We start from the raw sequence: 57115 nt of genomic DNA on the forward strand, positions 1-57115 counted from the left end.
AAACTCTGCCGTTTCACTGTGGAATTTTCGGACCGCATCCGGCACCTCAGAATTGGCTGGAAGGGCCTGCAGAAATGGGTCCGGCCTCACGCATACCCTCCGGGGAAGAACCGCGCTTTCATGGATGAATCCGGAACCAGGCACGTTTCGAACCGTCCAAAGAATGCAAATCGGTGGCGCGCGATGAAATGATAAAGCGGATCCTTCAAAAACCGCGGAAGAAATCGACAGGCCGACAGAACAGGCCACAAAGCGGGTAAGCTGCGCATTGCAGCAGCAAAAGCATCCAAGCGCTGATGCACAACACCGTCAACGATCACAAGATTGGTTTCAAACTCGTCGGTGGGCAGGCCGAGTTGCCGGTAAAGGCTTTGTCCTATGGGGGACTGGGCAATTACAAACTTGAACCGCTTCTTTGTGTCAGCCCACAGCATGAACCTGAAAAACCGAGAACACAGCACGCATTCTCCATCAAAAACGATGAGGTTCTGCTCGGTTCCCACATCTGAGATCGCCCGGTCTTGCATTGGATACCAGATCAATTTCGCCACAACCGGACCGTGCCATTGAAGGGTAAAATCCGCAATGCGACACGTAGGTTTTCAGATGAAACGTGCCGGGGAGCCACCGATCGCTAGTCTGAGACGACCGGAGCTCTACCCTCATCCCCACAAGGTGCTGACCCGACAACACGAGGTAACTATGCCTTTGCGTTGCTATATCCTTGCTGAAAAGTGCCAGAAACTTGTGAAAACCTGCCAGATGGGTTTGCCTGCACCCGTGCAAACTGGGTTCAAATTTTTCGCGAAAGCATTAAGAATTGGATATGGAGCTTGATATTGCCAGAATTCAACACCTGACCCGAACGGTAGATGAGCGTTCGGGCGGCCCAGAGTTAGCAGACCAGCTTTTGGAACGCAGCGGTCTAAGCCGAGCGGCAATCGCTCCCCCCACTACAGTCTACAGTGCGCAAACTGAGGCGATGTTCATCAGATATGCCTGCGACGCTATGCGCGACATAACTTTTGCCGCCTATGCGGGTTCAAAAGTCAGTTCGGCCTCTAGCATTACGGCCTATATCAGCAAGTACTCTCGTGACCTCCGACAGGTGTTTGAAAACACAACCCGCTTCTCTCGCATCATAGATCCCACAATCACCTTCAGTCTGCGCCATGCCGGGAATTTTGTGTCCTTCGAGGCGGACTGGGAAGACGCAAGTTTTGCCCGGTATCACAGACGCACAGAGTTTTTGATGTTTGGGACACTGGCGCGAATGCGGAACCTGACGCAGTCAGACTTCCACCCCATAGCAATTCGCTTTCAACACGAGGTTGGAGAGAAAAGAAATCTATTTCAAAAGCTTGCAGGATTTTCGGTAGAGTTTGGAGCAGAAAACCTAGAGATTGTTCTGTCGCCTTCATCTCTGGATCTTCCCGTGCCCACATATGACCCGATGCTTCGAGAGCATCTGATTGAGTACGGGGAACGCGTCTTGGCAGAGCGGGCCTCGCCTAAGCAAAAATTGCGGGCGCAGGTCGAGGGTCTGATTACACGTTCGATGCCGGGGAATTTTCCGCAAGCCGATGACATAGCCGCCAATCTCGGCATGAGCCCGCGAACATTTGCGCGTCGGCTAAAGGATGAAGGGTCAAGCTATCGAGAGATCGCAGACGATCTGCGCTGTGATCTGGCCCAAACTTTCATCACCAACGGTATGCAGCTATCTGAAATTGCATTCTCACTTGGCTACGCAGACCAACCCGCCTTTTCCACCGCTTTCAAACGGTGGACGGGTCGCGCGCCCAGCGCTTTCCGCAGCCGCCTGGACCCGTGATCGTAACTTTGAGGTAGCCGGGGGTCGTCAGCCTTGCAGCCTCGCCCCGGCCCGTCCCATGAGTGGACATTGCGGATATAGGAAGACGCGCAGCGGGCTTCTTGTGAGTTCTCGCCAAATTGATGTTTCTACAAGCCACCGTGACCAGTGGTTTCAAACGAAAAAGGCGCCTCGGTCGAGGCGCCTTTCTGGGTTACTGATCCAGGAACGACCGCAACTTTCGCGACCTGCTGGGGTGTTTCAGTTTTCGCAGCGCCTTCGCCTCGATCTGACGGATACGTTCGCGCGTCACGCTGAACTGTTGGCCGACCTCTTCCAGAGTGTGGTCGGTGTTCATACCGATGCCAAACCGCATCCGCAGAACCCGTTCTTCCCGCGGGGTAAGTGAGGCCAGAACACGCGTGGTCGTTTCCTTGAGGTTTTCCTGAATAGCACTGTCCAGCGGCAGCACAGCATTCTTGTCCTCAATGAAATCGCCAAGCTGGCTGTCTTCTTCGTCGCCAATCGGCGTTTCCAGGCTGATCGGTTCCTTGGCGATCTTCATCACCTTGCGGACCTTCTCCAGCGGCATCTGCAGCTTTTCGGCCAGTTCTTCCGGCGTCGGCTCGCGGCCGATTTCATGCAGCATCTGACGACCGGTCCGAACCAACTTGTTGATCGTCTCGATCATATGGACCGGGATACGGATCGTGCGTGCCTGATCCGCGATGGACCGGGTGATCGCCTGACGGATCCACCAGGTGGCATAGGTCGAGAACTTATACCCGCGGCGGTATTCGAACTTGTCTACGGCCTTCATCAGGCCAATGTTACCTTCCTGAATAAGATCAAGGAATTGCAGACCACGGTTCGTGTATTTTTTGGCGATCGAGATCACCAGACGTAGGTTGGCTTCGACCATTTCTTTCTTGGCCTGGCGCGCCTCTTTCTCGCCTTTCTGGACCTGCTGTACGATGCGGCGGAATTCGCTGATGTCCAGGCCAACATATTGCCCGACCTGAGCCATATCGTTGCGCAGTTCCTCGACCTTGGAGGTCGAGCGTTCGATGAACATCTGCCAGCCCCGGCCCGGCTTTTCAGCCATCTCAGCCAGCCAGTTCGGGTCCAGTTCACGCCCACGATAGGCGTCAACAAATTCGCGACGGTTGATGCGGGCCTGATCCGCCAGCTTCACCATCGAGCTGTCCAGCGACATGATCCGACGATTGATGCCATAGAGCTGGTCGATCAAAGCATCGATCCGGTTGTTGTGCAGATGAAGGCCGTTCACCAGTTCGACAATCTCGGCGCGCAGCTTCTGATAGGTCGCTTCGTCCGTGTCGCTGAATGTGCCGTCTTCGTTCAGGGTTGCCGAAATCCGGCTGTCCTGCATTTCGCTCAGCATCGCAAAATCAGTCGAAATACGCTCGAGTGTCGTCAGAACCTGATCTTTCAGAGCAGCTTCCATAGCAGCGAGCGACATGTTCGCCTGCTCGTCTTCGTCATCGTCATCATCGGTCGCAATCGGGTTGCCATCGGCATCCAGCTCGGGGCCTTCTTCCTTGGCGGGCTTTGCGGCCTGCACGGTCGAAGTGTCGACGACCGGCTCTTCAACATCGCCGTCTTCGTCCATCTGATTGCCGAAAGTGGCCTCCAGATCAATGACGTCGCGCAGCAGAATGTCTTCGGACAGCAATTCATCATGCCAGATCGTAATCGCCTGGAAGGTCAGCGGGCTTTCACAAAGCCCCAGGATCATCGTATTGCGACCAGCCTCAATCCGCTTGGCGATGGCGATTTCGCCCTCACGGCTGAGCAGTTCGACCGAACCCATTTCGCGCAGATACATGCGCACCGGGTCATCGGTACGATCAAGCTTTTCGGCGGCGGCACCCGCCAGCGTGACCTCACGGTTGCTTTCCGTTGTGATCAGGTCGGTCGAGCCTTTATTCTCTTCCTCTTCCGCCTCTTCATCTTCGATGATGTTGATCCCCATCTCGGACAGCATCGACATAACGTCTTCGATCTGCTCCGAGCTGACCTGATCAGGCGGCAGGACCTGATTGAGCTGGTCGTAGGTGATGTAACCTTTCTCGCGGGCCTCGGCGATCATCTTCTTGACCTGAGTCTGGCTCATGTCCAGCGAGATTTCCTGTTCCTGCTCGTCGGATTTGCTGTCTTCGTTTGTATCCTTGGCGGCCATTCAATGCTCCTGCAGGGATGGGTGATTCGATTGAACCGAATCATTAGCGCGTTGAAGTGATTCGGCCACCCGTTTACCTGTTTTTCTTTTCCAGTGCCTTACGAAAACACCACATTACCGGCGTTTTCGCTCGAAATTGATACCTGACATGATTGCCTTAAACGCATCCTTCTCGTCGCGGTTGATTCGCGCACCATTGTCAGCGATGTCGAAAACGGCCCTGTCTTCATTCTGGCTCCGGCTTGTTCTGTTGCGCTCTTCGGCAGCTTGCGCCAAGCGATAGGTCAACGCTTCATCGTCCAGATCAGACAGCTCCTCTGCGGCTTCGGCAATCTCTGCGTCCAGACCCCTGAGAGCTTTGATTTTGGCGAGTTCCTCAGCCAATGTCATTTCGGCCTTTTCAACGTCGCCCGGTTTATTCACGCAGGGGATCACTGCGACATGGCGAAGGGTCAGCAGGTTTTCAAGGGCGTGATGTCCCAAAGTTTCCGCAATATGTTGTTTGAGGTTCTCAGGATCATCTATCGCGTGCCGTAGAATGGCATCACGCAGGCCCGCGTGATCTTGGTCACGGCACTCCATTTCTTCCAGTTGGTGTTCAAACTGCACCACGACTTGGGGGTTCAATGCGGCGATGGCCAGAATGGCGGCTTCGCGCATCTGGATATCGGCATTGTCGGACGATGCCAGGAATGACGCCCGCGCGCCCGGTGTGGCCGGTTGTGGCTGAGGTTTCCATTTCCCGCGCGTTTGCCAGGTGCGGTTTTGTGGCTGCCTTTGAGGGCGAAACAGCTGCCAGCGCAGGTCTTTGATCTCTTGCCCGTAATGCGACCGGATCGACGGGTCACGGATCAGCTTGATCTTGTCGCGCAAGACCTTGTCCAAAGCTGCTTTGCGTTCGGGGCTGTCGAACACCTTGCCTTCGGTTTCGCGCTGCCAGAGCAGCCTGACCATCGGCATTGCCCCTTCCAACACCGCCTGCACGGCTGCCGGTCCTTCCGCCCGCAACAGGTCGTCAGGGTCCTTGCCCTCGGGCATCAGCGCAAAGCGCAAGGACTTTCCTGCCTCAAGCAGCGGCAGGGCCAGATCGACCGCCCGCATCGCAGCACGCAAACCCGCCGTGTCGCCATCCAGCGCTATGATCGGCTCGTCCGAGATACGCCACAGCAGTTGCAACTGATGCTCGGTGATTGCGGTGCCCAATGGGGCCACCGATGCGCCAAAACCGGCCTCGGCAAGCGCGATCACATCCATATATCCTTCGGCCACGATCAATGGCTGCCCTTTGCCGGCACCCTGCCGCGCGGGGCCTTGGTTATAGAGGCTGCGCCCCTTGTCGAACAGTTCAGTTTCGGGCGAGTTCAGATATTTCGCATTGTCATTGGGGTCCATCGCCCGGCCACCGAACGCAATGCAACGCCCGCGCGGATCCCGGATCGGATACATGATCCGGTTCCGAAACGTGTCATAGGGCTTTTTACCTTTGTTCGAGGGTTTCGCCAGACCCGCACCAAGGATCAGATCTTCGGCCACGTTCTTGCCGCGTAGGTGATCCCAAAGCGCCTGCCAACCGTCGGGAGCAAAGCCGATTTCCCACCGATCCAGCGCCTGCTCTTTCAAGCCGCGCCGCGCCAGATAATCGCGCGCCTCCCCACCTGCCCCTGTTTTCAGTTGCAACCGAAAGAACTGCACTGCTTGTTCCATCACCTCGGCCAGTTGCGTGCGACGATCCTGTTTCTCTTGCGCCTTAGGGTCACGTTCTGGCATCGGCATTCCGGCTTCACGCGCGAGAATTTCGACCGCTTCGATGAACGAGACATTCTCGGTCTCTTTCACGAAGCTGATCGCATCCCCTTTGGCATGGCAGCCAAAGCAGTAATAGAATCCCTTTTGGTCATCGACGTGGAACGATGCTGTCTTCTCGTGATGGAACGGGCACGGAGCCCACATGTCGCCCTTGCCCTGATTGGACTTGCGCGCGTCCCATATGACTTTGCGCCCGACGACCTGAGACAAGCTCATCCGAGTGCGCAACTCATCCAGAAAACCGGGTGGTAATGACATGGGTTAAACCTGACAGAAACGGCAACGCGCGCCAAGGGGAAGGCGCGCGTTTGTCCGCAAAGAAATCGCAAGGTTTTGGATTACTGCTGCAGGCACAGCTCCATCCACGTGGCGCCGAGATCCTTTTTGCGCACATCGCGCATCTTCTGCTCATAGACCCAAGGGGTGATCAGCGGGATCGCGGCATTATAGTTCGCGGGCCAGGTCGGACCTGTATCGGCCACGGCTTGCGGCACGTCGCGCTCCTTCACGCGGTCAAGTCGCGCCTGCTGGATCGCCGCCACGACATCCGCCTGATGCTGGCAGCTTTGTTCTTTTGTTTCCTGAGCAGCCAGAGGTGTGGCCAGTAAAATAGCCGCAACGGCAATACGCAACATGGTGGTCTCCGGGATTCGTTCTCGTCGCTGAAGTCTACTGCCGGGCGCGGATGCGCGCCATCGTCGAATTGCATCTTGCGCAGCCCTGTTGCGCCTTGGTCCTGCGGGCGATGGATCAGATGCCAACCGCCCGCAGAGAGTATTGTCAAAGCCCCTTAGCGCGGTAACTTTTCGAGACACGGTCAATGGCCACGATGTAGGCCGCGGTCCTCAGATCCTCGACATCGTCGCGACTGTGCCAGACTTCACGCATCGACTGGTAAGCAATCCGCATGGTGTCATCGAGCCCCGAACGAACCAGCTCAAGCTCATCCGCACCTTTCAGGTATTTCGCCTTGAAGTTCGGAGACATGGACCAGGCATCGCCCAGATAGCGGTCCAGCCGTTCCAGTTCACTGACGATCAGCTCGTGCCGCGACTCTTCCTGGCGACGCTGCATGCGGCCAAACCGGATATGGCTGAGGTTCTTAACCCATTCGAAATACGAAACGGTCACACCGCCAGCATTTGCGTACATATCAGGAATGATCACGACGCCCCTATCGCGCAAAACTTCGTCTGCACCAGCTGTCACCGGGCCGTTTGCAGCTTCGATGATCAACGGGGCCTTGATGCGATCGGCATTATCAAGGTTGATCACACCTTCCAGCGCCGCCGGGATCAGGATGTCGCACTCTTCTTCCAGCACGGCCCCTCCCTCGGCGGAATGGGTGGCGTCGGGATAATCGCTGACGCCGCCATGCTTGACAATCCATTGGCGAACCGACTCGACGTCAATCCCGTCCGGATTATACAGCGCTCCGTCCCATTCAATGATGCCCACGATACGTGAGCCGTCTTCCTCGCTCAGGAACTTGGCAGCGTGGTAGCCCACATTTCCCAGACCCTGAACAATAATGCGCTTGCCGTCCAACTTGCCCGACAGCCCTGCCTTTTGAATGTCCTCAGGATGGCGGAAAAACTCGCGCAGCGCATATTGAATGCCGCGGCCCGTGGCCTCGACCCGTCCGGCAATACCGCCAGCATTCAGCGGCTTGCCTGTCACGCAGGCGCGCGCGTTGATGTCAGTTGTATTCATCCGGGCGTATTGGTCCGCCATCCACGCCATTTCACGCTCACCCGTCCCCATATCCGGGGCTGGCACGTTCTGTGACGGGTTGATCAGGTCGCGCTTGGCCAACTCATAGGCGAACCGGCGGGTGATCTGTTCAAGCTCATGCTCTTCGTATTGGCGTGGGTCGATACACAACCCACCCTTTGATCCGCCAAACGGCGTTTCGACCAGAGCGCATTTATAGGTCATCAGCGCCGCCAGCGCTTCGACTTCGTCCTGGTTCACTGCCAGGGCAAAGCGAATGCCGCCTTTCACCGGCTCCATATGTTCGGAATGCACCGACCGATATCCGGTGAACGTGTGTATGTCACCGCGCAGCCGGACGCCGAAGCGTACAGTGTAGGTGGCGTTGCAGACCCTTATCTTTTCTTCAAGGCCCGGAGGCAGATCCATCAGGGACGCTGCCCTGTTAAACATTAGATCTACACTCTCTCGAAAGCTGGGTTCTTTTGTGGCCGTCATTTAAACCTCCGTGCCGGCGAACGACTTGCGTTCTGACGTTTTGTCGCACCCCTTTGCTAAACGATCAATGTTTAAGCAGAAATAAAATCTCAAGTTACGGGGAAATATTCGAACTCTGGCTGAGTCGCCAAACCCAGACATTATCCGCCGAATTGTTCACGCATCGAATACAGCCCCGCGCGACAGTCCGGAATTATCCCTCAATTTCCCTCAAACCAGCCAAAACTGGGCCCTTTTCGCCCAATTCCCGCCACGTTTCGCAGTTAATTTCCATACGTTAACTTTTCCTTAGCAGCTTTGGATGTCTGCTCAGCGAGGTCTGCAAGATGAAAATGCCCAAGTTTCTACGCGAAAGCAAAAGCGGCGCAAAATCCGCGCTGAGCGCGCGCCGGTTCGCAAAAAGCGAAGACGGTACATTCACAATCTTTGTATTGTTGGGTTTCCTGGTGATCTTAGCTTCGACCGGAGCTGGCGTTGACCTAATGAATTTTGAACGCGACCGCGCCAATCTGCAATCAACATTGGACCGCGCCGTTCTTGCGGCCGCTGACCTTGATCAGAAAAAGCCCGCACGCGAAATTGTCGATGCCTATTTCGAGAAGGCCGGGCTGGGCGGCAAAATCACTTCTGTCGTGGTGGAAGAAGGCTTTGGATCACGTAAAGTATCAGCCACCGCCGAGGCGACCATCAAAACCCACTTTATGCATTTCTCTGGCGTCAACAGCTTGACCGCTAACGCGGCCAGCACGGCCGTCGAAAGCATTGGAGCTGTTGAAATTTCGCTGGTTCTCGACATCTCAGGCTCAATGAACAACTATTCGAGTTCTGGCGGGAAGAGCAAAATTGCGCTTCTGCAGGATGCGGCCACAGAATTTGTCACGCTGATGCTGGATTCAGATGATCCTAACCGCACGGGCATTTCGATCTCGATCGTGCCTTACGCAACTCAGGTCAACGCGGGTGAACCCATCCTGAGCAAATTCACCAACGTTACAGCAGAGCACAACTACTCCCATTGTGTGAACTTTATCCCGGAACAGTATAGCGACGCGGACCTAGAGCGTGATGACACGCTGGAACGCACCGCGCATTTTGACCCCTTCACCTATTCCGAAGGCTCGATCAGAACACCGGTTTGCCCTGTCCGCGATGGCAGTGCGATTACGCCTGTTACCGATAATCTGGAGGCATTGACCAAACAGATCAAGGCGTTGACTGCAACCGGGAACACCTCGATAGATGTCGGCATGAAATGGGGCGTGGCCTTCCTGGACCCAAGCGTTCGTGGCATTGTGAGCGACCTGGCTGACGACAACATCGTTCCAAATCACTTCCGGACCCGCCCGTCAGACTATAACTCGGACATCTTGAAAATTGTAATCGTAATGACCGACGGTCAGAACACGGACCAGTATATGCTGAACCCGTCCCTTCGGGAGGGCTTGTCTGATGTCTGGTACAATGCTGAGGCCTCCGAATACACAGTCTACCATTCGCAGGGTCGCCCGAACTTTTTCTGGCCACAGCAGAACACATGGGCGGACCATCCGTTCGGCAATCCTGATCCAGAGACACCAGCCAACGAAGAATTGGGTACGGCTGTTCGCCTGACCTATCCAGAACTCTTCAACCGTGTGTCTTTGGCCTGGAATGCAAGATATAACTATTACTGGCAGTCAAGTGCATGGGCCGAGTGGTACTCGAAAGCGTATGCCAAAGTTGAAACTTCGGCCAAGAACCAGCGCACCAAGCATATCTGTGACGCAGCCAAAGATGAGGGCGTCATTGTCTATGGCATCGCCTTCGAAGCACCCAGAGCCGGGTACAAAACCATCAAGGACTGTGCCAGCTCGGACAGCCATGTATACAATGTGAACGGTCTGGACCTGGAAGACGCATTTGCTTCTATCGCGTCGTCGATCAGAAAACTGCGGTTGACCCAATGATCGGAGCCCTTGTTTCAAAGCTGCGAAGCCTGAGACGCAGGGAAGATGGGGCGGTCACCGTCGAGTTTGTGATCATCTTCCCGGCATTCATGTTCTTCATCCTGAGTGCGATGGAATATTCGGTGGTCACCTTGCAGCAGGCGATGTTAGAGCGGGCTGTGGACCAGACAGTTCGCGACATTCGCCTCGGCACGGGCACCAACCCAACGCATGATCAGATAAAAAGCACGATCTGTGATCGCGTTGTAGTGATCAAACGCTGTACCACCAACTTGCAGCTGGAGATGCTGCAACAAAGCGCGTTTGTCGGGTTGAACCTACCGCCTGTCCCGGATTGCACTGACAATTCTGAAGAAGTGAACCCAGTTCGCGCTTTCGAAAATGGCCTTTCGAACGAGTTGATGATCCTTCGGGCCTGCGCAAAGGTCGATCCGATTTTCCCTACATCGGCGATGGGGCGTATTTTGTCGGATGAATCAGGCCAGATCGAACTTACCGCGACGACTGCCTTCGTACAGGAGCCTCTGTAAGCCTATGTTTTTCATTTCAAAGCTCCGGAATCTTCTGAAATCCAAGACGAAAGACGAGAGTGGGGTACTCACGGTTGAGGCTTTGCTTGTCTTTCCGATGCTGGTGTGGACGATCACAGGCGCCTTCACGTATTTCGACGGCTTCCGCCAAAGCGCATCTAACCTTAAAGCGGCATATACGGTTGGCGATTTGATCTCTCGCGAGACCGGCACGATCACGGACACATATATCACCTCATTGCATTCGCTGCTGGTGGCGATGGTCAACAACCGATCACAGATGAATCTGCGCGTGTCGCTGGTTGTGTTCGACGAAGAAGATGATCGTCATTACGTCAGATGGTCAACCGCGCGCGGGTACGACAGCATCTGGACCGACGACAATATTGACCGCATGCGTGATAACCTGCCGCCTATGCCCAACCAGGACACACTGATCATTGTTGAAACGGCGAATGCTTACATTCCGGTCTTTGACTCGATTTATGGGGTGGATTTCCTCAAAGGCGACCACGTCTTTGAAAATTTCGTCTTTACACGCCCACGCTTTACCAATGAGGTTGCGGCAAATGTGTCGGGCGTTGTTGAAATTGAGGAAAATCCCGACGGGTCTGGCGAGATCGGTGAAATCGAGGACCCTGGCACAGGGGATTCCGGTGCGAGTGCGGAAAGCGCAACGAATTAGGACAAGGTTGGCCTCTTAGTGCCTTCCACCCCGCCTTCGAATAACGAGGTGGCGCTGAAGGTCTGACCTAGCCGCGCTCTGCCACCATCACAGACAATATTTCTGACATGAATTTGGTTTCGGCGGCGGATGTCATGCCGCCGATGCCAACGCGGCGTCCCAGGCGCCACCACAGCCCCGGCGCCCATCTATTTGCACCTGATTGCCGGGTTGTTACCAGAAAGCCATTCGACGGCTTGAAGGCAAACGCGCCTCTTTCGACGGTTTCAATGTCTTCTATTGCGGCGATCGGCTGCCCTGCCCCGGTTCTCAGCTCGGTCTCAGTCAGCTCGATCCAATCCGAGGTTGCCTGCCACATGCGATAGGCCAGCCAGAAGGACGCCGCGCCTACCACAAACAGGAATACCTGCCAGGATGGCTCCGGCGGCGCGGCAAGCGCGACGAAAACAACCAGAAAGCCCACGGTCGACAACATTCCAACACCCATCCACCGCCTGGGTGATGAGGCTTTGACCACGGCCAGAACTTCTTGTTGCATTTTCTGCTCTCCCACTTTGCAGTTGGGTTTAGCCACTTTCCCAGCCAAACAACAGAGGCGAACTCACCTGCTGAATTTCGCACAGGTTGCGTGTTTCAGCGCAAATTGACCCGCCATGGCAGTGCGGTACATCTTCCCCATAGCAACAGGAGCGCAGCAATGTCCCTCAGACCGACTTTGGAAACCCGAAAGGCCATACCGACGATGGAGGGGGCAGGCGTTAAACTGCACCGCGCTTTCGGCTTTCAGGATCCGTCGGAACTGGATCCTTTTCTGCTGTTCGACGACTTTCGCAATGAACGCCCGCAGGACTATCAGGCTGGATTTCCATGGCATCCGCATCGCGGGATCGAGACAATCACCTATGTCCTGTCCGGCTCGGTTGAGCATTCGGATTCACTTGGCAATAACGGAACACTTGGCGCGGGTGATGTGCAGTGGATGACGGCGGGGTCCGGAATCCTGCATCAGGAAATGCCCAAGGGGAGCCAAACCGGCCAAATGCACGGGTTTCAGCTGTGGGGCAATCTACCCGCGGCCCAAAAGATGACAACACCGCGATATCAGGACGTTCCGCGCAAAGAGATCCCTGAAATCATGGACGATGACGGAACCGTTGTCCGTGTGATCGTGGGGACGTTTTGGGGCAAGACAGGCCCAGTCGACGGCATCGCCGCCGACCCTCAGTATCTGGACATCCAAATTCCGGCAGGTGTGAAAAAGACCTTCCCCATAGACACCTACCGTCGCGCATTTGCATATGTATTCGAAGGCGCGGGCGCCTTTGCTGATGCCTCGCGGCCTGCGGGGGTCCTTTTGGAAAAAGAAGTTGGCGGCCAAGAGGTGAACATTCGTGACATGTCGGGGGACCGAACTCTGGTTCGGTTTGGGAGTGGTGACGAAGTGACCGTTCAGGCAGGTCCCGAAGGTGTCCGGTTCCTGCTGATTTCCGGCGCACCGATCAATGAGCCGGTCGCGTGGCACGGCCCCATCGTCATGAACACCCGGACCGAGCTGGAACAGGCTTTTCGCGAATTGCGCAACGGGAGGTTTATTCGGCCGGCACATTGACTGCCCCTTAAGCAGTCATCGCCTTTCGGACCATGTCCCAATAGACGGCTTCAACCTCGTCCAGCGAAAGCCGCCCACCGGCGCGATACCACGTCATGACGCCGTTCAGCATGGCGATGACCGCCAATGTCGCAATCTTCGTATCCGCGACCGCAAAGATACCCGCCCGTTGACCTTCGCGCAAAATGGCCTCAAGCCCGTCTTCATACTTGCGGCGCAGATCCTCTATTTCGGCGAAGTTTTCGGGCGTGAGGTTCCGAAGTTCCATATAGGCGATGAATACCTCGTCAGGGCGCTGCAGGTGGAACCGGATGTGAAATCCGACAAACCGACGCAAAGCATCCTGCGGATCGCCAGTTTGCTTTTGCTCGCCATAGGCGGACAACAAATCCTGCATATGGTCGCGCATCAAACGGAACAGAAGGCTCTGCTTATCCGGGGTGTAATTGTACAATGCCCCGGCCTGCACCCCAACCTCGCCCGCAATTTTCCGCATGGAAACAGCAGCATACCCATGGCGCGCGAAAAGCCGAAGCGCTGCCTGCCGGATACGCGGGCCGGTAATGTCCGAGTGTGAGCCTTGTGTACGTGCCATGTATCCACCATATCTGAACGGATGTTCAGATAGAAGCCCGCTTGAAACGACCGGACAAAAAGTGCATCACCGATGCCAGTTGCCACAATAAGGTTTCATCATGAAGCCCCTTCTTCTTCTGCCCCTAGTTTTGCTCTGCCTGGGATGCACCAATTTTCCCGAGCTGAAAGACCGCGAAGGGCCAAATGTGCAATCGGCCCCCTACCCCAAATTAACCCCACTGGCAGATGTTTTCGCTGTGCCTGTTGACCCGCTGTACGAAGCGGCAGAGGTCGAAAGTGAATTGACCGACCGCAGCAAGGCGTTGAAGAAAAAGGCAACGGCATTGCAAAACGCTCAGACCAATTAATCATCAGGTTTTCTGCCGCCCGGCATGGGTGTCGCGGATTGCGCCTCGGCGCCGAACCCGCTAAGGCAGCGGGAACGGGGAAACACCCCAGTTTAGGATATTCGAGCGGAAAGGAACCCACAGGATGACACAGGCGCTGCGGCTTGGAATTGCGGGCTTGGGAACTGTTGGTGTGGGTGTCGTCAGGATCGTGCGCCGCCATGCCGACCTGCTGCAGGCACGAACGGGTCGTCCCATCCAGATCACAGCGGTTTCCGCGCGTGATGCTGGCAAGGATCGCGGTGTGAACCTGTCGGATTATGCTTGGGAAACTGACCCTGTCGCATTGGCGCAGCGCGACGATATTGATGTTTTTGTTGAACTGATGGGCGGGGAAAACGGACCTGCCAAAGCCTCGGTCGAAGCGGCGCTAGCCAGTGGTAAGGATGTCGTCACCGCCAACAAGGCCCTGTTGGCCATTCACGGTCAGGAACTGGCCGAAATGGCCGAAGCCGCGGGCCGTGTGATCCGTTTCGAAGCGGCCGTGGCTGGCGGCATTCCAGTGATCAAATCCCTGACCGAAGGACTTGCGGGTAACGAAATCACCCGCGTCATGGGGGTGATGAATGGCACATGCAACTATATCCTGACCCGGATGCAATCGCAGCGGCAGGGATATAACGCCCTGTTCGACGAATGCGCGCAGCTGGGTTACCTTGAAGCCGATCCAAATCTGGATGTGGGCGGGATAGACGCCGCCCATAAACTGGCGCTGCTTGCCTCAATCGCATTCGGCACCAAACCAAATTTCGACGGGATCGAGATCGAAGGCATTCAGCAGATCAGTCTGGATGACATCGACCAGGCCCATGACATGGGATACCGGATCAAACTGTTGGGCGTGGCTCAGCGCACGGCACGGGGGCTTGAACAGCGGATGCAGCCGTGTCTGGTACCCAGTGACTCGCCCCTGGGCCAGCTTGAAGGCGGCACCAATATGGTGGTGATCGAAGGCGACGCGGTCGAGCAGGTTGTTCTGCGTGGCCCCGGAGCTGGCGAGGGTCCAACGGCCAGCGCGGTGATGGGCGATGTCTGCGATCTGGCACGTGGGCTTCAGATTCCGACCTTCGGCCGCCCTGCCAGTTCGTTGCAGGACGCAGTGCCAGCGCTGACTGGTCGCCCTGCCCCCTATTATTTGCGTCTGGGTCTGCTGGACAAACCCGGCGCCTTGGCCAAAGTTGCGGCCATCCTGGGCGATGCCGGGGTCTCGATTGATCGCATGCGCCAATACGCCCATGCGGAAAGCACCGCGCCGGTTCTGATAGTTACCCACAAAACCACCCGTGCCACGCTGGATGTCGCCTTGCTGGGCCTGCACGAGACCGATGTTGTTTCGGGCACACCGGTTGCTTTGCGGATTGAAGAGGTTTGACCCTTGCGGCCTGCACGATACGCAGGCTATGCCGGACAAGACGCCGATACTGACCTGAGGATAGTGAAAATGAGTGCTGCCAAGATTGATTTCAATGACCGCCTGTTGTCTCTGGGCCTGGCGCGGGTTGCGGAACAGGCTGCGCTTGCTTCGGCTTCGCTGGTTGGACGGGGTGATGAAAAGGCCGCTGACCAGGCCGCTGTGAATGCCATGCGCGAACAGCTGAACCTTCTGGATATCGCCGGTGTCGTTGTCATCGGTGAAGGCGAGCGCGACGAAGCGCCGATGCTGTACATTGGCGAAGAGGTCGGGTCCGGCAATGGTCCCGGCGTCGACATCGCGCTGGACCCGCTGGAAGGCACCACGCTGACCGCCAAGGACATGCCCAACGCGTTGACTGTCATTGCGATGGGTCCGCGCGGATCAATGCTGCATGCGCCGGACGTCTATATGGACAAACTGGCCGTTGGCCCGGGCTTCCCCGAAGGCGTTGTCAGCCTGGACATGAGCCCGCGCGAGCGTGTCGAAGCGCTGGCCAAGGCCAAGGATTGCGAGCCTGCCGACATTACCGTCTGCATTCTGGAACGCCCTCGGCATGAGGCTATGATTGCCGAAGTTCGCGAAACCGGTGCATCTATCCGCCTGATCACCGATGGTGATGTTGCTGGCGTCATGCACTGCGCCGAAAGCGAAGTCACCGGGATCGACATGTATATGGGCCAAGGCGGCGCACCCGAAGGTGTTCTGGCCGCCGCAGCGCTGAAATGTATGGGCGGGCAGATCTTTGGTCGCCTGCTGTTCCGCAATGATGACGAACGCGGCCGCGCAGCCAAAGCGGGCATCACCGATCTGGACCGCATCTATTCGCGCGATGAGATGGTAACCGCCGATGTGATCTTTGCCGCAACCGGCGTCACCGGCGGCTCTTTGCTGCCGCGTATCAAGCGCGAGCCGGGCTGGGTTGAAACCACCACTCTGCTGATGCGGTCGAAAACCGGGTCGGTTCGGCGCATGTCCTACCGCACGCCGACGTGGTCGCATAACGACGGCTAAGATCTTGCGCCTGACCATCGTGCAGGGCTATCCATAGAAATGATAAGGCCGGGTCCGCGAGGGTCCGGCCTTGGCACATCAGGGGCAGGACATGAGCTTTCTTGGGGTTGAACATTCACTGTCAGCACGTCGCTGGGTCGGCCCCTCGGCGGATGTAGAGCGCGCGACCGAGGTGCTGGTACAACAAGCCGGATTGCCCCGGGCCGTCTGTCAGGTTCTGGCCCGGCGCGGTGTTCCGGCAATGGAAGCTCCGGGATTTCTAGAACCCAAACTGAAAGAGCTGTTGCCCGATCCGCGCGCGATGAAAGACATGGAAACCGCTGCAACCCGTTTTCTGACTGCGGTCCGTCTAAAGCAGCGCATTGCGATCTTTGCCGATTATGACGTCGACGGAGGCAGTTCGGCTGCTCTGCTACTCACGTGGTTGCGTCAGATGGGCCTGCAGGCGACGCTCTATGTGCCTGACCGGATTGATGAGGGCTATGGCCCCAACGTCCCGGCGATGCAGGAACTGGCCGCCGCGCATGATCTGATTATCTGCGTCGATTGCGGAACCCTCAGCCATGAACCCATCGCCGCCGCAAAGGGGGCCGATGTCATCGTCCTGGACCACCACCTTGGTGGCGAAACTTTGCCCGATTGCGTGGCCGTGGTGAACCCGAACAGACAGGACGAAAGCGGCGATCTTGGCTATTTTTGTGCCGCCGCCGTCGTGTTCCTGATGCTGGTCGAGGCCGGACGGCAACTGCGCGAAGCGGGTGCAAAAGGGCCTGACCTGATTGCAATGCTAGACCTTGTGGCGCTGGCCACGGTGGCGGATGTGGCTCCTTTGATCGGTGCAAACCGCGCGCTTGTGCGTCAGGGGCTGAAGGTCATGGCGCAACGACAAAGACCGGGGTTGGTGGCGCTGTCGGATGTGGCGCGGATGGATTCCGCGCCCAACAGCTATCATCTGGGGTTCATGCTGGGCCCGCGCGTCAACGCAGGGGGCCGGATCGGCCAGGCCGATCTGGGTGCCCGGCTGCTCAGCACCGATTCAACCCATGAAGCAGAGGCTCTGTCGCAGCGGCTGGACGAGTTGAACACCGAGCGGCGCGATATTGAAAATGCGGTTCGGGCAGCCGCCATGGAACAGGCCGAAGAACGGGGCCTTGATGCGCCCTTGGTCTGGGCGGCCGGGGAAGGCTGGCATCCGGGCGTTGTCGGCATCGTCGCGTCGCGCCTCAAAGAAACCGCCAACCGCCCGGCCATCGTCATCGGTCTGGACGGGGATGAGGGCAAAGGATCGGGCCGATCAGTGACCGGTGTCGATCTGGGTGCCTCGATTCAGCGGCTGGCGGCGGAAGGTCTGCTGGTCAAGGGCGGCGGCCACAAGATGGCGGCTGGCCTGACGGTCATGCGTGATCAGCTGGAACCGGCGATGGAACGGCTCAGCGAATTGCTGGCAAAACAAGGGGCAGGTCAAACCGGCCCTGCTGACCTGAAACTGGAAGGCACACTTATGCCCGGCGCGGCCACTGTCGATCTGATTGAACAGATTGAAAAAGCAGGGCCTTTCGGCGCCAGTGCTCCGGCTCCGCGGTATGCCTTTCCGGACTTACAAGTGCGCTTTGCCAAGCGGGTCGGCGACTCCCATCTGAAGCTGTCGCTGTCGGACGGGGTGGGTGCCGGGTTGGATGCCATTGCGTTTGGCGCCTTTGACGGACCAATGGGGGAACGGCTGACCAATCACGGCGGCGCACGCTTTCATTTCGCCGGACGACTTGAGGTGAACACATGGGGTGGACGGCAAACTGTACAACTCAGATTGGAAGATGCCGCCGAGGCGATCTAAGGCCGCATTCGCCACCGCCAAAAAACTTTCACAACCCTGCGTTTTTCGGCTTGCGGGGGTCAGAGTGAAACCGTAAAAGGCCCCCCACAAGCTAGCGTGGCCCGTTCGTCTATCGGTTAGGACGCCAGGTTTTCAACCTGGAAAGAGGGGTTCGATTCCCCTACGGGCTACCAGCTTGAATTTTCGCCTATTTTCCAGCGGGTTGGCCATAGCTAGCCGTGGAATTGCCAAGGCTAGCCAATGTGGCCCGTTCGTCTATCGGTTAGGACGCCAGGTTTTCAACCTGGAAAGAGGGGTTCGATTCCCCTACGGGCTACCACTTCATCACACACCGAACTTTTCCTGACACAGGGCCTGCACCTGTCCCCAGACAGATTTGAATTCCGGCGTGTTTTCGGCGGCATAGTGGAAGTTCTTCATCAACCCTGTAAGCTGAGTGAAGACCTGGCGTACCTCGGCCTTGTCGGCGAACTGCGCGGTGGATTGAGTGACGCCATAGACCAGTTTGAACGTCATCTTCTGACGCTCTAGCGGCACCGACGCATCCACCGGGTCAAAGGCATCCTGCTGCAGATAGACCATGTCGACAAACAGCGCCTTTTGCTGAGTCACAAAATCCTCGATCGTGACCCCTTCCTCGCCGGTCACCTGCATCATCTGGTCAACCTGTTCGCCCCTTTCGATCAATGCCAGCAAGTCGCGCACTTTGGCCGTCCATCCGGCTTCGGCGTTGGTGTCGTACCAGTCCGAGAGCTGTTCCAGATAACGCGACCAGCTGAGCATCGGATCGACTGCGGGATAGAACCGCTTGTAGGCGCGTTCGGACGACAGGCCGAGGAAACACTTCACCGTGGACAGCGTCGATTGCGTGACCGGTTCATCAAAGTTCCCACCTGCCGGTGACACGGTCCCGATCAGGGTCAGGCTGCCGGTGTCCCCATCATTGGTCTTCATCGCTCCGGCGCGTTCGTACAACCCCTTGATCGAGCTTTCGAGATAGGCGGGAAAGCCCTCTTCCCCCGGAATTTCTTCGAGCTTGCCGGAGGTCTCGCGCATGGCCTGAGCCCAGCGGCTGGTACTGTCCGCAATCAGCAGCACGTCGTACCCCATCTGGCGGTAATATTCGCCCAGGGTGATCCCGGTGAATATAGACGCCTCGCGCGCGGCTACGGGCATCGAGGAGGTGTTGCAGATGATGATCGTCCGGTCCATCAGACTGCCGCCAGTGGTCGGGTCGGTCATCTTCGGGAATTCCGCAATCGTCTCGACAACCTCACCCGCGCGTTCACCACAGGCCACCACGATCACGATGTCCACCTTGGCGTTGCGTGCAATCAGGTTCTGCAGCACCGTCTTGCCTGCGCCGAACGGACCGGGAATACAGGCCGTCCCACCGCGGGCAATCGGAAAGAACGTGTCGATCAGGCGCTGAGAGGTCAAGACAGGTTCGGTTGGATAGAGCCGCTCGGACAAGGTGCGTTTCAGAACGTTTTCCGGCAAAGCCCGCCGTACCGGCCATTTCTGCGACAGGGTCAGCGTGTGCTCACCGCCCTGTGCATCTTCAAGCCGCGCCACGATATCATGGATCATGGCCGCACCCTTCTGAACCCAAATGACTTTGTAGTCCCCAACCCAATTAAAGGGCAGCATGATCTTATGGGTGAAATGCCCCTCGGGCACCGCCCCGATGCTGTCGCCTGTTGTGACCGTGTCGCCCACCTTGACCGATGGGGTAAACGACCACTTTGCCTGAGTGTCCAGCGGCGCCACGTCCGCCCCACGCGGCAGAAAGATTCCGAATTCTGCCGCCACTTTGGCCAAAGGCGACTGCAAGCCGTCAAACACCTGCCCCAACAGCCCAGGACCAAGTTCGACGGAGAGCAGCTGCCCGGATTGTTCGACCGGGTCGCCCACGGCGACGCCATCAGTGCTTTCGTAAACCTGCACATCGGCAGTGTCGCCCCGCACCCGTAACACTTCGGCTTTCAGACGTTCCTGACGTCCACCGGGGCCGGGCCGCGTGGGCAGAATGAAAACGACCTCATTCTTGACCAGCTGTCCGGGATGGCCTGTGGCATCAGGGTTCGCCTGAATTTGTACCAGCCCTTCCTGTACCGAGACGACGCGGGCAGTAGAGGTCTGCGTGGCGGAGGTTGGGGCTGTCATGCGCTTACTCCCTCGAAATCTAAGTCGATCGCACTTGCCATGGCGTGTTGCGCCAGTTTCTCAAAGCGCGTTGCCGCGTCACGCGCATTGCTTTGCGCCCAGCGATCAAAAATATTCCAGATCAGAACATAAATCGCCACGGCTTCGAAATCGAACAGATGGCGCGCGGCGTAGCGTTTCAGTTGCTTATGGCTGACCGACAAAAGCAACCGTTCAAGCCCCAAGGGATCATCGACATCCAGCAAGTGTTTGGCTTCTTTGATCCAGGGCATTGGGGTTTCCAGCCGAAAGGCAGGGTCGCCCCAGTTGGCCGGAATGAGTCGGCTCCAGCGTCCAATGCCATAGACGCCACTAGGTGCAGCACCCCCCTGTTTGCGCAGGCGCAGCGCGGCAACCGCCGTCCTCAAATCCATCCGTTCCATGAACAGCTTGCGCAAGGTCAGTTGTGGAATGTGCCGGAGCGCTTCTTTGCATCGCTCAATGGTCTGTGCATCCGTGACGTTCATATCATAGTTGTTCCAGTTCAGAGCGTGTTCCATTACCTCCAGAACCCGTGCATCCGCTGGTGTCAGCACCCGCAATCGCCGGTCCAGCCTGAGCCGCGACAGCGGAGGTTGTTTGGCGATGAACAACCGTTCCGAGCCCGGCAGGCTGCTGATCAGCGCGATATAGGCGTCAGGGTCCGACATGTTACCGGATCACACCTTCCAAAACGGCACGAAACCGCGGCTGCAAATGTTCCATCAACAACGAGGCGACGGCCTTATCGGTCAGATCCAGAACAACCCCCTGTTCATCAGCCCGGATGCGGATGCCATTCTGGGTGTCATCCGCGCTGTGCAGCTCAACCTGTTCCTTCAGCATTTCAGCCGTCAGTCCCAGAACGTAACGCGTCAGCTTTCCCGACTGAATATCATCGGCGTTCTGTTTGATGTCATCCTGAGTGGCGACCCTGGGAGGCAGTATGACCTGCGCGGGCCCTTCCAGTCTGGCGTCTGACGCGGCGCGACCGACGACTTCAAGGATCATTTGTTTCAGCAGTTCAGGATCAGTCATTTCTTGGGTGACCAGCCGTTCAACATCCTTGCGGAATCGATCTGTCAGACCGGCCTTCATTGTAAGCACCGCATCACGCATCGCTGTGTTCAGCGCCTCTTCTCCGGCTGTGCGATAATTATCCGCCTCGGCACGGGCCTTTTTCCGATACTCATCTACGTCGCGCTTGGCATCGGCAAGAATTTTGGCCGCCTCGGCTTTGGCATCAGCGCGCAGCTTGTCTGCATCGGCCTGACCGGCAGCCACACCATCGCTGCGCAGCTTGTCGATCAGCGCATCCACCCCATGCGAAATCATCCCGTCCTGTGCCATCAGCTAATCCCCGCGCTGATGACCAAAGCAAAGACAAAGGCAAATACGCCAAAGCCCTCGATGATTGCAGCCGGCGCAAGTGACAGGCCAAAAATCTCGGGCTTTTCCTTGGTTGCGTTGATCGCTGCAGCACAGGCCCTTCCCTGCCAGATGCCGCAATACATCAGGGCGATGCCCGACAGGATACCGATCCCGAACAGCCCGCCTGCATTTTCAGGCGTCACATCGCGGTTCAGTGTAAACATGATGACAATGCCGTAGATCACCATGGTCGAGGGAAAGGCCGACACGCCAATGAACCGGCCATACCCGCCTTCGGTTTCCGTCATCGCTCCGATACTGGCCTGTCCAGCAATGGAACAGCCAATCGCGCTTGCTGCGGCGCCCAGCGCCATGGGGGCATAGATCCCCAACCAACCCAATGTAAGTACAAGCTCATTCATTCCTGAACCTCCTTGCGGGCGAACGGGCGAAAGACGATGCCTTCATCCGGCAGACCCCATTTAAAGAATTCGATGTAATTGAGACGTAATCCGTGAACGACGCCACTCATCATGGCGAGCGCGAAATTGAGGATGTGCCCGGCGATCAGGATCAGCACGCCAAACAGAAGGCCCAGCCCTTTCAGGGACTGCATCACCGAGACCGCCAGATCGTTGAACGTGATCGCCAGTGAGGCCGAGGCCAATCCCAGTGCAAACAGGCGCATATAGCTAAGAACATCTCCAAAGGCGCCCATCGCCCCGGCCAACCCCTGTACCCCTTCTATAAGGCGCCAAAGCCAGTCTGACGGTTTGGCAATCTTGCGCTCGCTGGTGAACAGAAGGATCGCCAAAGCGCCTGCGATCATAATCGCAGCACCCGGTGCTGTGGGTCCCCCTTTCATATAGCTCAGCCACAGTATGAACCCGCCGATCAACACCGCGATCCAGCCAAGATTGGCAACGGAACTGCGCCGCCCCCAAGACGCGCGTGCTGCAAGCGCATTCGCCAATATCAGGTGCAGAACGCCGACCACGATTGAAATCATCATCATCGAGTCGAAATTGTTCAGGTCCAACAGCTTGAGTTTCCCCCAAATCGTGCCCGAGGCCGGGGAAGCGCCAAAATAGCTTCCAACCAAAATCCCGTACAGGACCGTCGCGCCCGAGATGATCAAACCATAAAGCCGCCACGATCTTTTCGCCGGTGTATTGTCGAGACGTTTCCAGAAGGCCAACAGCCCCAGCAGGATAACCAGGCCATAGCCGGCATCCGCAACGATCATCGCAAAGAAGATGGCAAACGAGACGGACACGATTATGCTGGGGTCCCATTCTCGGTACCCGGGAACCTGATAGAACAGGGCAAGGTCCACCGCTGCACTGCGATTTTCCGGCTGCTCAAGCAGCGTCGGAGGCATCTCGTTCGGGCCCGGGTCTTCGATCAAAACAGCGGCGTTCTGCGAATTGGCCATGTCCAGGACAGTCTCGACCTGATCGCTGGGCACCCAACCCTGCAAGGCAAACACTTTGCCTTCGTCGCGGACCTTTTGCGTGGCATGGGCCAGTTCGGCTGCGCTTTCGGCGGCGGCAAGATTACGCCGCATCAACGTCAGAAAACGGGTCTGCCCGATACGCTCGGCTTCCAGCGCCTCAATGGCGATTTCGGCCTCTTCCAGCTGAGCTTCAAGCTCGTGAATGGGCAACGAACCCGTATGGGTGCGCGGCACTGGAAGGATGTCGTCTTCGGGATCTTCCGGGGCGATCAGAACGGCGTAGAGAAACCGGTGATCCTCTTGCAGGATGGCCCAGGGCAACTGAAGCTCCACCAGTGCCTCACGGTGTTTTAGCGGCAGTTGATAGAACCAAAGCCGGTTGCCTGCCAACACATCACTCGGCGGAAAATCCAGATCTCCCCACGGGCGCACCTGAGCGATCCGGTGGGCCAAAAAATCCCGGTGGTCGGTCATATCCCTTATGCGCTGCATCAAGTCCAGGACTTCACCGACGAACTGGTCCATATCAAAACCAGAATCGCGCCGAACCTGACGACGCGTTTCCGACGATTCTTTCAAAAACCGCAATGCTTTATACGCATTTCGGGCACCACGCTCATTGATCCGCTCTGGCTCTGCCGGCGGCGGTGCCAAAGGCAAAACATGCATGCATCCCAATGTCTGCAGCGCGCCCAGAGTGTCCCCCTTGTTCGCGGCACGGCCGACCAAAGACAGTTTTTTCAGCCTTGCAACACTCATGCCGCAACCTCCTTCGCATGTTTGCGTTTGGAGATTTTCGAGCGCACAACGGATTGCATCTGTTCATCGCTCAGATAGATGCGGATTTTCTTGATGTTGGCCCTGGCGCGCGGGATCAACACCTTCTCGAACAGATTGACGCGCTGGGTGATCGTGGCCACTGATTTGTCAAAAATCCTGACCCTTTCTTCGGCCACTTTCACGCGCAATCGGGCTTCGATCATGTCATGCAACAAACGCGCCACTGCATCCACCCAATGTGGCTTGGCCAAAAGGGAATACGGACGTACCGCGACCTCGATTCGGTCCAGATCGGGCATGGTAACGCCAACCACGTTGACCTTCTTCAGCCGGTAATCCTTTAGTTCGACCAACCCTTCTAGGTCGACACCTTGTTGCGCCAGCATGGGCAGCTTTTCCCCGACCTGCTGTGCCAAGCGCGTCACCTCCTCCTGCAGGTACTGCACATTTTTACGTGCCTTGGCCCGTTCAGCCATCAGTTGCTGAAGCTTCAGGTCCAGAGACGGCAAGAACCGCTCATAGCTTTTCAGCTGCGTCTGCTCGCGTGCAAGCGACGATTTATTCAGCTGCAACCGCGCCATGTGCATCCTTTGGGAAGTATTTGTCGATCAGATCCTGCTTCATCAGCAACTGCTCGGGGGCAAAGCATTCAGCTAGTGTCTTCCATCCCAGATCTAGCGCATCCTCCAGCGGGATCGAGACGTTGATGTCCATAAAGCGTTTGCGGAACAAAGCGCCGAATTTCAGCAACTGGTTGTCATAATCCGATAGGTCAAACGCCATGGCCTGTTTCTGCGCGGCATCTCGGCTTTCGGAATAGAACCGGATCATCGTGTTCATGATCTGGCCGTGGTCTTCGCGTGTGGTTTTGCCGATTACATTCTGCTTGAGGCGTGACAAACTGCCGAACGGGTCGATCACCCCGGAATGCAGGTAAAACTGGCCTTCAGTGATATACCCGGTGTTGTCCGGCACCGGATGCGTCACGTCATTCCCGGGCATGGTTGTGACAGTCAGCACAGTAACCGATCCACCCTTGGCATAGTCGCAAGCTTTCTCATACCGTCGTGCCAGTTGCGAGTAGAGATCGCCCATATATCCACGCTGCGATGGGACGCGTTCCTGACTGATCCCAACCTCTTTCATCGCATCGGCATAGGCGGTCATATCCGTCAGCAGGACCAGAACACGCTTGCCCTCTTCCACAGCGAATTTCTCGGCAACGGCCAGCGCCATATCCGGCACCAGCAGGCGTTCGACCAACGGGTCCATGGCCTGATTGACGAACATCACGGTCCGCGAGAACACGCCCGCATCCTCGAACGAGGTTCTGAACGTGTGGAAGTCGTCAAAAATCAGCCCTAGCCCGCCAAACACAACAATATCCGCATCCGCCTGAATGCCGATGCGGCTGAGAAACGCGTTGAACGGCTCGCCGGATACCGAAAATATTGGGATCTTCTGGCTTTCGACCAGCGTATTGAACACGTCGATCATCGGCACATCCGTGCGAATCATCTTGTTGGGAACCGACCGCTCAACCGGGTTCACCGTTGGTCCCCCAATGTCGATGCGCGGTTCGGCAGACAAGTCCGGACCGCCGTCAATCGCCTCGCCTGCGCCGTCAAACACCCGGCCCAGAATATTGGCCGAATACGGGGTTTGCATCGGATGACCAAGGAACGTTGCTGTCGCCTCGGTCGAAATCCCCTTAGTACCCGAGAACACTTGCAAGGTTATCACATCGCGGTCGATGAAGATGACTTGCGCCAGCGTTCTGTGCCCATCGACAGTTTCGATCACGGCCAGATCGTTGAAACGCACCGTCGCGTCAGCGGACCTGTCACTCGGAACTTTTATCTTTAGCGTATCCCCCACGATCTCGAGAACGCGGGTAAATCTCAGAAGACTTCGGGACATTGCTGATCCTCTTAGCCTGAAAACTTGATTGAACTCAAATCGTGCAGCAAACGGTCACAAAGGTCTGCTTTTCAAATCGACCCACATCACAGCGTCTGCCGAAAAACCATGCGCGCGACCCTGCATTCAAGGGGTCTGCGAACTGAAATTAATGGGCAAATGGTGCTTTAAAACATGATATAAATCAATTCATTTTCAGAAATTTATCCCGGCCATCACCTCAATTACTAAAAATTTAGTTTGACACGCAGGAGGCAAATCGCTGATGCTGATCGTCATCCGGTCTGCGCCGGATCACATTATCTTTGGGAGGAAACAGATGCGGAGACATCTACTTTCCGCAGTGGCGGCGGCTGCCGTCATTGCGGGGCACGGTCCCGTTTGGGCCGACGAAGCCGCAGCACAACGTTGGATCGACGACGAATTCCAGCCATCGACCCTGTCGAAAGACGAACAGATGGCCGAGATGCAATGGTTCATCGAAGCTGCACAGCCTTACAATGGCATGGAAATCAACGTCCTGTCCGAAGGCATCCCTACGCACTCTTACGAATCTGAGGTTCTGACCAAGGCGTTCGAAGAAATTACCGGCATCAAGGTCAATCACCAGATTCTGGGTGAAGGCGAAGTAGTTCAAGCCGTTCAAACCCAGCTGCAAACAGGTAGGAACCTGTATGACGGCTACGTGAACGACAGTGACCTGATCGGCACCCACTCGCGTCTGCAGTTGGCGTATCCGCTGACCGACATGATGGGTGGCGACTGGGCGGGCACGACCTCTCCGACGCTGGATCTGGATGACTTCATGGGCATTCAGTTCACCACCGGTCCGGATGGCAAGCTGTATCAGCTGCCTGATCAGCAGTTTGCGAACCTCTACTGGTTCCGCAAGGACTGGTTCGACGATGAGGCAAACAAAGCCGCGTTCAAAGAGAAGTACGGCTATGATCTGGGCGTTCCGGTCAACTGGTCCGCTTACGAAGACATCGCCGATTTCTTTACCAACGATGTGAAAGAAGTCGACGGTACCGCGATCTATGGCCACATGGATTACGGCAAGCGCGCACCTGACCTGGGTTGGCGTATGACCGACGCGTGGCTGTCGATGGCTGGTGCTGGCGACAAGGGTGAGCCGAACGGTATCCCCGTTGACGAATGGGGCATCCGCATGGAAGCGGGCACCTGTAACCCTGTTGGCGCATCTGTGTCGCGCGGCGGTGCTGCTAACGGCCCGGCTGCGGTCTATGCGATCCGTAAGTGGGACGAATGGCTGCGGAACTACGCTCCTCCGGGTGCGGCGTCTTATGACTTTTACCAGTCTCTGCCTGCGCTGAGCCAGGGCAACGTAGCCCAGCAGATCTTCTGGTACACCGCCTTTACCGCCGACATGGTGAAGCCGAAATCCGAAGGCAACAACACCGTGGATGACGAAGGCACGCCACTGTGGCGGATGGCGCCCAGCCCGCACGGCCCTTATTGGGAAGAAGGCCAGAAGGTTGGGTATCAGGACGTGGGTTCCTGGACCTTCCTGAAGTCGACCCCTGCGGATCGTGCTCAGGCGGCTTGGCTCTATGCCCAGTTCGTGACATCCAAGACGGTCGACGTGAAGAAGTCCCATGTGGGTCTGACTTTCATTCGCGACAGCTCGGTCAACCACGAGTCGTTCACCGAACGCGCGCCCAAGCTGGGTGGTTTGGTCGAGTTCTATCGCTCACCTGACCGCGTGGCATGGTCACCGACCGGCATCAACGTGCCGGATTATCCAAAGCTGGCCCAGATCTGGTGGCAGCAGATCGGTGACGTGAACTCGGGTGCCTTCACTCCGCAAGAAGCGATGGATCGTCTGGCCGAAGAGATGGACATCACAATGGGCCGGATGCAGGCCGCGGATGAAAGCGCCGGTGTCTACGGCGGTTGTGGTCCGCGCTTGAACGAGCCGCAGGATGCGTCCTTCTGGCTGGAAAAGCCGGGTTCGCCAAAAGCCAAGCTGGAGAACGAAAAGCCGCAAGGCCAGACCGTCAACTATGACGAACTGGTTCAGCGCTGGCAGTCCCAGTAAGCGTAAACTCGTAGGCCGGGCTCAGACCCGGCCTACCCCCAAATACCCCCAGAGAACACCAGATGATCGAACTTCAAGACGCGACCAAACGAGTCGGCAACGTCATCCATATCAAACCCACGAATCTGACGCTGCAAACAGGCCATTTCAATGTGTTACTGGGTGCCACCGGTTCCGGGAAAACATCACTGATCAAGATGATGGCCGGACTGGATCCGATCGCCGCAGGCAAGGTCCTGATGGACGGGCAGGACGTGACTCGGCTGAATACGCAGAAGCGTAAGATCAGTCTGGTGCACCAGTTTTTCGTCAATTACCCCCATATGAGCGTTTTCGACAACATTGCCTCGCCCCTGCGCGTAGCAGGCATGGCGAAAAGCGAAATCGAAGGCCGCGTGGAAGAGGCCGCTGATCTGCTGCAGCTGCGCCCGATGCTGCAGCGCCGCCCGCACGAGCTGTCGGGTGGACAACAACAACGCACCGCTTTGGCCCGAGCGATTGCCAAGGAAAGCCGGGCCGTGTTCCTTGATGAACCCCTTGCCAATCTGGACTACAAACTGCGCGAAGAGCTACGCGAGCAACTTCCTGATCTTTTTGCCGGACGCGGGGCCGTTGTGGTCTATGCGACTTCAGAACCGGAAGAAGCATTGCTGCTCGGTGGTCATACCGCTCTAATGGCAGACGGCCGGGTCACCCAATTTGGGCCAACCGCTGATATCTACCGCAATCCGGAAAACATCGCTGCCGCACGTGTGTTCTCGGATCCGCCCATCAACGTCGCGCATATCACCGTCTCGGGTGCGCAGGCGCAACTTGCAGGGGGCGGTGGATGGGCCGTCACCGGCATCGCAGACGGTGAATACACAGTGGCGGTACGCCCGCATCGCGTGACGCCATTCCGCACATCGGACGCAGATGTAGAACTGACCGGGCGTGTGATCGTGACCGAGCTATCCGGATCTGACTCCAGTGCGCATTTCCAACATGGGAACGACGCATGGGTTTCATTGGCGGCGGGCGTACATCCCTATCAGGTTGGCGAAGACCATAGTTTCTATATGAATCCGGCCCATTGCCGGTATTTCGGCCAAGACGGCAAAAGGGTGGCCTGACATGGCACAGATCAAGCTTTCAAACCTTCGACACAGCTATATGCCATCGCCGCAAGGCCCCGAAGATTATGCGCTGAAGGAAATCGACGTCACTTGGCGCGATGGTGGGGCCTATGCGCTGCTGGGGCCATCGGGCTGCGGCAAGTCTACACTGCTGAACATCATCTCGGGCCTGCTGACACCCTCTGAGGGGCAGATCCTGTTTGATGACCGCGACGTGACCGCCCTGCCCCCTGATCAGCGCAACATTGCGCAGGTTTTTCAGTTTCCAGTGATCTACGACACGATGACCGTAGGCGAGAACCTAGCCTTTCCTCTGAAAAACCGGGGCGTTGACGCGGCAAACATCAAGCGGCGTGTTGATGAGATTGCCGAAATGCTGGATGTCGCGGATATGCTGGGCACCAAAGCCTCTGGCCTGAGCCCGGACAACAAGCAAAAAATCTCGATGGGGCGCGGACTGGTGCGCGATGACGTGAATGCGGTGATGTTTGATGAGCCGCTGACCGTGATCGACCCGCATCTGAAATGGAAACTGCGGTCCAAGTTGAAAGAGCTGCACCAGCGTGTAAAAGCCACAATGATCTACGTCACCCACGACCAGACCGAGGCGTTGACTTTTGCTGATGAAGTCGTGGTCATGCAGGATGGTGAAGTGGTTCAGATTGGTACGCCGGTTGAACTGTTCGAGCGGCCTCAGCATACATTCGTTGGTCACTTTATCGGCTCGCCCGGCATGAATGTCTTGCCCTGCGAGACCAAGGGCGATCGCGCTATTTTCGAAGGGCATGAGGTGGTCTTGGAAGGTCCGACCCATGGTGAAGGTGGTCGCACCGATCTAGGAATACGCCCGGAATATGTAGGCTTCGGCCAATCCGGCATACCGGCACATGTCACCAAAGTAGCCGATATCGGGCGCCATTACGTGGTCAGTGCCATGGTTGGGAACACACCGATCAAGGCCGTCACCGAACACAATGCGCCCGAACAAGGCTCGATGGTCTTTCTGCAATTCAAACCCGAGCAGTCCCGCGTCTATCGCGACGGCTGGATCGCAACGCAGGAGCGGGCCCAATGAGAACAATAAACCAAAGAGCATGGTTCTTTGTCCTGCCGGTTCTGGCACTGGTTGCGTTCAACGCGCTGGTGCCAATGATGACGGTAGTCAACTACTCGGTGCAGGAGACCTTCGGCAATAACCAGTTCTTCTGGGAAGGGCTGGGATGGTTCGAACAGATCCTGCGCTCCGACCGTTTTCAGGCCGCTTTGGGGCGACAGTTCCTGTTTACCTTCATGATCCTGATCATCGAGGTGCCGCTGGGCATCATTGTTGCCCTGTCGATGCCGCGCAAAGGCTTTTGGGTGCCGGTCTGTCTGGTCCTGATGGCTCTGCCGATGCTCATCCCCTGGAACGTAGTCGGCTCGATGTGGAACATCTTTACCCTGCCAAAAATCGGCCTGCTGGGGTATTTTCTGAATGACGTGCTGGGCATCAATTATGACATGACACAGCAGCCATTGTCGGCCTGGATCACTGTCATCATCATGGATGTCTGGCACTGGACTTCGCTGGTGGTTCTACTGTGCTATGCGGGCCTGGTTTCGATCCCGGACGCCTATTATCAGGCGGCCAAGATCGACGGTGCAAGCCCGTGGTCAGTGTTCCGGTATATCCAGTTACCCAAGATGAAGACGGTTCTGACAATCGCCATCCTGCTGCGGTTCATGGACAGTTTCAATATCTACACCGAACCCTTCGTTTTGACTGGCGGGGGTCCCGGAAACTCGACCACCTTACTGTCGATCGATCTTGTAAAGATCGCACTGGGACAGTTCGACCTTGGCCCTGCGGCTGCGATGAGCTTGATCTATTTCGCCATCACACTGCTGGTCTCATGGGTCTTCTACACTCTGATGACAAAGGATGACGCCGAATGAAAAAGCGCTCCCTCATCCCGATCCTCTATATCGCGTTCCTGATGTTGCCGATCTATTGGCTAGTGGCGATGTCCTTCAAGACCACGAACGAGATCCTGTCGGGCTTTTCTCTGTTCCCGCAGACCTTTACGCTGGAAAATTACATCACGATCTTCACAGACCCGACGTGGTATTGGGGCTACATCAACTCGATCACCTATGTGACGCTGAACACGGTACTTTCCGTCTGTGTAGCCCTGCCAGCGGCCTATGCGTTCTCACGCTATCGGTTCCTAGGGGACAAGCAGTTGTTCTTCTGGCTGCTGACCAACCGGATGGCACCGGCTGCTGTGTTCGCCTTGCCGTTCTTTCAGCTCTATTCGTCAATTCAGTTGTTTGACACCTATCTGGCGGTGGCGCTGGCGCATACGCTGTTCAACGTGCCGCTAGCGGTGTGGATTTTGGAAGGGTTCATGCGTGGCATCCCCAAAGAGTTGGACGAAACCGCTTATGTGGACGGGTATTCCTTTCCGCGCTTTTTCGTCACGATATTCCTGCCAAATATCAAAGCGGGTGTAGGCGTCGCGGCATTCTTCTGCTTCATGTTCTCATGGGTCGAAATGCTGTTGGCCAAGACTCTGACAGCGGTCGAGGCCAAACCCATCGCTGCCGTAATGACCCGAACCGCGTCCAGCGCCGGGTACGAATTGGGCCTGCTGGCCGCCGCCGGGACGCTGACCATCATCCCCGGCGCCATCGTCATCTGGTTTGTCCGCAACTACATCGCGCGTGGTTTCGCGATGGGGCGTGTATGAGGTTCGATATGCGTAAACTGCTTTTGATCCCCTTTCTGATCCCCGGTTCGGCCTTGGCGCAAGCACAGGCCGGGTGGGGAAGTGTGGGTCAGCCCGAAGAAAAAGAGTTTTCCTGGACCGCGCCCTTGTGGCCGGATTTCTGGATGGCGTGGACACCGGCGACCCTGGCCGTATTTGTCGGCATCTTTTCAGCCATCGCGCTGATCGGTCTGCTGGAAGGGTTCAAATACCGCGACGGGATTGAACGGCGCGGCGTTCTGGGCTTGACCACCACATTGGGCGACCGGCTGTTCATCACATTGCTTGGGGCAGCTTACATTTTTCTGGCCTGGTTAGGGCTAGTCGGGCAACCGGTCTGGACACCGCTGTTCCTGTCCATCGGCTGGGGCGTTTTCGTGTTCTGGAAAGTTTAAGCTTTGCGAAACCATCAAAGGATGCTTGTCTGTCAGGCACAGGTAAAATGACGGCACTGGGATCAATGCGAAAGAAAAAGACGACAAACCTGCTGACCGAGGTCGAACTGGAGTTCATGAACGAACTCTGGGCTCTGGGTCAGGGCTCGGTGCGTGATGTACTGGACCGGCTGCCACCAGATCGGAACCTGGCCTATACGTCAGGGGCCACAATCCTTCGCATTCTTGACGAAAAAGGCTTTGTAGAAAGTCGCAAAAACGGCAAGACCCTGAGTTATACGCCGCTTCTGGAAAAGGATAGGTATCAGGCGCGCTCACTGCAGAACCTGTCACGAACCTTGTTCGATGACACACCAGCCACGCTGGTTGCACGGTTGGTAGATGACGCCGGTCTGAGCGAGGCAGATCTTGAGGATATTCGGGCACTGGTAGAGAGGAGACTGCAAAATGACAGCGGTTAAACCGGTTCTCGACGCATTTCTCGAACTGAATCTGGTTCTTGCCCTAGCAGCGATTGTATGGATCGCGGCAAGATACGTGGTTTCAATGACGCAGATGCGACACGGGTTTGTTGCACAGCTGCGCGCATTGAAAATTCTGTGTCTTTGCGTACTGCTCAGCCCCCTTTTGGCAATCGGGGCTGGTTTGGTCATGGCGATGTATTCCGTTGAAGGCGGGGTCGCCATTGGGGATCTTGCCGTTGCCGCCTATCTGCGTGGCGATATCGCCATGCCCGCCACCCAGTTCGAGGCCCTGCTCAATACCCGGCAAAGGTGGATCGAACAGACCCTTGCAGGAGAAAACCCGATTATATCGGCAATCTTGGTGGTAATGGCGCTCTATTCTGCGGTCTGCATCCTGCGCATTATCCGTGACGGTTTCGCAATCCGAGGCATTGTTCGCTCCAGCTATCTGTGGCGAAGCTCGGAAAAGGTCGATATCCGCCTGTCCGACCGGGTCACAGTCCCCTTCGCCGTTCGCGGTTTGTGGCGCAGGCATGTGGTATTGCCCAGCCATCTGCTCAACACCCCCAGCGATATGCGGTTTGCCCTTGCACACGAGCTGCAACATGTAAGGGCTGCCGATGTTGAATGGGAACTGGGGTTCGAGCTTTTGCGGCCGTTCCTGTTCTGGAACCCGGCATATCTGATTCTCAAGTTTCAATTCGATCGGCTGCGCGAGCTGGCCTGTGATCAATCCGTCGTTTCGCGCCGTGAAATCAACGCGGTCGAATACACGTCCTGCCTGCTGAACTATTGCTCCAATTCAGTAATGCGCGGCAGCCCGCGTGTATTGAACGTAGCATTGGTTAAAGGGGGCAAGGCCAAACGCGTCTTGCGTCAACGTGTGATTGCCCTGGCAGATGCCCCTGCAATCCAACCCACAATGCCCCCTCTGTTCTTTGCCTTAAGCGTGGCTTTTGCTGTGATATTGGCGTTAGGCGCTGCGTCATTGCAGCCTGTAGACGACTGGAGCCATGACAGGTTGATGTTGTCGACAGTTGTGAACCTTGAACGGTTGGAAGCCCGCAATCAGGGCAACTGACCCTTATTCGTGGGAAATATTCTCGAAGGATCTGCAGCGCGACGCACATTCTTGCAGCGAAGCCAATCTGCGTTTGCAGAAGAAAGAAATCGCAGGTTGCTTGGTGAAACAGGCTGAGTGGCGGTGCTGTCTGGCAAATTCGAACCAGTCTCAGTCTACCTCAGAAAGCTAAAAATTAGGCGAAACTAAATTGGCTCCACGCCGAAAGGGCGGCAGTTCAACTGAGTTTGAACTTGTCGCGTGAGTAAAGCTACCGTTCATGATTGAAGTGACTATGGACGGAAGTGTCGTCTGCGGCAAAATTTTGCAAACATCACATTTGCCGGAGGCAGAGCATCGCACGTTCTTTTCGCCGACGGAAGATGTGAATACTCAGCAAGATTGTTCTTCCTACGGCCAGTTTCTTGTCCTAACGCATTCCCTATGACTTTCATCGCCGCGTCGTAAGAGTGCAACTTGTCAGTGACGACGAAACCCTGACTGGCCCCATCGTTTCATCGCTTTCTTCAAGTGTAAAAGGGCCGCAACACGATCCCGGCGCTTCGTGAAATAGATTTCCAGCACCTCGCCTTCATTGTCGGCTACCCGCCACAGGTGATATTGCTTGCCGTTGATCTTCAGCAATAACCATATTTTGATGCCGCTACCAGTTCGCGAAACATCGCATCCGATTTATGCGTTTTCGGCTAATTTCTGCGGCACAGATAGGGCCAAACCTATTCAACCAGAATCGAACGTGCACGATGACTGCTAGACGAATGATCTCAGGGTTGGTTTTGAAGCAGCAAAAAAGTGAGCGTTTTTGTCATCAAGCGAAGCTACGAAACTGCCCTGCCTGTCTCAAGCCAATTTCCCCTGCACCACCCGTTCAAATGTTCAGGGCTTGCGGATCGAATGGCACAAGAATCTCCTGATTTTCTGTACCTCGGATCAAAAGTTGGTTTCCCAGAGTTTCAACTGCAATCACCCTGGCTCCACTACGCCAACGAAGCGCCCCGATGACATGTGTAACCTCAACTTGGCGATCGGGGTTTAGATGAATGACGCCGTGATCGTTCGGGAAACTGTTTTTGACATTTCCCAGGATGGGCGAAGCGGCCCCCTCCTCAACCCCAAGGCAGGAGAAGTGGCGGCTCGACCAAGGAGCATAATATCGACCACCGTTCGAATGCCACAACATCGTCATCGGCAAAGCCTGAGCCGATTTAAGCGACAGGAACATGTCGCCCTCCACCGGGCGAGTTACCGCGGTCCAACCCAATTTCTCTTCAGGCGAATCCAATCCAACAACAAAGTCTTCACTCTGTGGAGACCATGGGTAGTTTGACAGATTCACTTCGCGGTCTTTCCCGGGAAAAGACGCCAACGTTTGGCTTTCAGCCGGATATCTAAGCGCTGAATAGCCTAAGGCCGGATCAACTTCCTGTTCAACCTTAGGCGTTCTCCAACACTGCTTTCGAGAGGTATGAATGATCCCACCATTGGGCAAGGATACATTTGCGTGATTTGCAACCGGCATCGTGCCGTCGCCACCAATGAAAGTGTGACGCTGGTAGACGAATGGATGCTCAGGATGCAGTGTAATCTCTTTTTGCAGCCTAGCTCCATAGACCGTTCTGTCGAGCTCAGCGCGCAAATAGCTGTCGGTCTTTTCTTCAAGTCTCCAACGAGAATTAGCTGGCCACCCATGCAGCGGTGATGTCCCCTCAGTTGACCCGAATGGGGCGCAGAAGAAATCACCGCCGAGTTTTTCCAAATGAGGTGCTATACCTTCGGGCATAACTTCGTCTGTGCCGACCCAAGGTGCGCGATGTAGTGGTGAAATCTCAGCGTCACCGTCGTACACACTGAAACTCTCGATCAACCCCAACTGCAAATCGAATGAAAGCCGGATGCCTGTTGCGGACAGCTCGATCACAAACCACTCCTAGCCCAAAAAGTCATTCCACCAATACCATGACGCGACCATTACCTACTCTGGTTTCGTAGGTGCGAAGATCTTCGCATACGGGCGCCCTCAAAGCTTTGCCCGTGCGATAGTCGAATAGCCCATTATGCTTGGGGCACTCTATCTCGTTGTCCATCACCAGCCCGTCCGACAAGTGCACTTGTTCGTGTGTACAGAGGCCGTCGGTGCAATAGAACTCATTGTCCAAACTGCGAACAATCAAGTAGGTTTTACCGTCGTGGTCCCAACGAATGAGATCTTCTTCCTCAACATCGTCTACGGCGCATGCGTCAACCCAAGGCATTACGTTCCTCCTCGATCACCGATTTCTAACCCCGTGTTTCTCTCCGGAACTGCCAAGTGAAAATGTTCCCGATATGGGCGGGCCGTCGGTGGGAGAGACTTTCGTATGGCGTAACTCGGGTCAACACGCTGCTTCATGACGGAACCCATCATTTCTTTGTAGCCGTCCCAAATCGAAGTATTCGGCGGCGGCAGATCATCCTTGATCAGATCATGAAGCGCTGGAAGAGAGTAATACGGAACCATCGGGAACATGTGATGCTCAATATGGTAATTCATGTTCCAGTAAACCCAACGGCTTATCGGGTTCATATAAAGTGTACGTGAATTTAAACGGTGATCAAGAACGTTCTCCGCAAGCCCTCCATGCTGAAGCAACCCCGTCATTACAAAATGCCAACACCCATAGACCCGAGGACCTCCGATTAAGAGTATGAGGATCAGGGATTTCCATGCGGCCCCGGAGACAAGCAAAACAAATGAAATCAACAAGACGGCAACGTAGATTGCAATGTGAATCCGCGCCCAAAGGACCGCTTTGGGCCATTGGCTTTCCGGAATGTAATCCCGCTCTTCTTGCGACAAGTTCCCCATGGCATTTCGCATTAGAACTTTGAGCGAAGTCCACGTTTCAACAATCCCCACAAACGCAAGCGCTTTCAGGACGAGGCTGATCGGGTGCATCCACGCTATTTCCGGATCGCGGCCAACAATGAGTGTATCGGTGTGATGCCGAGCATGGCTCCAGCTCCAATTGACCGGGTTTCGCATAATCTGGAAGGACGCGATGTGGTACACGACGTCGTTCATCCAGCGGGTTCGAAACGCCGTTCCGTGTCCGCATTCGTGCCAACGGCTATCGCAGGCCGAACCATACACGACACCGTATGCAAACCAGAAAGGCACGCAAAGCCAGCTACCCCAGAAGTACAGCCCGCCAGCCGCAAATACAAAGTGCAAAGCGATCCAGATCACTGTGTCACGAATGGCCGGCGCATCCCTGCGCTTCATAAGCGATTTCAGCTTCTTACGAGGAACATCGCTGTGGTACCATTCCGCGGCCGAAAGACCGTTTTCGATCGCTTGACGCGTATTTACACCAGTCAGGGAATAATCCCGAACAGTGAGTTCAGAGCCAATGGGTGTGGTCGACTTACTCATTTCCCCTGTCTCCATCGCTCACAGCGCCTCCCGCTTCTTTCTAGACTATAGCAAAGGCGCTTGAATTTTGACTTCGCTAATTGGGCGGCGCAGAGCTCGCCCGTGTTACAAGCTCTACGGGAAGCGCTGATTTCATTGGAAGCGCTTTACCAGTGTTCGCCAACTGGCCCAGCAAAACCTCTGCCGCACGGCGTCCCAGTTGGTGTCGGTCCTGTCGGATTGTTGTCAGAGCCGGAACATAGGATCCTGACATTTCGATATCGTCGAAACCAACAACCGAAATGTCACCGGGCACCTTCAACCCACCCGCGACCAGCCCAGAAATCAACCCAAAGGCAACCATATCCGCAGCGCAGAACACCGCCGTTGGGCGCTCATCCATCGCAAGTATTCGTCTGGCGGCCTCATGTCCGGATTCCAGCGAAAAGTCGCCTCTGATAATCCACTCGGGCCGCGCTGGAAGCCCCAAGCGTGTCCGTTCTTCGACCACGCCCTTACGCCGAGCGGTCGTCAGAACATTCCCGTCGGGACCGGTAACATGCGCGATTTTTTTGTGGCCCAAATCATGCAGGTGCCTGATCGCCAATCGCGCACCTTCGGCGTTGTCGCTGGAAATCACCGGAAAGGCCTCGCCTTCCACCCATTCACACAAAAATACTATGCGGTTGCCGGCGCCGTATGTGACGCATTGCTGAAGTGCGGTCGAAGGAATGCCACCATCCAAAGAGATTGCGCCATCTATCCGGCCGTCTCGAAAGTACCCGGCAAGAGTTTCTTCCTGCAGCGGATTGCTTTCGGTATCGGCAATCAGAACTGCATAGTCCGAGCCCGCAAACCCCTCACTGATACCGGCAAGTATGCCCGAATAGAAAGGTTTGCCGAGGTTGGGAACAAGGATCAGTACGGCCCCCGCCCTTTTCATCCGCAGGTTTCGGGCTGCCTGATTAACGCGATATCCCGTCTCGCGAATAGCTTCCAAAACAGCAACACGTGTTGATTTTGACACCAGATCGGGATTGGACAGAACACGACTGACAGTGGCTGTCGACACCTGCGAAACACGTGCGACGTCCTGTATTGTGGCGGGTTTGGGTATCTTGCTCATTGCTTGGCAGTCGATTTCTGGCTTGACTCGAATCTCATGTGATGCCGATTATGTAATCGATTACACAATTTGGAAAGTAGGTTTTTCCCATAATGTAATCGATTGCAGTAACGATTTCGCCAAACGAGGGAAACTGATGGCATCCGAATTCAAACGCAACAAAAGCCAGGTTCTTTGATGGTTTCGAAGGTCACATTCGACTTTGCCGGGGCAAAGGTCCTGGTGATCGGTGCCAGCCGAGCCGGCATTGGTGCCGCTATTGCAAGAGAATTCCAGGACTCGGGTGCCACAGTGGAGATTACCGGTGTGGAACCGCAATGCGTCGAAGAGGACGCCGCCCGGTTTGACTACATTCAACTGGATGTAACCGACACCGACGAAGTCTACAATTTCGCAAGCACACGCGACCATATTGACGTCTTGGTAAACTGTGCGGCGGTGACTCGACGCGGTGAAGAAATGGCACCTGAGTTCTTTTCCCACGTGCTGGACGTAAATCTGACCGGGTCTTTTCGCTGCGCCGAAGCGCTGCACCCTGCCCTTTCGGTCGCGAAAGGGCGCGTCATAAATGTGGCCTCCATGTATGCGCGCTTTGGTTCACCGCTCAACCCAGCCTATGGCGCGTCAAAAGCCGGCGTGGAACAACTAACAAAATCACTGGCGATTGCGTGGGCCAAAGACGGTATTCGGGTGAATGCGATCGCGCCCGGGTTCATCGTGACCGAGCAATCGGCGAAAGCCCGAAAAGACGCCAATTTCTCAACAGCTGTAGAAGCACGCACACCCTTGGCACGCTGGGGTCACCCAGAAGATATCGCTGGAACAGCCTTGTTTCTCGCATCCGATGCGGCAGCCTTTGTGACCGGTGCCTGCGTGATCGTGGACGGAGGGTATTCGGTTGTTTGACAGGAGCGCACGATGAGTGACTTCGCAAAAATCCGCGCTGCGGTGATCGGGACCGGCTTCATAGGAACAGTGCACGTTCAGGCGCTTCGGCGTCTGGGCGTGGACGTAAGAGGTGTTCTTGGGTCATCGCCAGAGCGCGGACGGGAACGGGCGCGGGCAATGAGCGTGGCCCGCGCCTATGACTCTCTGGAGGATCTGTTGGCGGATAAAAGTGTCGATGTCGTACATGTAACGACCCCTAATCACGCACATTATCCGCAGGTGAAATCGATCCTGGCTGCGGGCAAACACGTCATCTGCGAGAAACCCCTTGCCATGACATCCGCTGAAAGCGCCGAAATGGTCGACCTTGCCAAGGCTTCTGGCAAGATTGCAGCGGTTTGTTACAACATTCGCTTTTATCCGCTGAACCAACAAGCCCATGGCATGGTCATGGCCGGGGATCTGGGTGATATCCGTTTTGTTACCGGGCACTACCATCAGGACTGGCTTGCCAAACCTAGCGACTGGAACTGGCGGCTAGAAAGCGAAATGGGCGGCGCGCTGCGATCAGTTGGTGACATCGGAACGCACTGGGTTGACCTGACCAGCTTCGTCACCGGGTTGAAGGCGACCTCTGTCTTTGCTGAGCTGACAACCTTCCTTCCGGAACGCCAGAAACCTCTTGGCCCGGTTGAGACATTTACCAGCGGAACCGGCGAAACCGAAACTGTGCATATCGACACCGACGATGCTGCGATGATCCTTATCCGATATGAGAATGGAGCGCGGGCCGTGATGAGCACATCCCAGGTGAACATGGGTCGAAAGAACTCGTTGCAATGGGACATCGCCGGAGCAAATGCCAGTGCGGCTTGGGACAGTGAAACTCCTGATCATCTGTTCATTGGGCATCGTGACGCGCCCAACCAAACCCTGATGCGTGACTTCACCTTGATGAACGGTCCGGGGATCGCAGCCGCCACCTTGCCGCCCGGGCATGTCGAAGGGTTTGCAGATTCATTCTTCAACTTTTTCCGGGCGGTCTATGCCGACGTCATCGCGGGCGGGCGGCAACAAGGCAGCACATGGGCGACATTTGAGGACGGCCACTACGAGATGCAGTTCTGCGATGCAGTCGTGAAGTCGGCGAGTGAGAGCCGCTGGGTCGATTTGAGCGAGATTTGAGGGCGATGACATGAAACTGGGCTTACTGACTGCACCATTCGAAAACCTTCAATTGACTGAGGTGGCGGCCTGGGCCGGTTCCAATGGGTTTTCGGCGATGGAGGTCGCCTGCTGGCCATCGTCAGGTGGCGAACAACGGCGCTATGCGGGAACCAGCCACATCAACGTAGATGGCCTTTCTGCGGATCAGGGCACTGAAATTGTTGGGCAACTCGGCGATCAGGGGGTCGAGATTTCGGGTCTGGGGTACTATCCCAATCCGCTCCATGCCGATGAAGAGCATCGGGTTGAAGTTATTGGACATCTTAACAAAGTAATCACCGCCGCCGGTGTTATGGGCATCAAAGTTGTCAACACATTCGTCGGCGGAGATCGCACTCTGCATCTAGACGCGAACTGGGAGCGTGCCACTGAAATTTTCGATCCGATCGTGAAGCATGCACAAGACTCTGGTGTGCGTCTGTGCTTTGAGAACTGCCCGATGATCTTCAGCTATGACGAATGGCCCGGGGGTCACAACATTGCTTACTCGCCAAGAATCTGGCGGCGGATTTTTGAAGAATGGGGCGATGCGGTTGGCATGAACTTCGATCCTTCACATCTGATCTGGCAGTTCATCGATCAGACACGGTTCATCAAGGAGTTCGGTTCTCATATGGCTCATGTCCATGCCAAAGACGTGATGGTTGATGAGGACGGGCTTTATGAGAACGGTGTGATGTCTACCGGCATGGGATGGCAAATCCCACGGCTTTGCGGGCTGGGCGATGTGGACTGGTCCGGTTTCTTTTCCGGCCTGTACCGCGCCGGATACGACGGTCCGATCATTATCGAACATGAAGACAGATTGTTCGAAGGGACTGACGAAAAGGTCAAGCGGGGTTTTCTGCTGGCCCGGGATGTCCTGTCACCATTCATCAAGTGAAGAAATTATCAAATTTGAAATGACTAAAACTGGGAGGAAACTAAAATGAAGAACCTACTTTATGGTGTTGCTGCTCTTGCAGTTTCAGCGTCTCTTTCAACTGTGGCGATGGCTGACGGGCACAAGCAATACACAATCGGAGTGTCCAACACCGTTCAAGGCAATGGCTGGCGCGAACAGATGATTTGCGCCATGCGTGCCCAAGCTCTGGTCGAAGCCGATGTGACAAACCTGATCGTTGCGCATCGCAACACTGATTCAGCCGGGCAACTGGAAGACATCAACAACCTCATCGAAGCGGGTGTAGACGCCATCGTGCTGAACCCATCCAACCCGGATGCTTTGAATTCGGCACTGGAAAAAGCAATGGCGCAAGATATCGTCATTGTTGCCGTGGATGCCGGTGTTTCGGCTGAAGGCGCCTACATTCTTTCGAACAATCAAGAAGAATACGCCTATCTTGGCGCCAAGTGGTTATTTGAACAGCTCGGTGGCAAAGGTGACGTTGTCTATATGCGAGGCATTGCTGGCGTCTCAGCCGATACTGACCGCGACAACGGCTTTAAACGCGCCTTGGCAGAACACCCCGATATCAATGTGGTGCATGAAGTTTTCACCGGCTGGCAGCAAGACCAGGGCAAGCAACAGATCTTTGATTACCTGGCCACCGGTATCCCGTTTGACGGTGTCTGGACCAGCGGCATCGACAACGTAATCGTCGATGCGTTCACCGAATCCGGCGCTCCCCTGGTTCCAATCGTCGGCGCAGACAACGCAGGATTTGTTCAATATCTGACCGAGGTTGAGGGATTGAACGGCGCGGCCGTGACAAATCCTGGCTCAGTCGGCGGCGCAGGCATTGCTCTTGCTGTCGACATTCTTAACGGCAAGGCACCTGAGAACAAAACCGTTCTTGTAGATCCTGTGCTTTGGGAGAATGCGACGGACGCAGGCCGTGAAACGATCACAGCGGCTCAGAATCCTAACCTTGACCCAGAGTGGCCCGTATCAGTGACCGTTCCCGGCTGGACCGATTACACGATGGAACAAATTATCGACTGTAAGGGACCCGGCGAGGGCTGATCCGAATTGACTGGCCTTCCGCCTTTAGCTGGGCGGAAGGCAAATCCAACCCACTCGGCATTCAAGGACTTCCATGAGCAGCACACCACTTCTCGACGCGTCTGACGTGGCCAAAAGTTTTGGCGCCGTACGGGCGTTGACCAATGCGCACCTCACGGTTGCCGAAGGCGAGATCGTCGCCTTGATGGGCGCAAATGGTGCTGGCAAGTCCACTTTCGTCAAGATCATTACCGGTGCCCTTAAACCCGACACTGGACAGGTATTGATCAGAGGCAAACAAGCGTTTGTCGGAAGCCCCGCCGAGGCGCGCCGTTCCGGTTTGGTGCCGGTTTATCAAGAACCCTCACTCATTCCTGATCTCGACGTATCCGACAATCTTCGGCTGACAGACACACCTGTCGATCAGTTTCAAAACTGGGTTACAGAACTTGGTATCGAAGGTCTGAAACTATCGGCAATGATTGGCGACCTGCCACTTGCTACACTGCGCATCCTTGATCTGGCGCGCGCGCTGGCTGTTGAACCAGATGTCCTCTTGCTGGACGAAATGACCGCGGCGCTGCCGACGGATCTGGTTGAACGCGTATTGAAGACCGTAAGGCGCAAAGCAAATGACGGGATGGGTGTGATCTATGTTTCTCACCGTTTCACCGAGATTTCGGAACTGTGCGATCGGGCCACTGTGTTGCGGGATGGCATGTCTGTCGGAGATCTCGACATTGAACCCGGCGTAGAAGAACGCGTGGTCGAATTGATGCTGGGTCAGAAGATTGACATTGGAACACGTCAGATCCTTCGAGCAAATAAACCACAGGCTAAGACACCGCGCCTGAGCATTAAGTCACTGGCTTTTGAGCCCAGTTTTTCGGATGTTTCGTTCGACTTATTCCCCGGCGAGGTCCTAGGGGTGGTCGCGCTTGAGGGTCAGGGGCAGGATGAACTGTTTGAGGTTCTGGCGGGCTTTGATCGCCCGTCTTCAGGATCGATGGAAGTTGATGGAAAGCCCGTAAACTTCGCCCACCCCGCCGACGCCATTGCCGTCGGGATAACTTTCGTTCCGGGCGATCGTTCAGACGCTCTGCTGGCGCAAAGGTCAGTTAAAGAAAACATCGCTCTGCCATTTTCTGCCCGGCTCAAGAACTGGGGACCAATAAAACTGCGGCATGAGCGCGATCGGGTCGCTTATGCGGTCGAGAAACTGCAGATCGACACACGCGCGCAGGGCGAGGTGCAAAGGCTTTCAGGTGGCAACCAACAGAAAGTCACCATTGGTCGCTGGCTCGCGACAGGTGTCGAAACCCTGCTTCTATTCGATCCGACCCGTGGCATCGATGTGCGCACAAAACGCCAGATTTACCCGCTTGTCCGTGAGTTGGCAGATCAAGGAGCGGCGGTTCTATTCTACACGTCCGAGTTGGAAGAAATCCCACTTGCCTGTGACCGCGCGGTCGTAATCTTCAACGGTCGTGTGGTTGATGTGATTGATGCCGCTGACGCGGATGAACAAACACTGATGCGTGCGGCCTATGGCCTGACCGAGACGGAGGGCGCGGCGTGAGCGTGGCCATCCGAAAACACGCATGGGTCATGGGGTTAGCGATTCTTCTCATGGTCCTTTTGACCATCACGAAATTGATACAGCCGACTTTCGGTGCGTCAGGACTGGAGAGTATTGCCCGCGCCGCCCTGCCCTTTGCTTTCGCAACCGCTGGAATGGCCATCGTCGTAATCGTCGGCGGTATCGACCTGTCTGTTGCGTCCATGATGGCGGTCTGCGCCGTGACCGCTGCCGTTCTGATGGAACGCATGGCCGGTGTACCGGCTTTGTTTATCGTGTTGGGGGTCGGGTTTTTGATGGGGTTGATCAATGGTCTTTTGATCGTTGTAACGCGCGTGCCAGACATCGTTGTGACACTCAGCATGCTGTTTGTCTGGGAAGGCGTCGCGCTGTTGATCCTTGAGACACCGGGCGGCGCGACTGCAGATTGGCTGGAACAGGCAATACGCGGTCACTTTCTGTTCAACGGACTGCCCAAAGCACTGCTCATTATTGCCTTTGGCATCGCTGTTGTCTGGATGCCAATCCGGCGCTCCAAACTCGGGCTCTCGATTTACGCCACCGGATCAGACGAGCTTGCCGCCTTCCGCTCTGGCGTTTCAGTGGGAAGAACAAAGATAACGGCCTATGCGCTATGCGGGCTGTTTTGCGCCATGGGCGGGTTAAGCCTCGCTGCGCTGACCGGGATTGGAGAGCCGGTTCCGGGGCCATATCTTATGGCCTCGGTCGCGGCCGTAGTTCTGGGCGGTGTCGTGCTGGGCGGTGGTAAAGGCGGTCTGCTTGGGCCGATCATCGCGGTGTTCGTTTTGCGGATCATTCGAACGATCCTGACATTGCTTGCCGTCGATCCAAACGTGACCACGATTATCGAAGGCACAATTATGGTTCTCGTCGTTATGCTGGGCACGGCGGCTTCTTTAAAGGGGACCCGCCGATGAGCATGAACACTACAGATCCGCCGATGGTCCGCTTTGGCCGTTATCTGCGAGACAACCCGATCATCCCGCTATTGGTCTTCCTTATCCTGATGATCGCAGTGCTGGAAGTATTGCGGCCGGGTATCGTCACCCCTTTCCGTGCAGGTCGGGATGGGCTGATCTCTACTTTTTGGGTTGGCAACCTGATCAAGTTTGCAATTCCGTTGGCGATGCTTGCGGCTTGTCAGGTGCTGACAATGCTAACCGCAGGGATAGATCTCTCGGTCGGGGTAGTTGCCACCGTGTCAGCCTTCGTCTGCGCAACACTTAGTGCGATTTGGGGCGTGACACCTGCAGTATTGATCGCGCTGTCAGCTGGCCTAGTTGTGGGCGTTGTAAATGGCATCGGTGTGGGATTAGTCCGGGTCCATCCATTGATCATGACACTGGGATCGGGGTTAATCGCCACCGGATGTCTGCAGGTCTATCAACGCCTCGTTATCAATGCTGGCACCGAAATCCCCGCCTTCCTTGCCTGGCTCGGAACCGGCCGCACCGCTGGAATGCCGAACGGCCTTTTTGTATTCATCCCGTTTGCGCTCTTTATCCTGTGGCTCATGCGCTATACAGGATTTGGTCGGCTGCTGTTCGCCCTAGGCTCCAATGAGCAGGCCGCTAAGCTGTCCGGGGTCCGAGCATGGCAGGTCTATCTGGGGCTCTACGTGCTTTCAAGTTTGATCGCTGCGCTGGCTGGCTTGCTCTATCTCGGCATGATCCGTCAAACTTCGCTGAGCCTTGCCAACCCCTTATTGTTACCCTCTGTCGCTGCGGCGGTGATTGGCGGCACATCAATCTTCGGAGGTCGTGGCAGTTTCGCAGGTGCGATTGTGGGCGCACTTATTCTGCGTGTGCTGGATACTATGCTAACATTGATGCAAATGCCGGAAGGTGCGCGCACGGCCCTGTTTGGGCTGATCATTCTTGCAGTTACCGCACTCTACGTCAGGATCACCGGCACGCGCTAAAGGGAGTTTCCAATGGCCAAATTCCGGATCGTCGGCATCAGTTTCGATCACATGCATATGGGTGACCTGCTTCGGATGGTGCACGATCACCCTGACGCTGAAATCGCCGGTATATTCGATCCTGATTGGGACAAGATGAAGGCAGCGGCAACGGCATTCAGCGTTCCCGAAGATCGGATCTTTACCGACTTCGACACATGCATGGCTGCGGAACCCTACGACATGGCAATTCTTTGTGTGGCAACGGCTCAGCATGCGGAATATACCGAACGTCTGGCCTCTTACGACCTGCATGTTTTTGTCGAAAAGCCCTTTGCCGCATCTTCTGATGATGCGCGCCGTATGATGGCTGCAATGTATAGGACCGACAAACAGTTGATCATCAACTGGCCATTACGATGGGTCGAAAGCCACGTCACGGCCAAACGGTTGATTGATGAGGGGATGATCGGCAACCTGCGCGAAGTGCATTTCTACGACGGAAATCGCGGCCCCCTATACCATCTGGCCGACAAGGTCGAAGTCACCCCGGACGAGGTTGAGCGTCAGAAACCGAACTCATGGTGGTATAAGCGGGCATCGGGCGGTGGGTCGCTGTTGGATTACCTTGGCTACGGTGCGACGCTTGGAACCTGGTATTTAGGGGGAAAGGAGCCGATCGAGGTGACATGCACAGTCGATGAGACACCGGGGATTGAGGTCGATCAACACGCCATTGCCGTTTGCCGTTATGAAACCGGGCTCTCAAAAATGGAAACGCGCTGGGGCACCTTCACCGACCCGTGGACAACGCAACCTCAACCAACTTGCGGATTCGTCTTTGTGGGCACAGACGGCACCATTTCATCGCCCGATTATGCCGATCACATAACGGTTCAAACCCGCACACGACCTGACCGGCACGAGATACCAGTGACTCCGCTACCGTTAGGTGAACGAAATGCGATTGAGTACGTCCTTGACTGCATATCCAGAGAAGTCCCGGTCAAAGGGCCACTGGATCCAGCACTTTGCCTGACAGCGCAACGGATCGTCGATACAGCGCTCCGCTCGGCATATGAAAAACGAACACTTCGGTTACTCGCATGACCTCAGACAGTGCCAATACAGACCAGTACGCACTAAAATCTGCTCATCTGCACGAAATCGATGCGCCGGATCTGCAGTATCTTCCACCAATGCCTCGACGCTATGAACCCCGGATCGGGGTTATTGGTACGGGTGGGATTTCTGCAAGCCATCTTGATGCCTACCGAACAGCAGGCTGGGACGTCGCCGCAATCTGGAACCGTACGCGCGCAAAGGCTGAAGAGAAAGCTGCTGAATACTGCCCCTCTGCACGCATCGAAGATGACTGGGAGGCGCTTCTTGCCGATAGCGAGATCGACGTTGTCGATGTCACGCTGCACCCCGAACATCGTGTGCCAATCATCAGAGCTGCCCTGCAAGCAGGCAAACACGTGCTCAGCCAGAAGCCTTTTGTTACCGACCTCGATCTGGGTAATGACCTTGTGAAGCTGGCAGATGATCAAGGCGTTAAACTAGCGGTAAACCAGAACGGTCGTTGGGCCCCGCACCTGTCCTGGATGCGTGAGGCGGTTTCAGCCGGATTGATCGGTGATGTTCTGTCGGCCCATATCTCAATTCACTGGGATCACAGCTGGACTGCAGGTACCCCGTTTGACGAAATCGACCAGCTGATACTTTACGACTTTGGAATTCACTGGTTCGACTTTCTTGCGTCTCTTGTCGGAGATAGAGCAGAAAGCGTCTTTGCAACTGCTACATCTGCACGCGGCCAGGCCAACAAAGTGCCTCTGATGTCGCAGGCTCTGGTTCGTTTGGACCAAGGCCAAGCAAGCCTGGTTTTTGACGGGGGCGTTCCCTTTGGGCCTCGCGATACAACATACGTTGCAGGTACAACCGGTAGCCTGACATCAGTTGGACCGGATCTGACGACGCAATCTGTGACACTTGAGACAGCGCATGGCATTGCGCGGCCTGCACTCGAAGGACAATGGTTCAACGACGGGTTTCGTGGCGCCATGGGGGAGCTTCTTTGTTCAATTGAAGACGACCGAGAGCCCTCAACATCTGCAAGAACCAACCTAAAATCATTGGCCATCGTTCTCGCCGCGGTTGCTTCGTCTAAACGCAAAAGGGAGGTCGAGATAGGAAGCATTAGGCTCAGGACACATAGCGAATAGATGACCAAAGCGGCGAGAGCGATTTCTGAGAGGAAGACTTTGAGACACCTGTCGAACCGCGTCGCCAGTCCTTCAATCTGCCAAACATGATCTCAATCCGATTGCGACGTTTGTAGCGGCACTTGTCGTATCGGACAGTTGTCTTGCGCTGTTTGCGGCCTGGGATGCACGCGCGTATCCCTTTGTCTTTCAACGCTTCTCTGAACCAATCGGCATCATATCCGCGCTCACCCAGCAACCATTCGACATTTGGCGGGCTGCTGACCAATGCCCTCGCGCTAATGTAGTTGCTGACCTATACGGCAGTGACAGACAGATCCCAGGGGCTTCATTCGCCATTGTGCTTGAACCAATAGCGCAAAAGGGCTCATCTGTCACAAACCGCATGCAACTTTGTGTTCATGCCGCCCTTGGTGCGCCCGATCAGACATGTGCACCGCTCATTTGAGCGCGATGATTCACGCAGCCAAACGGAAATCAATGGGCCTAAATTGTTGTTGTCGCGTGATGTCTTCCACTGAAGCAGAATATACTCCAGCATAGTCCGCGCAGTCTCCAGACCGGTTGCTGAGCAAAAGATTGGTGATGTCCTCAGCCGCGTTCTGAGCATGAGCTTGAACGGCAGTAAATCCTGTAAGAAGCGCGCTGAATGTCAAAACACTCACTCGCATGGTTCGATCTCCTTAGGGTTTTCAGAAATCCAAAAAAATGTTGCTCGATGGGAGTTGATGTCAGTCATCCTATCCTCAAAACGCGACGCGGTCCCCTCCATTCAAGTCCAGGATTTCTCTCGCTTCATCGGGAGTTGCGACCTGACTGCCTTTCTCTCACCGAAGATTCAGGCCACGATTCTCGACAGCACCCAGCCGCCCGAACTCACACTCAAGCGTCTGGTCAGCGTTACCCACGCAATTGATTGGACCGAACAGGAATGTCGTTCGACTTTTGACACCTCAAGAACCGGCCTCCCAGATACAGGGTTCGCCCTCCCAGATACAGGGTTCGCCCTCCTTGATCAGTGGGAACAATTCCCTGCTCCACCTTTTTGGGAATTTGCAGCATAGACCTCTGAAAAACATACATTTCTGAGAGGAGAAACTCTGGGTTCCAGACCCATCTCACGAAAATTCCCTGTAAATTGCCGGGTATCAGGGAAATCCCTCCCAAAGCGACCCCGCCAAAATGCGCCACTGAGACTGAGGCCTGAATTGCGTTCTGAGTGTACGGTTTGCTCCGTCTCTGATTGAAAGCGCATGCGCCAACTCGCGGGAATTGCGACTCAATTCCGGGTCAGAAAACACAACTGAAGTGAGACAGGTATGAGTGGCGGTGCTGCCAGACTAATTCGAACCAGTCTCAGTGTGCCGCGGGATCCGCAATTCTTATCCGGAACAAAGTTGACGCCACTCGCTAAGAGCGGCGGCGCGGGTCAGCTTGAAGGTGTCTCGGCTGGTGAGTGATCTTTCTTGGTTGAAGTGGTTTTAGACGGAAGAATGAACGGCAGCGAATTTCTGTAAACTTCGCATGCGCCTGAACCGTTGCATCGCGCGTTCGCGTCGTCGAAACGGAAGATGCGAATTCTCGACGCGGTTGTTGAGCCACCTGCCCGTCTGTTGTTTTTCGAGCGCGCCCATTTCTCTGAGCGCAGCCTTGTAGGAAGCGAAGCGATCTGTGACGATCTCTTCGGCGCAACCGTGCCGCTTCATCAGTTTCCTGAGGAATTTCAGTGCTGCAGCTTTGTTTCGGCGCTTGGAGACAACGGCTTCCAGCACCTCGCCTTCATGATCTACGGCCCGCCAGAGGTAGTACCTTTTGCCATTCACCTTCACAAAAACTTCGTCCACGTGCCACTTCCATTTCGAAAATGCCCGCAGTTGCTGGACTCGCTTCCGCCTTATCTCAGCAGCAAACATCGGGCCGAACCTGTTCCACCAATACCGGACAGTTTCGTGGTTCACGTCGATGCCTCGTTCATGCAGCAGATCTTCGACATTCCGAAGCGAGAGCGGAAATCGAATATACAGCATCACAGCAAGGCGGATGATATCGGGACTGGTCTTGAAGTTTTTAAAAGAGGCAGGTTTGGTCATGTGCAAAAACCACGCAACCGCCCTGCCCCGCTCAAGCAAAGTTCTTCTGACAAGACCTGCCAGGGGTGTCACTTCACTCCCGCGAAGAGTATTTGTTTCTTGCGATCTGCATCCCTTTGACACAAATCGAAATCGTTCTCATGCAAAAAACCCTGAGGGGAGGGCGCAACTAAAAAATGCCCATAATCATCTCGGCCTGCGACTAGCGCAACCAAAGTCTTCACGCCGTTTTGCTGTTTCATTGAGGGCTTTATGAAACGCAACGCCGCACCAATGCGTCTATCGTCTGTGTTATTGGGCCCTGATGCGTGAAAGAGATGCCCGTGATGCATGGATGCCTGCCCCGCACGCAATTCGGCAGCGACCGCATCTTTTTCCTTCACATCGACTGCGATTTCCTGCCCTCGTGACAACAGGTTGTTTTCGCTGAAGGTGTCCACGTGAGGCACGATACGGCTTTTATGGCTGCCAGGAACAAACCTCATACACCCGCTTTGCTCAGACGCTTCTGAAATCGCAACCCAACAGGTTACCTCTTCAGCATCATCCAAACCCCAATAGGTCAAGTCTTGGTGCCACGAGACTATCTTTGATGATCGCGCTTCTTTTACGAAAAGTGCACCGCTCCAAACCATGAGGTCCGGCCCCAACACTGTTGAAGCAGCCTCAATCAGCTTCGGATGGCGAAGAAGTGCATCGAATGATGGTATTAGCCTGTCCGGATAAGAATATAGAAGCTTGAGTTTCTCCGGGTCGTCTCTGAGAATGCGCTCTGCTTTCTCAAAACCATCGCGCAGCGTTTGGACCTCGGAAGCTGTCAGGATATCCAGCGGCGCTACGAAACCGTCTCTTTCATAAGCCTTTGCAGTATCACGCATTCGTCTATCCATCGTCATTTTCCGGAAACGTTAACTGTACCTTCATTGATTGGCTTCGATCAGACGCGACCTCAAAGGCAGTGACAACCTCGCCAACTTCGAAGGAATGCGTCACCAACTGGTCGACGTTTATTAGTCCGCTTCTCATCATCTCGACCGCGACTGAGAACTCGGAATGGAAACGGAAAGACCCGCGAAGCACTATCTCTTTTGAAGTCAACGCTTGCATCGGCACTGTCATATCTCCGCCCAGACCAAGCTGAACCAATGTTCCACCCGGTCGCAAGCATGCGACTCCAGAAGCCAGAGCAGATTGAGCCCCGGAACACTCCAGTTGGACATCAATCTGGCCCTTGTCCTTTTCAAACGTCTCCAGTTTTTGCGGATCGGCGTAAGTGTTGATGGCATCGTCTGCCCCGCATTCACGCGCCAAAGCGAGGGTCTGGTCCGAGATATCGGTTGCCACTATTCTGGCCGCCCCTGAACGACGTGCTGCCAAGATCGTGAGGCAGCCGATCGGACCGCATCCCGTGATAAGTACCGTTTTACCTAAGAGGCTCCCAGCTTGTTTAATCGCGTGCAAACAGACCGCCAGAGGTTCGGCCATAGCGGCCTGCGCGGGGCTCAACCCATCTGCCGGAACACATTGACCTGCTTTTGCCACGAGTTTGCTTTGAAAAGCGCCTTGGATATGCGGGAACGGCATCGCGCTGCCATAGAACTTCATATCAAGACAGTGGTTTTGCTGCCTGTTCAGACAATAAATGCAGGCTTGGCAAGGGCGGGATGGAGAAACTGCAACGAGTTGACCTGAGTGCACCCCCTGCACACTTGACCCAACTTTCACGATTTCCCCGGCGACTTCGTGTCCAAGTACCATCGGTTGACGCAACTTTATCGCACCGAAACCACCGTGGTTGTAGTAATGCAGGTCAGATCCGCAAATCCCACCCGCGCGCATGGCAATCAAGACTTCGTCTGGCCCCACATCGTGTACGTCTCGGTTTTCCAACCTCAGATCTTTTGCGGCATGGATAACAACAGCAACACTGGCCGAAGACATTGCACAGACTCCCTATACAGATTGCCAAAAGATACGGATAGTCGGTGCTGACAACCAAGGGGTTTTTGCATGACGCTTGAAATGTTCAACCTAAAGGGAACACGCGCACTAGTAACAGGCTCTAGCCAAGGCATTGGATTTGCGTTGGCCCGTGGCTTGGCTGCCGCCGGTGCTCAGGTCGTTTTGAACGGGCGCGACACCGCGAAGCTAGCGGCAGCAGCATCCGAGTTGAGGGAAACAGGCGCCTCGGTACGTGAACTTTCGTTCGATGTAACCGATCATGAAGGTGTCCGATCTGCCGTGGACAACTTTGAAGACAATGTCGGCCCCATAGACATCCTGATAAACAACGCCGGAATGCAACACAGGACGGAGTTACAGGATTTCCCCGCTGAAGCGTTCGAGCGCCTACTACAGACAAATGTTGCGTCCGTCTTTCACGTCGGTCAGGCTGTGGCACGGCACATGATTGAAAGAAAGTCAGGCAAGATCATTAACATTGCTTCGGTTCAATCCGCATTAGCAAGACCGGGTATTGCGCCTTACACGGCGACAAAAGGCGCCGTGACCAACCTTACAAAGGGAATGGCAACTGATTGGGCTAAATATGGTCTAAACTGCAATGCCATTGCGCCTGGATATTTCGATACACCTTTGAACGCCGCATTGGTTGCTGACCCAGAGTTCAGTGCATGGCTTGAGAAACGCACCCCAGCCGGTCGCTGGGGCAATGTAGAAGAACTTGTCGGCGCCGCCATATTCCTTGCCTCCCCTGCATCCAGTTTCGTCAATGGACATACTCTCTACGTTGATGGCGGAATAACGGCGTCACTTTGATTTGTGTCTTTCAACCGTCTGCTAGGTACGACTGACGCAGGTTTCGTTTAAAGCGCCGACGCCAAAGCAATCACCACAACAACCATCAATGAAGCCGCCATCGCAAAGTTGATCCTTTGATGTGAACTCTCACTTAAATCAAGGCTGCCCAGCTTTGCGCCAGCACCCAGCCAGATCATGTGAACTGGCACCCAAATCATATTGAATACTACGATTTTTATGACGACCTCCCAAACGGGCGCATCGGGCATAAAGGCAAACCCTGAAAACAATGCAGTGCCGACCACGTAAGCCTTGGGATTAATGAACTGAAGTGTCAGCCCGTTCGCAAACCCAAGTGGCGAGACCGCGGGGGAAAACCCGACCTTTGAGCCAGCGCTTGCAATACGCCAGGCGAGAAATCCCAAATACCCGACAGAGGCGAATAGCAGGAAAGTTCTAAGCACCGGAATAGCCAAAACTAACGCAGCGACTCCAGAGACAACCAACATCATGTTGATGAACCCGCCCAGCATCAAACCAGCCACAAAAGCGAGTCCAGCTCGAAAACCAAATGCTGATCCAATGCCCGCAGTTGTTAAGACACCTGGGCCCGGCGTAATCAGCAGAAAGAAAACCGCAACAGCAAACTCAAACACTTTTCAGATTGACCTTTTACAGATCTCTGCATTCCGGCACAGCTGTGATCACCGATCCGTCCTTAAGGTGTTGCAGGAGATTGTCGACAGTTAGGTCACCCATAGCTGCACGCGTCTCAATAGTCGCGCTACCAGCGTGAGGGAGCAGAACGACATTGGACAGCTCGCGCAATGCTTTTGGAACACGCGGTTCGTCCTCGAAAACATCAAGCCCTGCCCACCCGAGCTCACCGTTTTGCAATGCATTAATGAGGGCAGTTTCGTCGACGATCGAACCTCGACTAACGTTTATCAGAGTGCCGCCTGCCCCCAACGCGTGCAGCACCTCAGCATTGACCAACTTGTTGGTCGAAGGACCGCCGGGCGTGATGCATATGAGGACGTCCACATGTTCTGCCATTTCAACCAAATTGTCGAAATACGGGTACGGGACATCCTTTTGATTGCGGGTGTGATAAGAAATTTCGGGGGCCCACGGCTCCAACTTATCAACGATCGCCTGACCAATGCGACCAAGACCAAGAATGCCTATCTTTTGATTGTCCGCTGATCGCGTCAAAGGGGCATTACCTTCAACTTCCCACCGTCCGGACCGAACGTAATCATCGTCACGTATGAGCTCTCGATAACATGACAGAAACAGCAGAACGGCGGTGGTTGCGACTTCTTTGTTCAAAACATTGGGTGTGTGCGTAACAACAATCCCACGCTCAACCGCAGCATTTGCGTCGACAGCGTCGTAACCGACCCCATAGACACTGATCATCTTCAGGTTACTGAGTGATGTCATCAGGTCATGGGGAACACCATCATGTCCGTTCGTTACAATATGCGTAACACTTTCCACGTTGAAATTGTCCAATTGATGAATGTCGAACGCTGCGGACAGGCGCTCTCGCATCCGTTCAGTGATCCCTCCGATTTGCAACAAGTCAGTCATCTTGACCAACCTTTTGCCGCTGAACACCAAGCCCATCGATGCGAAGCTCCATGACGTCGCCTTTTTTCAGATAAATTGGCTCCGGTTTGATCCCCATTCCAACACCGGGCGGTGTTCCAGTTGAAATGACGTCACCGGGGTGCAATGTGAAAAGTTGACTTAGATGCTCAATGATCTCGGCAACCGAAAAAATCATCGTAGCAGTATTCCCGGTTTGCATGCGCTGACCGTTTACATCCAGTGACATACCAAGACTTTGAGGATCAGGCACTTCATCCCGGGTCACTAGCCACGGGCCGGTAGGGCCAAATGTGTCGCACGATTTTCCTTTGGTCCATTGACCGGTCAGTTGAGTTTGAAAATGCCTTTCCGACACGTCATTTACGATGCAATAGCCCGCAACATATTCGAGTGCGTCGGCCTTGGAAACGTATTTGGCTGTTTTGCCTATGACGACGCCCAGTTCGCATTCCCAGTCGGTGTGTGTAGATCCCCGCGGCATGACAACCTCGTCATATGCCCCAATGACCGCAGAGTTAGCCTTGAAAAAAAGGATCGGATGCTCGGGAATATCTGCGCCGGTTTCTGCAGCATGGTCCGAGTAGTTCAAACCGATGCAAAGAAATTTACCGATGTCGCCGACACACGGTGCGATACGAGGATCACCCTCCACAATTGGCAGGTTACTCGGATCTAATGAGCGCAGACTATCAAGAGTTCCGTCATCTAAAATCTCGCCGGTGATATCATTGATGTGAGCGGACAGATCCCGCAAATGCCCCTCCGAGTCGACCAGGGCAGGCTTTTCCGAGCCCTCGGCTCCGTAACGAACTAGTTTCATTTCTTTTCCTTTTAGTGATTGTCGCGTGGCATGAAGCCTCGCGCAATATCGCGGTAGTTTTCTGCACCTTTGAGCGTCATACCGCGATCCAACCGATCCACTTTTTCGCGAAATATTTCCTGCCACGGGGATTGGTTGGGCGGCATTGAATACCCACCTTTTGCCTCCAGATCGCGGGCGCGTTCATGCAGTTCTTCAAGCGAAACCAGCATATCTGCTGTGCCTTTACCTAGATCGATGCGCAGTCGGTCGCCAGTTCGCACTAAGGCCAACCCACCACCCTCTGCAGCTTCGGGTGAGGCATTCAGGATAGACGGACTTCCTGATGTACCGGATTGCCGTCCATCACCGATGCAAGGAAGAGCTTCGATGCCCTGTTTCAACAAATATGCGGGCGGCCGCATGTTCACGACCTCTGCAGCACCCGGGTATCCTTTTGGTCCCGCTCCGCGCATAATCAGAATACAGTTTGCGTCGATGTTTTCTGCGGGATCATCGATCCGATGGTGAAAATCCTCGGGCCCATCAAACACAACCGCCCTGCCCTCGAATGCATTAGGATCATCCGGGTTCGACAGGTAGGTCTCTCGAAATGCCTGTGAGATCACAGATGTCTTCATAATCGCACTCTCGAACAAGTTGCCCGAGAGATTGATGAACCCCGCCTGTTGCTTAACCGGGCTACTGACAGGCTTGATTACGTCGCTATTCTGAGACCGGCGCGTCGAGCAGTTATTGCCCATCGTCTTACCGTTCACCGTTATCGCATCGGGATGCGGCAGCAATCCAGCATCAAGAAGCTCTCCGACAACGGCGGGAACACCCCCGGCCTGCTGGTAATCTTCGCCCAGATATTTGCCCGCAGGCTGCATGTTAACCAACAGAGGAACTTCGTGGCCAAGTTTCTGCCAGTCATCGTTGTTCAATGGAATACCAAGATGCCGGGCGATTGCATTCAGGTGAATCGGCGCGTTCGTCGATCCGCCAATCGCCGAGTTTATGACAATCGCATTCTCAAAAGCCTGACGTGTCATCACATCGCTGGGGCGTAGATCCTCCCAGACCATGTCCACAATGCGTTTACCCGTTTCATAACTGATTTGACCGCGCTCTCGATACGGGGCAGGTATGGCTGCTGATCCCGGCAATTGCATTCCCAAGGCTTCAGCAAGCGAATTCATGGTCGTTGCTGTTCCCATCGTATTGCAATAACCAACCGAAGGTGCCGCGGCGGCTGCGATCTCCATGAACTCATCGGTGTCGATTTCGTCAGCCGCAAGGTCTTCGCGCGCTTTCCATATAACCGTGCCCGATCCAGCGCGTTCACCTTTCCACCAACCGTTGAGCATGGGGCCGACCGACAGGGCGATCGCCGGGATGTTGACAGTCGCAGCGGCCATAAGAAGTGCGGGCGTGGTCTTGTCGCAACCAATGTTGAGAACAACGCCATCAATCGGATACCCAAATAGACTCTCAACCAAGGACAGATAAGCCAGGTTGCGGTCGAGTGAGGCCGTTGGCCGTTTACCGGTCTCTTGTATCGGATGGACCGGTATTTCGATGCACGTTCCCCCGGCGGCGATGATTCCATCGCGAACACGTTTGGACAATTCGATATGATGCCGGTTGCAGGGGCTCAAATCACTGCCGGTCTGGGCAATGCCAATGATCGGTTTGCCTGATTGCAGTTCCTCACGGGTCAAACCGTAATTCAGGTATCTTTCCAGATACAATGCAGTCATCTCAAGGTTCTCAGAATTCATGAACCACTTGCGAGATCGCAAATCGTTTTTTGATACTTTTGTCATTGGCCTGACCAACCCCCGTCAATTATGTGCGTGTGTCCTGTGGTGAATGCACTTTCATCGCTCGCCAGATAGACGACCAATGCGGCAATCTCTTCTGC

General features: G+C 55.5%; 54 protein-coding genes, 2 tRNA genes and 3 pseudogenes (2 of these 59 cut by a window edge). 30 read left to right on the forward strand and 29 right to left on the reverse strand.

Annotation, left to right across the window (positions count from 1 at the left end; all coding sequences use genetic code 11):
* Together FN806_RS05075 and FN806_RS05080 are read right to left on the reverse strand one after the other, a co-directional pair.
* Window positions 1-144, reverse strand: the start of a protein-coding gene (locus FN806_RS05075; RefSeq protein ID WP_342781991.1) for a DUF4166 domain-containing protein. 459 nt of this gene lie to the left of the window's left edge; 144 of the gene's 603 nt are visible here — the first part of the coding sequence; its start codon is at window positions 142-144; its stop codon lies off the left edge, out of view.
* Window positions 87-551: a thiol-disulfide oxidoreductase DCC family protein gene (locus FN806_RS05080; RefSeq protein ID WP_342781992.1), complete on the reverse strand. Its 465-nt coding sequence runs from the start codon at window positions 549-551 to the stop codon at window positions 87-89. The genes FN806_RS05075 and FN806_RS05080 overlap by 58 nt, the downstream gene beginning before the upstream one ends.
* 275 nt (window positions 552-826) lie before the next feature.
* Between FN806_RS05080 and FN806_RS05085 the strand changes: the two genes are divergently transcribed.
* On the forward strand, window positions 827-1834 hold the full coding sequence (locus tag FN806_RS05085; protein ID WP_142634657.1) for a helix-turn-helix domain-containing protein: 1008 nt from the start codon (window positions 827-829) through the stop codon (window positions 1832-1834).
* A gap of 193 nt (window positions 1835-2027) precedes the next feature.
* Here FN806_RS05085 and rpoD read toward each other — a convergent pair whose 3' ends face one another.
* The 4 genes from rpoD to FN806_RS05105 all read right to left on the reverse strand — a co-directional run bounded on the left by rpoD (window position 2028) and on the right by FN806_RS05105 (window position 8033).
* Entirely contained in the window at window positions 2028-4016 is a 1989-nt protein-coding gene (gene rpoD / locus FN806_RS05090) for an RNA polymerase sigma factor RpoD (RefSeq protein WP_142634659.1), read from the reverse strand.
* A 114-nt stretch (window positions 4017-4130) separates the two neighbouring features.
* A complete protein-coding gene (dnaG, locus tag FN806_RS05095) occupies window positions 4131-6080 on the reverse strand; it encodes a DNA primase (RefSeq protein WP_142634661.1) in 1950 nt (649 codons plus the stop codon).
* Window positions 6081-6160: 80 nt separating this feature from the next.
* Entirely contained in the window at window positions 6161-6457 is a 297-nt protein-coding gene (locus FN806_RS05100; RefSeq protein WP_142634663.1) for a hypothetical protein, read from the reverse strand.
* Between the two features lie 145 nt (window positions 6458-6602).
* Window positions 6603-8033, reverse strand: coding sequence for a Glu/Leu/Phe/Val family dehydrogenase (locus FN806_RS05105; protein WP_142634665.1), 1431 nt, complete (start codon window positions 8031-8033; stop codon window positions 6603-6605).
* 332 nt (window positions 8034-8365) lie between these two features.
* Here FN806_RS05105 and FN806_RS05110 point away from each other — a divergent pair, with 332 nt between their 5' ends.
* The 3 genes from FN806_RS05110 to FN806_RS05120 all read left to right on the forward strand — a co-directional run bounded on the left by FN806_RS05110 (window position 8366) and on the right by FN806_RS05120 (window position 11194).
* On the forward strand, window positions 8366-9979 hold the full coding sequence (locus FN806_RS05110; protein ID WP_185956621.1) for a TadE/TadG family type IV pilus assembly protein: 1614 nt from the start codon (window positions 8366-8368) through the stop codon (window positions 9977-9979).
* The gene (locus FN806_RS05115; protein WP_142634669.1) at window positions 9976-10509 is read left to right on the forward strand and encodes a TadE/TadG family type IV pilus assembly protein; all 534 of its coding nucleotides are present in this window, start codon (window positions 9976-9978) and stop codon (window positions 10507-10509) included. The genes FN806_RS05110 and FN806_RS05115 overlap by 4 nt, the downstream gene beginning before the upstream one ends.
* 97 nt (window positions 10510-10606) lie before the next feature.
* Complete coding sequence (locus tag FN806_RS05120; RefSeq protein WP_185956622.1) at window positions 10607-11194, forward strand: DUF1444 domain-containing protein; 588 nt, start codon at window positions 10607-10609, stop codon at window positions 11192-11194.
* 67 nt (window positions 11195-11261) lie between these two features.
* On the opposite strand, the gene FN806_RS05125 is transcribed toward FN806_RS05120, so the two are convergent.
* Complete coding sequence (locus FN806_RS05125) at window positions 11262-11732, reverse strand: hypothetical protein (RefSeq protein ID WP_142634674.1); 471 nt, start codon at window positions 11730-11732, stop codon at window positions 11262-11264.
* A 159-nt stretch (window positions 11733-11891) separates the two neighbouring features.
* Here FN806_RS05125 and FN806_RS05130 point away from each other — a divergent pair, with 159 nt between their 5' ends.
* A complete protein-coding gene (locus FN806_RS05130; protein WP_142634676.1) occupies window positions 11892-12803 on the forward strand; it encodes a pirin family protein in 912 nt (303 codons plus the stop codon).
* A gap of 7 nt (window positions 12804-12810) precedes the next feature.
* Here FN806_RS05130 and FN806_RS05135 read toward each other — a convergent pair whose 3' ends face one another.
* Window positions 12811-13398, reverse strand: coding sequence for a TetR/AcrR family transcriptional regulator (locus FN806_RS05135; RefSeq protein WP_142634678.1), 588 nt, complete (start codon window positions 13396-13398; stop codon window positions 12811-12813).
* 100 nt (window positions 13399-13498) lie between these two features.
* Between FN806_RS05135 and FN806_RS05140 the strand changes: the two genes are divergently transcribed.
* From FN806_RS05140 to FN806_RS05165, 6 genes are all read left to right on the forward strand, one after another.
* On the forward strand, window positions 13499-13747 hold the full coding sequence (locus FN806_RS05140; RefSeq protein WP_142634680.1) for a hypothetical protein: 249 nt from the start codon (window positions 13499-13501) through the stop codon (window positions 13745-13747).
* A 124-nt stretch (window positions 13748-13871) separates the two neighbouring features.
* A complete protein-coding gene (locus tag FN806_RS05145) occupies window positions 13872-15158 on the forward strand; it encodes a homoserine dehydrogenase (protein WP_142634682.1) in 1287 nt (428 codons plus the stop codon).
* A gap of 69 nt (window positions 15159-15227) precedes the next feature.
* Window positions 15228-16211 (forward strand): class II fructose-bisphosphatase, encoded by a 984-nt coding sequence (gene glpX / locus FN806_RS05150; protein ID WP_142634684.1) that lies wholly within the window; start codon window positions 15228-15230, stop codon window positions 16209-16211.
* A gap of 91 nt (window positions 16212-16302) precedes the next feature.
* Window positions 16303-18045, forward strand: coding sequence for a single-stranded-DNA-specific exonuclease RecJ (recJ, locus tag FN806_RS05155; protein WP_142634686.1), 1743 nt, complete (start codon window positions 16303-16305; stop codon window positions 18043-18045).
* 98 nt (window positions 18046-18143) lie between these two features.
* A tRNA-Glu gene (locus FN806_RS05160) sits at window positions 18144-18218 on the forward strand.
* Between the two features lie 71 nt (window positions 18219-18289).
* Window positions 18290-18364, forward strand: a tRNA-Glu gene (locus FN806_RS05165).
* 5 nt (window positions 18365-18369) lie between these two features.
* Here the strand turns inward: FN806_RS05165 and FN806_RS05170 are convergent.
* Genes FN806_RS05170 through FN806_RS05200 form a run of 7 tightly spaced genes read right to left on the reverse strand, consistent with a single transcriptional unit; the run spans window position 18370 to window position 25756 of the window.
* Complete coding sequence (locus FN806_RS05170) at window positions 18370-20211, reverse strand: V-type ATP synthase subunit A (protein WP_142634688.1); 1842 nt, start codon at window positions 20209-20211, stop codon at window positions 18370-18372.
* A complete protein-coding gene (locus FN806_RS05175; RefSeq protein WP_142634691.1) occupies window positions 20208-20900 on the reverse strand; it encodes a hypothetical protein in 693 nt (230 codons plus the stop codon). Before FN806_RS05175 ends, FN806_RS05170 begins: the two co-directional genes overlap by 4 nt.
* Before the next feature lies 1 nt (window position 20901).
* On the reverse strand, window positions 20902-21579 hold the full coding sequence (locus FN806_RS05180; RefSeq protein WP_142634693.1) for a hypothetical protein: 678 nt from the start codon (window positions 21577-21579) through the stop codon (window positions 20902-20904).
* On the reverse strand, window positions 21579-22022 hold the full coding sequence (locus FN806_RS05185; RefSeq protein WP_142634695.1) for an ATP synthase subunit C: 444 nt from the start codon (window positions 22020-22022) through the stop codon (window positions 21579-21581). The genes FN806_RS05180 and FN806_RS05185 overlap by 1 nt, the downstream gene beginning before the upstream one ends.
* Window positions 22019-23815: a V-type ATP synthase subunit I gene (locus FN806_RS05190; protein WP_142634697.1), complete on the reverse strand. Its 1797-nt coding sequence runs from the start codon at window positions 23813-23815 to the stop codon at window positions 22019-22021. The genes FN806_RS05185 and FN806_RS05190 overlap by 4 nt, the downstream gene beginning before the upstream one ends.
* On the reverse strand, window positions 23812-24417 hold the full coding sequence (locus FN806_RS05195) for a V-type ATP synthase subunit D (RefSeq protein WP_142634699.1): 606 nt from the start codon (window positions 24415-24417) through the stop codon (window positions 23812-23814). The genes FN806_RS05190 and FN806_RS05195 overlap by 4 nt, the downstream gene beginning before the upstream one ends.
* Complete coding sequence (locus tag FN806_RS05200; protein ID WP_142634701.1) at window positions 24395-25756, reverse strand: V-type ATP synthase subunit B; 1362 nt, start codon at window positions 25754-25756, stop codon at window positions 24395-24397. The genes FN806_RS05195 and FN806_RS05200 overlap by 23 nt, the downstream gene beginning before the upstream one ends.
* Window positions 25757-26075: 319 nt before the next feature.
* Here FN806_RS05200 and FN806_RS05205 point away from each other — a divergent pair, with 319 nt between their 5' ends.
* The 8 genes from FN806_RS05205 (at window position 26076) to FN806_RS05240 (ending at window position 33617) form a co-directional block, all read left to right on the forward strand.
* The gene (locus FN806_RS05205) at window positions 26076-27815 is read left to right on the forward strand and encodes an ABC transporter substrate-binding protein (protein ID WP_142634703.1); all 1740 of its coding nucleotides are present in this window, start codon (window positions 26076-26078) and stop codon (window positions 27813-27815) included.
* Between the two features lie 62 nt (window positions 27816-27877).
* Window positions 27878-28927, forward strand: a complete 1050-nt coding sequence (locus tag FN806_RS05210) for an ABC transporter ATP-binding protein (protein WP_142634705.1) — start codon at window positions 27878-27880, stop codon at window positions 28925-28927.
* A gap of 1 nt (window position 28928) precedes the next feature.
* Window positions 28929-30005, forward strand: a complete 1077-nt coding sequence (locus tag FN806_RS05215; RefSeq protein WP_142634707.1) for an ABC transporter ATP-binding protein — start codon at window positions 28929-28931, stop codon at window positions 30003-30005.
* Window positions 30002-30865, forward strand: a complete 864-nt coding sequence (locus FN806_RS05220) for a carbohydrate ABC transporter permease (RefSeq protein ID WP_142634709.1) — start codon at window positions 30002-30004, stop codon at window positions 30863-30865. The genes FN806_RS05215 and FN806_RS05220 overlap by 4 nt, the downstream gene beginning before the upstream one ends.
* Entirely contained in the window at window positions 30862-31659 is a 798-nt protein-coding gene (locus tag FN806_RS05225; RefSeq protein WP_142634711.1) for a carbohydrate ABC transporter permease, read from the forward strand. The genes FN806_RS05220 and FN806_RS05225 overlap by 4 nt, the downstream gene beginning before the upstream one ends.
* Window positions 31660-31667: 8 nt before the next feature.
* Window positions 31668-32072, forward strand: a complete 405-nt coding sequence (locus tag FN806_RS05230) for a DUF2160 domain-containing protein (RefSeq protein ID WP_142634713.1) — start codon at window positions 31668-31670, stop codon at window positions 32070-32072.
* Between the two features lie 65 nt (window positions 32073-32137).
* Entirely contained in the window at window positions 32138-32533 is a 396-nt protein-coding gene (locus FN806_RS05235) for a BlaI/MecI/CopY family transcriptional regulator (protein WP_142634715.1), read from the forward strand.
* On the forward strand, window positions 32520-33617 hold the full coding sequence (locus FN806_RS05240; protein ID WP_142634717.1) for a M56 family metallopeptidase: 1098 nt from the start codon (window positions 32520-32522) through the stop codon (window positions 33615-33617). The genes FN806_RS05235 and FN806_RS05240 overlap by 14 nt, the downstream gene beginning before the upstream one ends.
* A 217-nt stretch (window positions 33618-33834) precedes the next feature.
* Here FN806_RS05240 and FN806_RS05245 read toward each other — a convergent pair.
* From FN806_RS05245 to FN806_RS05265, 5 genes and pseudogenes are all read right to left on the reverse strand, one after another.
* A pseudogene (locus FN806_RS05245) lies at window positions 33835-34380 on the reverse strand (DDE-type integrase/transposase/recombinase).
* Window positions 34381-34485: 105 nt separating this feature from the next.
* Window positions 34486-35535 (reverse strand): hypothetical protein, encoded by a 1050-nt coding sequence (locus tag FN806_RS05250; protein ID WP_142634719.1) that lies wholly within the window; start codon window positions 35533-35535, stop codon window positions 34486-34488.
* 22 nt (window positions 35536-35557) lie between these two features.
* Window positions 35558-35869, reverse strand: a complete 312-nt coding sequence (locus FN806_RS05255) for a MocE family 2Fe-2S type ferredoxin (RefSeq protein WP_142634722.1) — start codon at window positions 35867-35869, stop codon at window positions 35558-35560.
* Complete coding sequence (locus FN806_RS05260; RefSeq protein WP_142634724.1) at window positions 35869-37029, reverse strand: fatty acid desaturase family protein; 1161 nt, start codon at window positions 37027-37029, stop codon at window positions 35869-35871. The genes FN806_RS05255 and FN806_RS05260 overlap by 1 nt, the downstream gene beginning before the upstream one ends.
* Window positions 37030-37105: 76 nt before the next feature.
* Window positions 37106-38134: a LacI family DNA-binding transcriptional regulator gene (locus FN806_RS05265; protein ID WP_142634726.1), complete on the reverse strand. Its 1029-nt coding sequence runs from the start codon at window positions 38132-38134 to the stop codon at window positions 37106-37108.
* A gap of 177 nt (window positions 38135-38311) precedes the next feature.
* Between FN806_RS05265 and FN806_RS05270 the strand changes: the two genes are divergently transcribed.
* From FN806_RS05270 to FN806_RS05310, 9 genes are all read left to right on the forward strand, one after another.
* Window positions 38312-39040, forward strand: a complete 729-nt coding sequence (locus FN806_RS05270; protein ID WP_142634728.1) for an SDR family NAD(P)-dependent oxidoreductase — start codon at window positions 38312-38314, stop codon at window positions 39038-39040.
* Between the two features lie 12 nt (window positions 39041-39052).
* A complete protein-coding gene (locus FN806_RS05275) occupies window positions 39053-40207 on the forward strand; it encodes a Gfo/Idh/MocA family protein (RefSeq protein ID WP_142634730.1) in 1155 nt (384 codons plus the stop codon).
* 10 nt (window positions 40208-40217) lie between these two features.
* Window positions 40218-41132: a sugar phosphate isomerase/epimerase family protein gene (locus tag FN806_RS05280; protein WP_142634732.1), complete on the forward strand. Its 915-nt coding sequence runs from the start codon at window positions 40218-40220 to the stop codon at window positions 41130-41132.
* 45 nt (window positions 41133-41177) lie between these two features.
* Window positions 41178-42215: an ABC transporter substrate-binding protein gene (locus FN806_RS05285; protein ID WP_142634734.1), complete on the forward strand. Its 1038-nt coding sequence runs from the start codon at window positions 41178-41180 to the stop codon at window positions 42213-42215.
* Window positions 42216-42288: 73 nt separating this feature from the next.
* Complete coding sequence (locus tag FN806_RS05290; protein ID WP_142634736.1) at window positions 42289-43773, forward strand: sugar ABC transporter ATP-binding protein; 1485 nt, start codon at window positions 42289-42291, stop codon at window positions 43771-43773.
* Window positions 43770-44711, forward strand: coding sequence for an ABC transporter permease (locus tag FN806_RS05295; RefSeq protein WP_142634738.1), 942 nt, complete (start codon window positions 43770-43772; stop codon window positions 44709-44711). Before FN806_RS05290 ends, FN806_RS05295 begins: the two co-directional genes overlap by 4 nt.
* Window positions 44708-45715 (forward strand): ABC transporter permease, encoded by a 1008-nt coding sequence (locus FN806_RS05300; protein WP_142634740.1) that lies wholly within the window; start codon window positions 44708-44710, stop codon window positions 45713-45715. Before FN806_RS05295 ends, FN806_RS05300 begins: the two co-directional genes overlap by 4 nt.
* A gap of 12 nt (window positions 45716-45727) precedes the next feature.
* The gene (locus tag FN806_RS05305) at window positions 45728-46804 is read left to right on the forward strand and encodes a Gfo/Idh/MocA family protein (RefSeq protein ID WP_142634742.1); all 1077 of its coding nucleotides are present in this window, start codon (window positions 45728-45730) and stop codon (window positions 46802-46804) included.
* On the forward strand, window positions 46801-47922 hold the full coding sequence (locus FN806_RS05310; RefSeq protein ID WP_142634744.1) for a Gfo/Idh/MocA family protein: 1122 nt from the start codon (window positions 46801-46803) through the stop codon (window positions 47920-47922). Before FN806_RS05305 ends, FN806_RS05310 begins: the two co-directional genes overlap by 4 nt.
* Here FN806_RS05310 and FN806_RS05315 read toward each other — a convergent pair.
* Window positions 47913-48217: pseudogene (locus FN806_RS05315) on the reverse strand (transposase); the annotation flags it as partial. The gene FN806_RS05310 and the pseudogene FN806_RS05315 sit on opposite strands and share 10 nt — an antisense overlap.
* Before the next feature lie 313 nt (window positions 48218-48530).
* Between FN806_RS05315 and FN806_RS20400 the strand changes: the two are divergent.
* Window positions 48531-48986, forward strand: coding sequence for a hypothetical protein (locus tag FN806_RS20400; protein ID WP_185956623.1), 456 nt, complete (start codon window positions 48531-48533; stop codon window positions 48984-48986).
* Between the two features lie 318 nt (window positions 48987-49304).
* Here FN806_RS20400 and FN806_RS05325 read toward each other — a convergent pair.
* The 3 genes and pseudogenes from FN806_RS05325 to FN806_RS05335 all read right to left on the reverse strand — a co-directional run bounded on the left by FN806_RS05325 (window position 49305) and on the right by FN806_RS05335 (window position 51953).
* Window positions 49305-50012 (reverse strand): annotated as a pseudogene (locus FN806_RS05325) (IS6 family transposase).
* A gap of 68 nt (window positions 50013-50080) precedes the next feature.
* Window positions 50081-50890, reverse strand: coding sequence for a phytanoyl-CoA dioxygenase family protein (locus tag FN806_RS05330; protein ID WP_246097144.1), 810 nt, complete (start codon window positions 50888-50890; stop codon window positions 50081-50083).
* Window positions 50891-50894: 4 nt separating this feature from the next.
* Window positions 50895-51953 carry an L-idonate 5-dehydrogenase gene (locus FN806_RS05335; RefSeq protein ID WP_142634748.1) on the reverse strand — a complete coding sequence of 353 codons (1059 nt, stop codon included), beginning with the start codon at window positions 51951-51953 and terminating at the stop codon, window positions 50895-50897.
* 69 nt (window positions 51954-52022) lie between these two features.
* Between FN806_RS05335 and FN806_RS05340 the strand changes: the two genes are divergently transcribed.
* Entirely contained in the window at window positions 52023-52790 is a 768-nt protein-coding gene (locus FN806_RS05340; protein WP_142634750.1) for an SDR family oxidoreductase, read from the forward strand.
* A 47-nt stretch (window positions 52791-52837) separates the two neighbouring features.
* Here FN806_RS05340 and FN806_RS05345 read toward each other — a convergent pair whose 3' ends face one another.
* The 5 genes in view from FN806_RS05345 to FN806_RS05365 are tightly spaced (at most 16 nt apart) and all read right to left on the reverse strand, a layout consistent with a single transcriptional unit that may run on beyond the window.
* A complete protein-coding gene (locus FN806_RS05345; RefSeq protein ID WP_142634752.1) occupies window positions 52838-53428 on the reverse strand; it encodes a LysE family translocator in 591 nt (196 codons plus the stop codon).
* 16 nt (window positions 53429-53444) lie between these two features.
* On the reverse strand, window positions 53445-54368 hold the full coding sequence (locus tag FN806_RS05350; RefSeq protein WP_142634754.1) for a 2-hydroxyacid dehydrogenase: 924 nt from the start codon (window positions 54366-54368) through the stop codon (window positions 53445-53447).
* Window positions 54361-55209: a fumarylacetoacetate hydrolase family protein gene (locus FN806_RS05355; RefSeq protein ID WP_142634756.1), complete on the reverse strand. Its 849-nt coding sequence runs from the start codon at window positions 55207-55209 to the stop codon at window positions 54361-54363. Before FN806_RS05355 ends, FN806_RS05350 begins: the two co-directional genes overlap by 8 nt.
* A gap of 11 nt (window positions 55210-55220) precedes the next feature.
* The gene (locus tag FN806_RS05360; RefSeq protein WP_142634758.1) at window positions 55221-57017 is read right to left on the reverse strand and encodes an IlvD/Edd family dehydratase; all 1797 of its coding nucleotides are present in this window, start codon (window positions 57015-57017) and stop codon (window positions 55221-55223) included.
* On the reverse strand, window positions 57014-57115 hold the 3' end of the coding sequence (locus FN806_RS05365; protein WP_142634760.1) for an SDR family oxidoreductase. It continues 657 nt past the right edge of the window; 102 of the gene's 759 nt are visible here — the last part of the coding sequence; its start codon lies beyond the right edge, outside the window — the gene reads right to left on this strand; the stop codon is at window positions 57014-57016. Before FN806_RS05365 ends, FN806_RS05360 begins: the two co-directional genes overlap by 4 nt.

Source organism: Ruegeria faecimaris, from assembly GCF_900182615.1.
Taxonomy (GTDB): domain Bacteria; phylum Pseudomonadota; class Alphaproteobacteria; order Rhodobacterales; family Rhodobacteraceae; genus Ruegeria; species Ruegeria faecimaris.

Coding starts and splice junctions, on each gene's coding strand:
- FN806_RS05085 (WP_142634657.1), top strand. CDS start 827: ATGGAGCTTGATATTGCCAGAATTCAACACCTGACCCGAACGGTAGAT.
- FN806_RS05335 (WP_142634748.1), bottom strand. CDS start 51,953: ATGTCTTCGGCCAGTGTTGCTGTTGTTATCCATGCCGCAAAAGATCTG.
- FN806_RS05125 (WP_142634674.1), bottom strand. CDS start 11,732: ATGCAACAAGAAGTTCTGGCCGTGGTCAAAGCCTCATCACCCAGGCGG.
- FN806_RS05340 (WP_142634750.1), top strand. CDS start 52,023: ATGACGCTTGAAATGTTCAACCTAAAGGGAACACGCGCACTAGTAACA.
- rpoD (WP_142634659.1), bottom strand. CDS start 4,016: ATGGCCGCCAAGGATACAAACGAAGACAGCAAATCCGACGAGCAGGAA.
- glpX (WP_142634684.1), top strand. CDS start 15,228: ATGAGTGCTGCCAAGATTGATTTCAATGACCGCCTGTTGTCTCTGGGC.
- FN806_RS05285 (WP_142634734.1), top strand. CDS start 41,178: ATGAAGAACCTACTTTATGGTGTTGCTGCTCTTGCAGTTTCAGCGTCT.
- FN806_RS05110 (WP_185956621.1), top strand. CDS start 8,366: ATGCCCAAGTTTCTACGCGAAAGCAAAAGCGGCGCAAAATCCGCGCTG.
- FN806_RS05240 (WP_142634717.1), top strand. CDS start 32,520: ATGACAGCGGTTAAACCGGTTCTCGACGCATTTCTCGAACTGAATCTG.
- FN806_RS05235 (WP_142634715.1), top strand. CDS start 32,138: ATGCGAAAGAAAAAGACGACAAACCTGCTGACCGAGGTCGAACTGGAG.
- FN806_RS05145 (WP_142634682.1), top strand. CDS start 13,872: ATGACACAGGCGCTGCGGCTTGGAATTGCGGGCTTGGGAACTGTTGGT.
- FN806_RS05270 (WP_142634728.1), top strand. CDS start 38,312: ATGGTTTCGAAGGTCACATTCGACTTTGCCGGGGCAAAGGTCCTGGTG.
- FN806_RS05330 (WP_246097144.1), bottom strand. CDS start 50,890: ATGCGTGATACTGCAAAGGCTTATGAAAGAGACGGTTTCGTAGCGCCG.
- FN806_RS05195 (WP_142634699.1), bottom strand. CDS start 24,417: ATGGCGCGGTTGCAGCTGAATAAATCGTCGCTTGCACGCGAGCAGACG.
- FN806_RS05115 (WP_142634669.1), top strand. CDS start 9,976: ATGATCGGAGCCCTTGTTTCAAAGCTGCGAAGCCTGAGACGCAGGGAA.
- FN806_RS05220 (WP_142634709.1), top strand. CDS start 30,002: ATGAGAACAATAAACCAAAGAGCATGGTTCTTTGTCCTGCCGGTTCTG.
- FN806_RS05140 (WP_142634680.1), top strand. CDS start 13,499: ATGAAGCCCCTTCTTCTTCTGCCCCTAGTTTTGCTCTGCCTGGGATGC.
- FN806_RS05305 (WP_142634742.1), top strand. CDS start 45,728: ATGGCCAAATTCCGGATCGTCGGCATCAGTTTCGATCACATGCATATG.
- FN806_RS05170 (WP_142634688.1), bottom strand. CDS start 20,211: ATGACAGCCCCAACCTCCGCCACGCAGACCTCTACTGCCCGCGTCGTC.
- FN806_RS05230 (WP_142634713.1), top strand. CDS start 31,668: ATGCGTAAACTGCTTTTGATCCCCTTTCTGATCCCCGGTTCGGCCTTG.
- FN806_RS05300 (WP_142634740.1), top strand. CDS start 44,708: ATGAGCATGAACACTACAGATCCGCCGATGGTCCGCTTTGGCCGTTAT.
- dnaG (WP_142634661.1), bottom strand. CDS start 6,080: ATGTCATTACCACCCGGTTTTCTGGATGAGTTGCGCACTCGGATGAGC.
- FN806_RS05265 (WP_142634726.1), bottom strand. CDS start 38,134: ATGAGCAAGATACCCAAACCCGCCACAATACAGGACGTCGCACGTGTT.
- FN806_RS05360 (WP_142634758.1), bottom strand. CDS start 57,017: ATGACAAAAGTATCAAAAAACGATTTGCGATCTCGCAAGTGGTTCATG.
- FN806_RS05275 (WP_142634730.1), top strand. CDS start 39,053: ATGAGTGACTTCGCAAAAATCCGCGCTGCGGTGATCGGGACCGGCTTC.
- FN806_RS05200 (WP_142634701.1), bottom strand. CDS start 25,756: ATGTCCCGAAGTCTTCTGAGATTTACCCGCGTTCTCGAGATCGTGGGG.
- FN806_RS05255 (WP_142634722.1), bottom strand. CDS start 35,869: ATGCCTTGGGTTGACGCATGCGCCGTAGACGATGTTGAGGAAGAAGAT.
- FN806_RS05210 (WP_142634705.1), top strand. CDS start 27,878: ATGATCGAACTTCAAGACGCGACCAAACGAGTCGGCAACGTCATCCAT.
- FN806_RS05260 (WP_142634724.1), bottom strand. CDS start 37,029: ATGAGTAAGTCGACCACACCCATTGGCTCTGAACTCACTGTTCGGGAT.
- recJ (WP_142634686.1), top strand. CDS start 16,303: ATGAGCTTTCTTGGGGTTGAACATTCACTGTCAGCACGTCGCTGGGTC.
- FN806_RS05280 (WP_142634732.1), top strand. CDS start 40,218: ATGAAACTGGGCTTACTGACTGCACCATTCGAAAACCTTCAATTGACT.
- FN806_RS05350 (WP_142634754.1), bottom strand. CDS start 54,368: ATGACTGACTTGTTGCAAATCGGAGGGATCACTGAACGGATGCGAGAG.
- FN806_RS05225 (WP_142634711.1), top strand. CDS start 30,862: ATGAAAAAGCGCTCCCTCATCCCGATCCTCTATATCGCGTTCCTGATG.
- FN806_RS05180 (WP_142634693.1), bottom strand. CDS start 21,579: ATGGCACAGGACGGGATGATTTCGCATGGGGTGGATGCGCTGATCGAC.
- FN806_RS05120 (WP_185956622.1), top strand. CDS start 10,607: ATGCTGGTGTGGACGATCACAGGCGCCTTCACGTATTTCGACGGCTTC.
- FN806_RS05185 (WP_142634695.1), bottom strand. CDS start 22,022: ATGAATGAGCTTGTACTTACATTGGGTTGGTTGGGGATCTATGCCCCC.
- FN806_RS05355 (WP_142634756.1), bottom strand. CDS start 55,209: ATGAAACTAGTTCGTTACGGAGCCGAGGGCTCGGAAAAGCCTGCCCTG.
- FN806_RS05175 (WP_142634691.1), bottom strand. CDS start 20,900: ATGTCGGACCCTGACGCCTATATCGCGCTGATCAGCAGCCTGCCGGGC.
- FN806_RS05215 (WP_142634707.1), top strand. CDS start 28,929: ATGGCACAGATCAAGCTTTCAAACCTTCGACACAGCTATATGCCATCG.
- FN806_RS05290 (WP_142634736.1), top strand. CDS start 42,289: ATGAGCAGCACACCACTTCTCGACGCGTCTGACGTGGCCAAAAGTTTT.
- FN806_RS05190 (WP_142634697.1), bottom strand. CDS start 23,815: ATGAGTGTTGCAAGGCTGAAAAAACTGTCTTTGGTCGGCCGTGCCGCG.
- FN806_RS05310 (WP_142634744.1), top strand. CDS start 46,801: ATGACCTCAGACAGTGCCAATACAGACCAGTACGCACTAAAATCTGCT.
- FN806_RS05135 (WP_142634678.1), bottom strand. CDS start 13,398: ATGGCACGTACACAAGGCTCACACTCGGACATTACCGGCCCGCGTATC.
- FN806_RS05205 (WP_142634703.1), top strand. CDS start 26,076: ATGCGGAGACATCTACTTTCCGCAGTGGCGGCGGCTGCCGTCATTGCG.
- FN806_RS05130 (WP_142634676.1), top strand. CDS start 11,892: ATGTCCCTCAGACCGACTTTGGAAACCCGAAAGGCCATACCGACGATG.
- FN806_RS20400 (WP_185956623.1), top strand. CDS start 48,531: ATGAGCTTGAACGGCAGTAAATCCTGTAAGAAGCGCGCTGAATGTCAA.
- FN806_RS05105 (WP_142634665.1), bottom strand. CDS start 8,033: ATGACGGCCACAAAAGAACCCAGCTTTCGAGAGAGTGTAGATCTAATG.
- FN806_RS05100 (WP_142634663.1), bottom strand. CDS start 6,457: ATGTTGCGTATTGCCGTTGCGGCTATTTTACTGGCCACACCTCTGGCT.